Source organism: Faecalibacterium tardum, assembly GCF_040096515.1.
Taxonomy (GTDB): Bacteria; Bacillota; Clostridia; order Oscillospirales; family Ruminococcaceae; genus Faecalibacterium; species Faecalibacterium tardum.
In genome coordinates this window covers 114,543-169,707 of record NZ_JBBMEO010000002.1, presented here as the reverse complement: position 1 = coordinate 169,707, position 55,165 = coordinate 114,543, and the positions used below count along the sequence as shown (strand labels likewise).

At 57.4% G+C, this 55,165-nt stretch carries 59 protein-coding genes and 1 other annotated feature (2 of these 60 only partly in view); of the genes, 41 read left to right on the top strand and 18 right to left on the bottom strand.

Annotation, left to right across the window (positions count from 1 at the left end; translation table 11 throughout):
- From fmt to tyrS, 31 genes are all read left to right on the top strand, one after another.
- A protein-coding gene (fmt, locus tag WMO44_RS03065) for a methionyl-tRNA formyltransferase (protein ID WP_349151709.1) crosses the window boundary here: on the top strand, positions 1–833 show its 3' portion. It extends 88 nt beyond the left edge of the window; 833 of the gene's 921 nt are visible here — the last part of the coding sequence; its start codon lies beyond the left edge, outside the window; the stop codon is at positions 831–833.
- A complete protein-coding gene (gene rsmB / locus WMO44_RS03060) occupies positions 833–2,164 on the top strand; it encodes a 16S rRNA (cytosine(967)-C(5))-methyltransferase RsmB (protein WP_349151708.1) in 1,332 nt (443 codons plus the stop codon). The genes fmt and rsmB overlap by 1 nt, the downstream gene beginning before the upstream one ends.
- A 42-nt stretch (positions 2,165–2,206) precedes the next feature.
- Positions 2,207–3,247, top strand: coding sequence for a dual-specificity RNA methyltransferase RlmN (gene rlmN / locus WMO44_RS03055; protein ID WP_097780216.1), 1,041 nt, complete (start codon positions 2,207–2,209; stop codon positions 3,245–3,247).
- 16 nt (positions 3,248–3,263) lie between these two features.
- The gene (locus WMO44_RS03050) at positions 3,264–4,013 is read left to right on the top strand and encodes a Stp1/IreP family PP2C-type Ser/Thr phosphatase (RefSeq protein WP_055184447.1); all 750 of its coding nucleotides are present in this window, start codon (positions 3,264–3,266) and stop codon (positions 4,011–4,013) included.
- Complete coding sequence (gene pknB, locus WMO44_RS03045; RefSeq protein WP_349151707.1) at positions 4,006–5,889, top strand: Stk1 family PASTA domain-containing Ser/Thr kinase; 1,884 nt, start codon at positions 4,006–4,008, stop codon at positions 5,887–5,889. Before WMO44_RS03050 ends, pknB begins: the two co-directional genes overlap by 8 nt.
- 12 nt (positions 5,890–5,901) lie before the next feature.
- Positions 5,902–6,780 carry a ribosome small subunit-dependent GTPase A gene (gene rsgA, locus WMO44_RS03040; protein ID WP_055184443.1) on the top strand — a complete coding sequence of 293 codons (879 nt, stop codon included), beginning with the start codon at positions 5,902–5,904 and terminating at the stop codon, positions 6,778–6,780.
- Positions 6,781–6,798: 18 nt separating this feature from the next.
- On the top strand, positions 6,799–7,434 hold the full coding sequence (locus tag WMO44_RS03035) for a thiamine diphosphokinase (RefSeq protein ID WP_349151706.1): 636 nt from the start codon (positions 6,799–6,801) through the stop codon (positions 7,432–7,434).
- Positions 7,435–7,504: 70 nt separating this feature from the next.
- Positions 7,505–7,585, top strand: coding sequence for a stage V sporulation protein SpoVM (gene spoVM / locus WMO44_RS15110; protein ID WP_015538484.1), 81 nt, complete (start codon positions 7,505–7,507; stop codon positions 7,583–7,585).
- Between the two features lie 118 nt (positions 7,586–7,703).
- Positions 7,704–9,221, top strand: coding sequence for a DUF3794 domain-containing protein (locus WMO44_RS03030; protein ID WP_349151705.1), 1,518 nt, complete (start codon positions 7,704–7,706; stop codon positions 9,219–9,221).
- Positions 9,222–9,636: 415 nt separating this feature from the next.
- Positions 9,637–11,652, top strand: a complete 2,016-nt coding sequence (ligA, locus tag WMO44_RS03025; RefSeq protein ID WP_349151704.1) for an NAD-dependent DNA ligase LigA — start codon at positions 9,637–9,639, stop codon at positions 11,650–11,652.
- A gap of 150 nt (positions 11,653–11,802) precedes the next feature.
- The gene (locus WMO44_RS03020) at positions 11,803–12,693 is read left to right on the top strand and encodes an ATPase, T2SS/T4P/T4SS family (protein ID WP_349151703.1); all 891 of its coding nucleotides are present in this window, start codon (positions 11,803–11,805) and stop codon (positions 12,691–12,693) included.
- Positions 12,690–13,154, top strand: coding sequence for a hypothetical protein (locus WMO44_RS03015; protein WP_349151702.1), 465 nt, complete (start codon positions 12,690–12,692; stop codon positions 13,152–13,154). Before WMO44_RS03020 ends, WMO44_RS03015 begins: the two co-directional genes overlap by 4 nt.
- A gap of 27 nt (positions 13,155–13,181) precedes the next feature.
- The gene (gene spoIIIAC / locus WMO44_RS03010; protein WP_055184433.1) at positions 13,182–13,376 is read left to right on the top strand and encodes a stage III sporulation protein AC; all 195 of its coding nucleotides are present in this window, start codon (positions 13,182–13,184) and stop codon (positions 13,374–13,376) included.
- A complete protein-coding gene (locus WMO44_RS03005) occupies positions 13,373–13,756 on the top strand; it encodes a SpoIIIAC/SpoIIIAD family protein (protein ID WP_349151701.1) in 384 nt (127 codons plus the stop codon). The genes spoIIIAC and WMO44_RS03005 overlap by 4 nt, the downstream gene beginning before the upstream one ends.
- Entirely contained in the window at positions 13,753–14,811 is a 1,059-nt protein-coding gene (locus WMO44_RS03000) for a stage III sporulation protein AE (protein WP_349151700.1), read from the top strand. The genes WMO44_RS03005 and WMO44_RS03000 overlap by 4 nt, the downstream gene beginning before the upstream one ends.
- Entirely contained in the window at positions 14,812–15,294 is a 483-nt protein-coding gene (locus tag WMO44_RS02995; RefSeq protein WP_349151699.1) for a hypothetical protein, read from the top strand.
- On the top strand, positions 15,291–15,803 hold the full coding sequence (locus tag WMO44_RS02990; RefSeq protein ID WP_349151698.1) for a SpoIIIAG-related protein: 513 nt from the start codon (positions 15,291–15,293) through the stop codon (positions 15,801–15,803). Before WMO44_RS02995 ends, WMO44_RS02990 begins: the two co-directional genes overlap by 4 nt.
- A 60-nt stretch (positions 15,804–15,863) precedes the next feature.
- Positions 15,864–16,487 (top strand): SpoIIIAH-like family protein, encoded by a 624-nt coding sequence (locus WMO44_RS02985; protein WP_349151697.1) that lies wholly within the window; start codon positions 15,864–15,866, stop codon positions 16,485–16,487.
- Between the two features lie 275 nt (positions 16,488–16,762).
- Positions 16,763–17,137, top strand: coding sequence for an Asp23/Gls24 family envelope stress response protein (locus WMO44_RS02980; protein ID WP_118657619.1), 375 nt, complete (start codon positions 16,763–16,765; stop codon positions 17,135–17,137).
- Positions 17,138–17,221: 84 nt separating this feature from the next.
- Positions 17,222–17,668: a transcription antitermination factor NusB gene (gene nusB / locus WMO44_RS02975; RefSeq protein WP_055184420.1), complete on the top strand. Its 447-nt coding sequence runs from the start codon at positions 17,222–17,224 to the stop codon at positions 17,666–17,668.
- A 95-nt stretch (positions 17,669–17,763) separates the two neighbouring features.
- Entirely contained in the window at positions 17,764–18,606 is an 843-nt protein-coding gene (locus WMO44_RS02970; RefSeq protein ID WP_242852883.1) for a tRNA (adenosine(37)-N6)-threonylcarbamoyltransferase complex transferase subunit TsaD, read from the top strand.
- Positions 18,594–19,817 carry an exodeoxyribonuclease VII large subunit gene (gene xseA / locus WMO44_RS02965; protein ID WP_349151696.1) on the top strand — a complete coding sequence of 408 codons (1,224 nt, stop codon included), beginning with the start codon at positions 18,594–18,596 and terminating at the stop codon, positions 19,815–19,817. Before WMO44_RS02970 ends, xseA begins: the two co-directional genes overlap by 13 nt.
- The gene (gene xseB, locus WMO44_RS02960) at positions 19,795–20,025 is read left to right on the top strand and encodes an exodeoxyribonuclease VII small subunit (protein ID WP_242958670.1); all 231 of its coding nucleotides are present in this window, start codon (positions 19,795–19,797) and stop codon (positions 20,023–20,025) included. Before xseA ends, xseB begins: the two co-directional genes overlap by 23 nt.
- The gene (locus WMO44_RS02955; RefSeq protein WP_349151695.1) at positions 20,025–20,906 is read left to right on the top strand and encodes a polyprenyl synthetase family protein; all 882 of its coding nucleotides are present in this window, start codon (positions 20,025–20,027) and stop codon (positions 20,904–20,906) included. The genes xseB and WMO44_RS02955 overlap by 1 nt, the downstream gene beginning before the upstream one ends.
- Before the next feature lie 18 nt (positions 20,907–20,924).
- Positions 20,925–21,392, top strand: coding sequence for a divergent PAP2 family protein (locus WMO44_RS02950; protein ID WP_349151694.1), 468 nt, complete (start codon positions 20,925–20,927; stop codon positions 21,390–21,392).
- 48 nt (positions 21,393–21,440) lie between these two features.
- Complete coding sequence (gene dxs / locus WMO44_RS02945; RefSeq protein WP_349151693.1) at positions 21,441–23,324, top strand: 1-deoxy-D-xylulose-5-phosphate synthase; 1,884 nt, start codon at positions 21,441–21,443, stop codon at positions 23,322–23,324.
- Positions 23,321–24,124, top strand: coding sequence for a TlyA family RNA methyltransferase (locus WMO44_RS02940; RefSeq protein ID WP_055184407.1), 804 nt, complete (start codon positions 23,321–23,323; stop codon positions 24,122–24,124). Before dxs ends, WMO44_RS02940 begins: the two co-directional genes overlap by 4 nt.
- A 30-nt stretch (positions 24,125–24,154) precedes the next feature.
- Positions 24,155–25,003, top strand: a complete 849-nt coding sequence (locus tag WMO44_RS02935; RefSeq protein ID WP_055184405.1) for an NAD(+)/NADH kinase — start codon at positions 24,155–24,157, stop codon at positions 25,001–25,003.
- A 20-nt stretch (positions 25,004–25,023) separates the two neighbouring features.
- Complete coding sequence (locus WMO44_RS02930; protein WP_005925916.1) at positions 25,024–25,512, top strand: arginine repressor; 489 nt, start codon at positions 25,024–25,026, stop codon at positions 25,510–25,512.
- A gap of 18 nt (positions 25,513–25,530) precedes the next feature.
- On the top strand, positions 25,531–27,201 hold the full coding sequence (gene recN, locus WMO44_RS02925) for a DNA repair protein RecN (protein ID WP_349151692.1): 1,671 nt from the start codon (positions 25,531–25,533) through the stop codon (positions 27,199–27,201).
- 258 nt (positions 27,202–27,459) lie between these two features.
- Positions 27,460–27,714, top strand: a binding site (T-box leader).
- Positions 27,715–27,778: 64 nt separating this feature from the next.
- A complete protein-coding gene (tyrS, locus tag WMO44_RS02920) occupies positions 27,779–28,999 on the top strand; it encodes a tyrosine--tRNA ligase (RefSeq protein ID WP_015538493.1) in 1,221 nt (406 codons plus the stop codon).
- A gap of 56 nt (positions 29,000–29,055) precedes the next feature.
- On the opposite strand, the gene WMO44_RS02915 is transcribed toward tyrS, so the two are convergent.
- From WMO44_RS02915 to asd, 6 genes are all read right to left on the bottom strand, one after another.
- Positions 29,056–29,625, bottom strand: a complete 570-nt coding sequence (locus tag WMO44_RS02915; protein ID WP_349151691.1) for a PTS sugar transporter subunit IIA — start codon at positions 29,623–29,625, stop codon at positions 29,056–29,058.
- A gap of 101 nt (positions 29,626–29,726) precedes the next feature.
- Positions 29,727–30,194 (bottom strand): ACT domain-containing protein, encoded by a 468-nt coding sequence (locus WMO44_RS02910; protein WP_349151690.1) that lies wholly within the window; start codon positions 30,192–30,194, stop codon positions 29,727–29,729.
- Between the two features lie 55 nt (positions 30,195–30,249).
- On the bottom strand, positions 30,250–31,542 hold the full coding sequence (locus WMO44_RS02905) for a CapA family protein (protein WP_349151689.1): 1,293 nt from the start codon (positions 31,540–31,542) through the stop codon (positions 30,250–30,252).
- Between the two features lie 42 nt (positions 31,543–31,584).
- A complete protein-coding gene (gene dapB / locus WMO44_RS02900; protein ID WP_349151688.1) occupies positions 31,585–32,343 on the bottom strand; it encodes a 4-hydroxy-tetrahydrodipicolinate reductase in 759 nt (252 codons plus the stop codon).
- A 72-nt stretch (positions 32,344–32,415) separates the two neighbouring features.
- Positions 32,416–33,309 carry a 4-hydroxy-tetrahydrodipicolinate synthase gene (dapA, locus tag WMO44_RS02895; RefSeq protein WP_349151687.1) on the bottom strand — a complete coding sequence of 298 codons (894 nt, stop codon included), beginning with the start codon at positions 33,307–33,309 and terminating at the stop codon, positions 32,416–32,418.
- 45 nt (positions 33,310–33,354) lie between these two features.
- Positions 33,355–34,437, bottom strand: coding sequence for an aspartate-semialdehyde dehydrogenase (gene asd, locus WMO44_RS02890; protein WP_349151686.1), 1,083 nt, complete (start codon positions 34,435–34,437; stop codon positions 33,355–33,357).
- Between the two features lie 166 nt (positions 34,438–34,603).
- On the opposite strand from asd, the gene queA reads away from it, so the two are divergent.
- The 7 genes from queA to WMO44_RS02855 all read left to right on the top strand — a co-directional run bounded on the left by queA (position 34,604) and on the right by WMO44_RS02855 (position 41,287).
- Entirely contained in the window at positions 34,604–35,632 is a 1,029-nt protein-coding gene (gene queA / locus WMO44_RS02885; RefSeq protein ID WP_349151685.1) for a tRNA preQ1(34) S-adenosylmethionine ribosyltransferase-isomerase QueA, read from the top strand.
- Between the two features lie 175 nt (positions 35,633–35,807).
- Positions 35,808–36,953, top strand: a complete 1,146-nt coding sequence (tgt, locus tag WMO44_RS02880; RefSeq protein ID WP_349151684.1) for a tRNA guanosine(34) transglycosylase Tgt — start codon at positions 35,808–35,810, stop codon at positions 36,951–36,953.
- Between the two features lie 73 nt (positions 36,954–37,026).
- Positions 37,027–37,344 (top strand): preprotein translocase subunit YajC, encoded by a 318-nt coding sequence (gene yajC, locus WMO44_RS02875; protein ID WP_005925879.1) that lies wholly within the window; start codon positions 37,027–37,029, stop codon positions 37,342–37,344.
- Between the two features lie 66 nt (positions 37,345–37,410).
- Positions 37,411–37,809, top strand: coding sequence for a TIGR04086 family membrane protein (locus tag WMO44_RS02870; RefSeq protein WP_349151683.1), 399 nt, complete (start codon positions 37,411–37,413; stop codon positions 37,807–37,809).
- Between the two features lie 41 nt (positions 37,810–37,850).
- The gene (locus tag WMO44_RS02865) at positions 37,851–38,585 is read left to right on the top strand and encodes a hypothetical protein (RefSeq protein ID WP_349151682.1); all 735 of its coding nucleotides are present in this window, start codon (positions 37,851–37,853) and stop codon (positions 38,583–38,585) included.
- Positions 38,586–38,716: 131 nt separating this feature from the next.
- Entirely contained in the window at positions 38,717–40,063 is a 1,347-nt protein-coding gene (gene radA, locus WMO44_RS02860) for a DNA repair protein RadA (protein WP_015538502.1), read from the top strand.
- A gap of 15 nt (positions 40,064–40,078) precedes the next feature.
- Positions 40,079–41,287 carry a tyrosine-type recombinase/integrase gene (locus WMO44_RS02855; protein WP_349151681.1) on the top strand — a complete coding sequence of 403 codons (1,209 nt, stop codon included), beginning with the start codon at positions 40,079–40,081 and terminating at the stop codon, positions 41,285–41,287.
- A gap of 710 nt (positions 41,288–41,997) precedes the next feature.
- On the opposite strand, the gene WMO44_RS02850 is transcribed toward WMO44_RS02855, so the two are convergent.
- The 6 genes from WMO44_RS02850 to WMO44_RS02825 form a co-directional block, all read right to left on the bottom strand.
- Positions 41,998–42,708 (bottom strand): N-acetylmuramoyl-L-alanine amidase family protein, encoded by a 711-nt coding sequence (locus WMO44_RS02850; protein ID WP_349151680.1) that lies wholly within the window; start codon positions 42,706–42,708, stop codon positions 41,998–42,000.
- 263 nt (positions 42,709–42,971) lie between these two features.
- A complete protein-coding gene (locus WMO44_RS02845) occupies positions 42,972–45,386 on the bottom strand; it encodes an endonuclease MutS2 (RefSeq protein WP_349151679.1) in 2,415 nt (804 codons plus the stop codon).
- Positions 45,387–45,401: 15 nt separating this feature from the next.
- Positions 45,402–46,151, bottom strand: a complete 750-nt coding sequence (gene recO / locus WMO44_RS02840; RefSeq protein WP_349151678.1) for a DNA repair protein RecO — start codon at positions 46,149–46,151, stop codon at positions 45,402–45,404.
- A gap of 218 nt (positions 46,152–46,369) precedes the next feature.
- Positions 46,370–47,305 carry a GTPase Era gene (era, locus tag WMO44_RS02835; RefSeq protein ID WP_349151677.1) on the bottom strand — a complete coding sequence of 312 codons (936 nt, stop codon included), beginning with the start codon at positions 47,303–47,305 and terminating at the stop codon, positions 46,370–46,372.
- A gap of 46 nt (positions 47,306–47,351) precedes the next feature.
- Positions 47,352–47,843: an rRNA maturation RNase YbeY gene (ybeY, locus tag WMO44_RS02830; protein WP_005925846.1), complete on the bottom strand. Its 492-nt coding sequence runs from the start codon at positions 47,841–47,843 to the stop codon at positions 47,352–47,354.
- 23 nt (positions 47,844–47,866) lie between these two features.
- Positions 47,867–48,862 (bottom strand): PhoH family protein, encoded by a 996-nt coding sequence (locus tag WMO44_RS02825; RefSeq protein WP_097780335.1) that lies wholly within the window; start codon positions 48,860–48,862, stop codon positions 47,867–47,869.
- Between the two features lie 252 nt (positions 48,863–49,114).
- On the opposite strand from WMO44_RS02825, the gene WMO44_RS02820 reads away from it, so the two are divergent.
- From WMO44_RS02820 to WMO44_RS02810, 3 genes are all read left to right on the top strand, one after another.
- The gene (locus tag WMO44_RS02820; RefSeq protein ID WP_055184367.1) at positions 49,115–49,432 is read left to right on the top strand and encodes a PadR family transcriptional regulator; all 318 of its coding nucleotides are present in this window, start codon (positions 49,115–49,117) and stop codon (positions 49,430–49,432) included.
- Positions 49,429–49,932, top strand: a complete 504-nt coding sequence (locus WMO44_RS02815) for a DUF2812 domain-containing protein (protein WP_349151676.1) — start codon at positions 49,429–49,431, stop codon at positions 49,930–49,932. Before WMO44_RS02820 ends, WMO44_RS02815 begins: the two co-directional genes overlap by 4 nt.
- A 160-nt stretch (positions 49,933–50,092) precedes the next feature.
- Positions 50,093–50,287 (top strand): DUF3873 family protein, encoded by a 195-nt coding sequence (locus WMO44_RS02810; RefSeq protein ID WP_349151675.1) that lies wholly within the window; start codon positions 50,093–50,095, stop codon positions 50,285–50,287.
- A gap of 73 nt (positions 50,288–50,360) precedes the next feature.
- On the opposite strand, the gene yqeB is transcribed toward WMO44_RS02810, so the two are convergent.
- The 6 genes in view from yqeB to selD are tightly spaced (at most 19 nt apart) and all read right to left on the bottom strand, a layout consistent with a single transcriptional unit that may run on beyond the window.
- Positions 50,361–51,176, bottom strand: a complete 816-nt coding sequence (gene yqeB, locus WMO44_RS02805) for a selenium-dependent molybdenum cofactor biosynthesis protein YqeB (RefSeq protein ID WP_349151674.1) — start codon at positions 51,174–51,176, stop codon at positions 50,361–50,363.
- Entirely contained in the window at positions 51,173–52,228 is a 1,056-nt protein-coding gene (locus WMO44_RS02800) for an XdhC family protein (protein WP_349151673.1), read from the bottom strand. The genes yqeB and WMO44_RS02800 overlap by 4 nt, the downstream gene beginning before the upstream one ends.
- Before the next feature lie 19 nt (positions 52,229–52,247).
- A complete protein-coding gene (locus WMO44_RS02795) occupies positions 52,248–52,478 on the bottom strand; it encodes a putative Se/S carrier protein (protein WP_349151672.1) in 231 nt (76 codons plus the stop codon).
- Positions 52,469–53,617, bottom strand: coding sequence for an aminotransferase class V-fold PLP-dependent enzyme (locus tag WMO44_RS02790; protein WP_349151671.1), 1,149 nt, complete (start codon positions 53,615–53,617; stop codon positions 52,469–52,471). The genes WMO44_RS02795 and WMO44_RS02790 overlap by 10 nt, the downstream gene beginning before the upstream one ends.
- A complete protein-coding gene (yedF, locus tag WMO44_RS02785) occupies positions 53,614–54,228 on the bottom strand; it encodes a sulfurtransferase-like selenium metabolism protein YedF (protein WP_349151670.1) in 615 nt (204 codons plus the stop codon). Before yedF ends, WMO44_RS02790 begins: the two co-directional genes overlap by 4 nt.
- Positions 54,229–54,242: 14 nt before the next feature.
- Positions 54,243–55,165: the 3' portion of a selenide, water dikinase SelD gene (gene selD / locus WMO44_RS02780; protein ID WP_349151669.1), read on the bottom strand. Its footprint extends 115 nt past the window's final position; 923 of the gene's 1,038 nt are visible here — the last part of the coding sequence; the start codon falls outside the window, past its right edge; its stop codon occupies positions 54,243–54,245.

Below are 55,165 nucleotides of genomic sequence, written 5' to 3'. Positions count from 1 at the left end.
ACACCCGGAGGGATAAGCCTGTCGGCCGTAAACAGGTGCTCACCGCACCGCCGGTCAAGGAGGTTGCACTGGCGCATGGTACGCCTGTGTTCCAGCCCCGCACCCTGCGGGACGGCAGCGAGGATGAAAACATCCATGCCCTCGCCCCGGAGCTGATCGTGGTGGTGGCCTATGGCTGCATCCTGCCGAAGTCCGTGCTGGAAATGCCCCGCTATGGCTGCATCAACCTGCACGTTTCGCTGCTGCCGAAGTACCGCGGCAGCGCCCCAGTACAGTGGTCGGTGCTGAACGGCGATGCCGAGACCGGCGTTTCCATCATGCAGATGGATGAGGGTCTGGATACCGGCGATGTGCTGTACTGCAAAAAAATCGTCATCGACCCCGAGGAGACCAGCGGCGAACTGTTCGACCGCGTTACCGCTGTGGGTGCCGAAGCTCTGTGCGAGACCATTCCCCAAATCGCCGCAGGCACCCTGATGGCTGTGCCGCAAAAGCACGAAAACGCCACCCTTGCCCCCATGCTGAACAAGGAGATGGCAGAGTTCCACCTGACCGACACTGCCACCCATATCCACAACTGGGTGCGCGGCATGAATCCTTGGCCGGGTGCGTGGTTTATCACTTCCGGCGGCAAAAAGCTTAAGGTGATGTCCTGCCGCGTGGCTGCCGCCAACGGCGAAGCCCCCGGCACTGTGCTGGCTACAAAGCCCTTGACTGTAGCCTGCGGCGAGGGTGCTATCCAACTGCTGGAGGTCGTGCCGGAGGGCAAAAAGCCCATGGACGGCACCGCTTTTGCAGCGGGCCTGCGCCTGAAAACGGGGGATAGCCTCTGATGGCCGCAAATCCGCGTGCGGCAGCGGTTGCCGCATTGGTACGGCAGGAGCGGGACGGCTTTTCCAATCTGGTGCTGGACGCAGAGCTCAAACGCCAGAAGCTGGAAGGCCGGGATAAGGCCTTTGCAAGCGCCATCTTCTACACCGTATTGGAGCATCGCGGCACGCTGGACTATATTCTGGAGCAGTTTCTGCCCAAGGGTCTGGCGAAGCTGGATGCCCCCGTGCGGGAGATTCTGCGCGCCGCGCTGGCACAGGCACGCTATATGCAAGTGCCTGTCTCCGCTGCGGTGAACGAAGCTGTCAAGCTGACCCGCACCTTTAAAAAATCCAGCGCTTCCGGCCTTGTCAACGCTGTGCTGCGCAAGGCCTGCGGCTATGATCTGGACGCTGCCGTCTTTACAGACGAGATCCAGCGCCTGATGGTTTTAGGCTCTGTCGGGCGGGATGTGGCAGAATTCCTCCACAAAAACTACCCGGATGAAGCACTGGGCATCCTGACCTATCAGGCCGATGGCGGTCTGACCAGCCTGCGTGCAAACCCTCTCAAGGCCAGCGCTGCACAGCTGTGTGCGCTGCTTACAGAGCAGGGCGCAGCAGAGGTGCGGCAGGGTATCGTGCCCGGCAGTGTGCTGGCACGGTTCGCTGGCAGCCCGGCAGATAACGAGCTGTTCCGGCAGGGATACTACCATGTAGAAGGACAGGCCAGCCAGCTGGCAGCCCTTTGCGTGGGCGCAGCCCCCGGTGAAACGGTGCTGGACCTGTGCGCTGCCCCCGGCGGCAAGACGATTTTGCTGGCCGAGCAGATGCAGGGCACGGGAACACTGTACAGCTGCGATGCAGCCGAAAACCGTGTGGGACTGATCCGCACCGCGGTAGACCGCATGGGCTTTACCGGGGTGCATACCCTTTGTAATGATGCCACCAAGCCGAACCCTGCACTGCCCATGGCAGACCGCATCCTGACGGATGTGCCTTGCAGCGGCTTGGGCATTCTGGCAAAAAAGCCGGATCTCCGCTATAAAAAGCTGGAAGCTGACCGGCAGGCAGAACTGCTTGCCACACAGGCGGCAATTCTGGATACCGCTGCGGCGCTGCTCAAGGCGGGCGGGCGGCTGGTCTACTCCACCTGCACCATCGACCCGGCAGAAAATCAGCAGCAGATCGCAGCCTTTTTGCAGCGTCACCCGGAATTTACGGTCTGTGCACCGGATGTGCCGCTGCCTGCCGGAATGACGGCAGGGGAGTACGGCTGCCTCTCAGTGCCCACCCGCACCGGCATGGATGGCTTTTTCCTGTGTGTGCTGCAAAAAGCCGCCGGAACGCAATAACCACGACTCTCTGAGGGTCGTATCCTGTTATAGGAGAACAGAATGGAACAAAAACGCTGTATTTCTTCCCTGACGCTGGCAGAGCTGACCGCAGAGCTGAAAGTTCTGGGGCAGCCGGGCTTCCGGGCAAAGCAGATCTTCCACTGGGTACACCAGAAACTGGTCACCGAATTTTCTGCCATGACCGACCAGCCCAAGACCCTGCTGGCAAAGCTGGAAGAAACCTTTTATATCGCTGCACCGCAGATCGAGCGTCGTCAGGAGGCCAAGGACGGTACTGTGAAGTATCTGCTGCGCATGGCCGACGGCAACTGCATCGAGACCGTTGTCATGCGCTACCACTACGGCAATACCGTGTGCGTGTCCACGCAGGTGGGCTGCCGCATGGGCTGCCGGTTCTGCGCCTCCACACAGGCGGGGCGGGTGCGCAACCTTGAAGCGGGCGAGATCTGCTCCGAGATCTACACCGCCCAAAAGGATATCGGCGAGCGTATCTCGCATATCGTGCTTATGGGCATCGGCGAGCCGCTGGATAACTTTGACGAGGTAATGCGCTTTTTGGAAAATATCACCTCGCCCGAGGGCGTCAATATCGGCATGCGCAATATCAGCCTTTCCACCTGCGGTCTTGTCCCCAAAATCGACCAGCTGGCGGAGAAAAAGCTGCAGCTCACCCTTTCCATCTCGCTGCACGCACCTACCAACCAGATCCGCAGCAGCATGATGCCGGTCAACGATGCCTACCCGGTGGAGCAGCTGATCCAGACGGTGCGCCGGTATCAGGAGACCACCGGCCGCCGGGTCAGTTTTGAATATTCCATGGTGCGCGGTGTCAATGATTCTGATGTCTGCGCAAAGCAATTGGCAGACCTGATCCGGGGCATGGGCGCGCATGTAAATCTGATCCCCATCAACCCGGTGGATGGCAGTCCGTATTCCGCTACGGACGCGGCCAATGTGCGCCGGTTCCAGCAAAAGCTCGAAAGCCTTGGCGTAAACGCCACGGTGCGCCGCCGCCTTGGCAGCGAGATCAGTGCGGCCTGCGGCCAGCTGCGCCGCGACGAAATGAACGGCAAGGCATAAATAGAGGGAGAAACCTATGAAACTTGCAGGAAAAACGGATGTAGGACGCGTCCGGCAGGACAATCAGGATGACTACCGTGCCGGGGAGCTGCCCGGCGATGCAGCCTGGGCGCTGGTGTGCGATGGCATGGGCGGCGCACGCGGCGGGCGGGAAGCCTCGCAGTGTGCGTGCAGCGTCATCGAGCGCTGCTTTCAGGAGCAGTACAGCCAGTGCATCCCCGGCGAAGAGGAGACTTTTTTAAAGAAGGCACTGCTCAGCGCCAACCGCTATGTGTTCCAGAAGGCACTGCGGGAGGAGTCTCTGGCCGGTATGGGCACCACCGCTGTCTGCGCTCTGGTGCGCGGCGGCAATGCCTATCTGAGCCACGCGGGCGATTCCCGCGCCTATCTGTACCGAGATGGTAAACTGGCGCAGCTGACCCACGACCACTCCTATGTACAGGAGCTGGTGGACTGCGGCACTATTACGCAGGAGCAAGCAGAGCATCACCCACAGAAAAACATCATTACCCGGGCACTGGGCGTGGACTACCGGCTGGAGCCGGAGTTCACCACCGTGGCGCTGCAGGCAGGGGATGTTCTGCTGCTATGCACGGACGGTCTGACCAATGCTGTGCCTATGGAGCAGCTGGAACAGCTGCTGCGCAGCGGGTCTTTTTACGACCTGCCGGATGCTCTGATCCGCACCGCTAACGAAAACGGCGGCCCGGACAACATCACCGCCCTGCTGGTGGGGATAGAGCCGATGGAGGTGCGCCATGGATAACCTGATCGGTAAAAGACTGGACGGCCTGTACGAGGTGCAGGAGCTGATTGGCTCCGGCGGCATGGCCAATGTATATAAGGCGGTCATGCGGGGCCAGAACGGCCCTGTGCCCGCCGGGACTGTGGTGGCCGTCAAGGTGCTGCGGCAGGAGTATATGCACGACCCGGATCTTGTGCGCCGCTTTAAAAACGAATCCAAGGCCATCTCGCTGCTGAACCACCCCAATATCGTTAAGGTATACGATGTTTCGGTCAACGACCATCTGCAGTATATCGTCATGGAGTATGTGGACGGTATGACGCTGCGGGAGTACCTCAACGAGCGGGGCGGCAAGCTTTCCAGCCGGGAGACCGTGCACTTCATCTCCCAGATCCTCAAGGCGCTGGAGCATGCCCACGCCAACGGCGTCGTGCACCGGGATATCAAGCCCCAGAATATTATGCTGCTGGATAACGGCCAGCTGCGCATGATGGACTTCGGCATCGCCCGTATTTCCCGGGCAGATAACCAGATGCTGGCCGGCAAGGCGATGGGCAGCGTGCATTATATCAGCCCTGAGCAGGCAAAAGGGGACGAGACCGACTGCACCAGTGACATTTACTCGGTAGGCGTCATGATGTACGAGATGCTCTCCGGTCATCTGCCCTTTGATGCCGATGATGTGGTGGAGGTCGCCATCAAGCAGATCTCGGACGAGCCCCGCTCGCTGCATGAACTGGCACCGGAGGTGCCCTATGCGCTGGTGGAGATCACCGAAAAGGCCATGGCGAAGCTCCCTCAGAACCGTTACCCCTCGGCACGGGCAATGCTGGAAGCACTGGATACCTATGTGCAGAACCCTTCCGTGCTGTTTGAATATCAGTATATTACAGAAGAAGCACCCGAAAAGGTGGTGAAACGTACCATGAACCAGAACCGCGCGATCCGTCAGAACGAACAGCCAGCCCCCCGCAAAAACGGCAAGAGCAGGTCGGGCAAAAAGCGCCGTACCGTCTTTTTGCCTGCCTTGTTCGGCATCACCATTGCCTTTGCACTGGCCTGTATGGCACTGTGCTGGATGATCCTGAACGACTCCTCCAACCTGATGAACAACAAGGCCGATGTCACCCTTGGAGATTATATCGGCATGACTAAGGATCAGGCCATGGCCACGGATCAGATCGCATCCGGCCAGATCTCCCCGGAGTGGGAAGAAGAGTACAACAGCAACTACGCCGCCGGTTATATCTATAAGCAGTCGCCGGTGTCCGGCCGCACCGTCCGCGAAGGTCAGAGCGTGACTTTGACCGTCAGTCTGGGCACCCAGTATGTCACGGTGCCGGACTTGACCAACTATGTGCAGTCCGATGCAGAGCAGCAGCTCAAGGCACTGGGCGTTTCGGTGCTGGTCACGCAGGCTGTGGATACCACCGTGGCCTCCGGTGCGGTCATCCGCACCGACCCTGCCGCCGGTACGCAGGTAGCGGCAGGCTCTACGGTCATTCTTTATATCAGCCGTCCGCAGGTGTCCACCACCACCAAGGTGCCCTCCCTTACCGGCATGAGCGTGAATGATGCCCGCACCCTGCTGGTGCAGAATCATCTGGGTCTTGGCAGCCAAAGCGAAGAATACAGCGACCAGCCCGCAGGTACGGTGCTCAGCCAGAACCCGGCGGCAGGTGCTACCGCAAAGCTGAACAGCCGCGTAAACGTTGTGGTCAGCGCGGGCGCCGCACCGGCGCAGGAGCCGGAGCAGCCTAGCGGTGACGGCACTTCCGGCACCACGGGCGAAGGCTCTACCGGCGGCGAGAGCACCGGCGGCAGCAGCGAGTCGAGCTCCAGTAGCAGCTCCACAGGCGGCGGTATTCTGGACTGGTGGTCCTCGCTGCTGGGCTGACGGAGGATGTGCATGAACGGTTATATCGTAAAAGGCATTGGCGGCTTTTATTATGTAAAAACGCCGGATGGCATCGTGGAGTGCAAGCCCCGCGGCATCTTCCGCAAGCAGAAGATCACCCCTGTGGCAGGGGATGAGGTGACGTTGGAAACTGAGAACGGTGCAGCGGTCATTGCGCAAATCGCCCCCCGTAAAAACGTTTTTGTGCGCCCGCCGGTGGCAAATCTGGATGTGCTGTTCCTTGTGGCCAGCACTACCCAGCCCACCCCCAGCACCTTGGTGCTGGATAAGCTTTCTGCCATTGCGGTGGATAAGGGCGTACAGCCGGTGGTGGTGTGCACCAAAAGCGATCTTGCCGAGGCGGATTTTCTGGCAAACGCCTATGCAAAATCCACCCTGCCGTTTATCCGTATCGACTACGAAAGCGGTGCCGGGCTGGACGAAGTGAAGCAGTGGATCAACGGCAGGCTGTGCGCCTTTTGCGGCAACTCCGGTGTGGGTAAATCCACCCTGCTGAACGCATTGCTGCCAGACGCTGCCCGCGAGACCAGCGCCATCAGCCAGAAGTTGGGACGCGGCCGCCACACCACCCGTGAGGTGACCGTCTTTGAAGCCTACGGCGGACGCATTGCCGACACCCCGGGCTTCGCCAGTCTGGAAGCCAACCGCGCCGGATTCATCCCCAAGGAGAATCTGGAGCACGCCTTCCCGGAATTTGGCCCTTATCTTGGTCAGTGCCAGTTTACCGGCTGCTCCCACCGCAGCGAAAAAGGCTGTGCTGTGCGGGCAGCGCTGGCAGAGGGCAAACTTTCCAAGACCCGGTACGACAGCTACTGCGCCATGTACGACGAGGTAAAGGATGTCAAGGACTGGCAGCGCCCGAAAGTGTAATACGGAAGGAAGAATAAAATGTCCCGTTGTGTGATCCTTTCCGCCTGCCCGGTGCAGCCGGAACTCAAACGCCTGTTGCGCAGCGATGATTTTATCATCGCCTGCGATGCGGGCTACCGCAACTGCGAACGGCTGGGCTGCAAGCCGGATATCATTGTAGGCGATTTTGATTCCGCTCCCTGTCCGCAGCAGAATGCGGACGATATCGTTGTGTTGCCCCACGTCAAGGACGACACTGATACCGAGTATGCTGCAAAGCTCGCGGCGCAAAAGGGCTTTGACGAGGTGCTTTTGCTGGGTGCACTGGGCGGCAGGCGGGTAGAGCATACCCTTGCCAACCTGTGCACCGGTCTTGGGCTGGAGCAGCGCGGCATCCGTGCCGCCTTGCAGGACGAGCGCTCCCGCATCACCTTTGTGCTGCCGGGCGAGAGCCGCTGCTACCCCAAGGAGGAGTTTTTCTACTTCTCGGCCTTCCCCATGGAGGGGCGCGCCGAAGGTGTGTACGAAAAAGGCTCCTTCTATGAGCTGGAAGATGCCGTGCTCACAGCAGGCTATCCGCTGGGTGTGAGCAACGAGTACGCCGAAGGCTCATGCTGCATCACCGTCAGCACCCGGCAAGGCGCGCTTGTGGTGGTGGAGACCATCGCAGATTGAACCCTTCCCGGAACATTTTTGCCTGTCAGACGCTATAATGGGGTAAACATGAGCGAAAGGCGGGGTGGAGATGCAGGTAGTGGTCATTCGCAGCCCGAAAGCGCTGTGCGGCATTCTGCGCAAGCTGTTCGGCATCCGCAAAGAGAACTGAATCCATAAAAGGCCGATGTGTGGCAGCTGCTGCACACCGGCCTTTTGCTGTCGGCATACCGCCGATTGCCGCTGCATACACTCTTACGGAAACGGACAGGGAAAGGAGCGCACTGCACATGGAACTGAAGATATTCCGGGACACGCTGCCGCAGGGCGGGGCGGGCTGTACCGTAAAAGCAGAACTTCCTCTGGAAACCGAGATCCGCATCTCGGATGATCTGCCGCCGGTGGGTAAGCTGGTCAAGTGCTTTGTCCGCCCGGTGGTGCTGCAGCGGCAGTTGCAGCCGGGCAGGCTTACCTTAGAGGGCTATCTGCGCTGCACAGTGTTTTACCAGAGCGAAAAAGAAAAAGGCCTGTGCCAGACCGAGCAAAAGCTGCCCTTTACCCGGCAACTGGAACTGCCGGAGCTGACCTTTACCGCATGGACAGCCGTGGTGGAAGGGCAGACAGAGTACCTCAACACCCGCGCGGTAGACCCGCGCCGTATTGAGGTGCGGGGTGCCTATGGGTTGGTGGTCACGGTGCACACCCAATGCAAGACCGAGGTCATCACCGCACTGGCAGATGGCGGCATTGAGCAGCAGCTGCGTACATTGCAAGGTGTGCGAAGCGTGGCTGTGCTGGATAAGCTGGTTACCTTAGAGGGAGAGCTTGTCTTTGCAAAGCCCCCGGCGGCTGTACTGGATATTACTGGAAACGCCTGTGTGGCAGAGGTAAAGCTGCTTGCCGGAAAGGCTGTGGTCAAGGGGGAACTGCGGGTGCAGTGTGCATGGCGGGCAGAAGGGGACACTGCCCTGCAAAGTCAGGCGGCGGCGCTGCCCTTCCAGCAGGTGATAGATTTAGAAGGTATTGCCGAGGATTGCCGCTGCCTGTGCGTGGCAGAGCCGGTGGGCTTTACCCTGTCGCAGGCGGAAAGCGCCGCCGCCCAGCTGACGGCAAATGTCATGCTGCACCTGCGGGCATGGCGCAGTTACCAGCTGCAGGTGGCGGTGGATGCTTTTTCCACCCGATTTGAAACGGAGCTCACGCCGCAGCCGCTCGTTACAGAGCAACTGCTCTGCACCCTGAACGATACCGCTACCGCCACAGGCTCCGGTCCGCTGCCGGATGCAGGGGCGCAGCTGCGAGCCTGCTTTGTACACTACGGCCCCCAGCAGACCATCCAAAAAGGGGAGGGCTGGGTGCTTGCCGCAAAAGCGGTGGTAACAGCCCTTGCGGAGAATACCCTCGGTGAACTGGAAAGCTACGAGAAAACCTTGGAGGTCGCAGTCCCGCTGCCCATCACGCCGCCGGAGGAAACAGTGCTTGTGCCGGAATGTTGGCTGAGCACCGAGAACGTGCAATGCACCTGTGCGGGCGGCACACTGGAAGCTACGATTACTGTCCGGGCAGAGGGCGCGATTTTAGGCTGCACCACCAGCCCGGTCATCGGCAGCATCACCCTTGGCGACCCGCTGCCCGATACCGACCCCGAGATTGCTCTGCGAATCTACTACGCGCAGGCCGGGGAGGAGCTGTTTGCAGTGGCCCGGCGGTTCCATGTGGCTCCGGCGCAGATCCTTGCGGCGAATCAGCTGGAAGAGGAGCTTGCCAGTCTGCCGCAGGCACAGCGGCTGCTGATCCCGGTCACCTGAGCTGCAAACTTAACTGTACCCCTTTCCCGGATGGCACAAGCTGCCGCGCCGGGGAGGGGGATTCTTTTTGCCTGTGCCTGCGCAGAAAAAAGCAGCATAAAGAACTACTAAAAGCCACTACAAAAGGACACTCAAAATAGAACGCATTATCGATATAAAATACAATGAATATACGTTTAGTATCTTCTGCAAGTGATTATAAATCAACACACAAACCGTACTGATATCGATTTCAAGGCGTGAGAGCACTTCAAAAATACGATTTGTATTTAACGCTTTGCAGACCATCCATGGATGTGGTATACTAAGGAAGATGCAAATGCAAATGACTGCCGCTCGTCTGCTGTGTCCGGTGTACAGCACTGTTTCTGCCGGGAAAGCAGCACGGCGGGCGGCAAAATGATATCGCAGGAGAGTGGAACATTTGGAACTGGAACAGGCTAAAAAGCGCGTGGAAGAGCTGCGCGCTGTTATTGAGAAAAACAACCGGCTTTACTACGATCAGGATGCGCCGGAGCTGGAAGATTTTGAATACGATGCCCTGACGCGGGAACTGAAGGAACTGGAAGCGCAGTTTCCCCAGCTGATTACAGCAACATCGCCCACCCAGAAGGTAGGCGGTACTGCCAGCAGCAAGCTGCCAAAGGTGACCCACGCTGTCAAGATGGAAAGCCTGCTGGATGCGTTCTCCTTCGATGAGCTGCGGGACTTTGACCGCCGCGTCCGCGAGGCCGGAGTAGAACCGGAATATGTCGTGGAGATCAAGATCGATGGTCTTTCCTGCAGCTTGGAGTACGAGAACGGGCAGCTTGTCCGTGCCTCCACCCGCGGTGACGGCGTGGTGGGCGAGGATGTTACTGCAAACGTGCGTGCCATCCGCAGCATCCCCAAGACCCTTAAAGACGCACCGGAGTTTCTGGAGGTGCGCGGCGAGGTATATATGCCACACAAGGCCTTTCAGCACCTGTGCGCCGAGCAGGAATTACAGGGTGCTGCGCCCTTTAAAAACCCCCGCAATGCAGCAGCCGGATCTCTGCGGCAGAAGGATGCCCGCATCACCGGCAGCCGTGGGCTTTCCATCTTTGTGTTCAATGTGCAGCAGATCCGGGGCAAGACCCTGACCAAGCACTCCGAAAGTCTGGATTACCTCAAGAGCCTTGGTTTGCCGGTATCGCCGCGCTACCATGTGGTGCATGATATCGAGGACGCCATTTCTGAAATCGAGAACATCGGCCAGAACCGTACAAAGCTGGATTTCGACATGGACGGTGCCGTTATCAAGGTGAACGATTTTGCCCAGCGGGAGCTGATGGGTTCTACTAACAAATTCCCGCGCTGGGCCATTGCCTTCAAATACCCGCCGGAGGTCAAGGAAACCACCCTGCGCAGCATCGAGGTGGCCGTTGGCCGCACCGGCGTGCTTACCCCCACCGCCTGCTTTGACCCGGTGTTTCTGGCAGGTACCACGGTAGCTCGCGCCACCCTCCACAACGAGGACTTTATCCGGCAGTTCTGGCTGTGCATCGGGGACACCATTCAGGTGCGCAAGGCGGGCGATATCATCCCGGAGGTCATCGGAGTCACCCATCATGCGGAGGACGCTGAGCCCTACACCATGCCCACGGTCTGCCCCTCCTGCGGCGCGCCGGTGGTGCATCTGGAAGACGAAGCCGCCCTGCGCTGTGTGAACCCAGAGTGCCCGGCACAGGCGCTGCGCAATATCATTCATTTTGCCTCCCGGGATGCCATGGATATCGAGGGCTTGGGCGAGGCAGTGGCCACCCAGTTGGTGGAAAAGGAGCTGGTGCATTCTGCAGCAGATATCTACACGCTGACCCGGGAACAGCTGCTGGAGCTGGACAAATTCAAGGAGAAAAGCGCAGACAATTTGTTACAGGCCATTACTGCCTCCAAGCAGAACAATCTGGATAAGCTTTTGTTCGGCTTTGGCATCCGCAATATCGGCGATAAGGCAGCCGCGCTGCTGGCAGAACATTTCGGCACGCTGCAAGCCATCCGAGAAGCCACCGCAGAGCAGGTCAGTCAGATCGACGGCTTTGGCGGCGTGATGGCACAAAGCGTGGTGGAATTCTTTGCCAAGGAAGGCACTGCCGACCTTGTGCACCGCTTGGCAGATGCCGGGGTCAATATGCAGTGGAAGGGTGAGCCGAAGGGAGACAAGCTGGCAGGCAAAACGCTGGTTGTCACCGGTACGCTGGAAACGCTCTCCCGCAACGAAGCCGAGGCATTGATCGTGAAAAACGGCGGCAAAGCCAGCGGCTCCGTCTCCAAAAAAACAGCCTATGTGGTGGCCGGTGCGGCGGCGGGCTCCAAGCTGACCAAAGCGCAGGCGCTGGGCGTGCCGGTACTGACCGAACAGGAATTTCTTACCATGCTGCAAGATGCCCCGGCAGAACCGGAAACGACTTAAAGCGGCTTTCCTGAACGTCGAAATACAGATAATTTCAAAAGCTTCTGCAATGCTGTTGCAGGGGCTTTTTTGTTTTCTGATTCGCGGTTCTAAGAACGCACAAAGCGCATACAATGCTAGCACAAAGCTTTCGTGGAAGGAGAAACCAAAGTGGACGAGTATTACCAGGCCGTCAGAGCCCTTCCTACTTGGCTTGCAGCGCCGCTGGCACAGCTGCCCGCACAAACGGCAGCACGTGTACAGGAACTGCGCCTGCGCACAGGTTGTGCGGTCACATTTACCGTGCAGGGGCGGCAATGCTCTGCTTCTGCACTGCCGGGTTGTCCTCCGGCATTGGCTGCAATGCGGCTGGACGCGCTGCAAATAGAGGAGATCTTCCACACCCTTTGCAACGGCTCAGTGCACACCCATGAAAGGGAACTTTCCGATGGCTACCTGACCACCGCTGCCGGAAACCGTGTGGGCGTGGCAGGGCAGTTCGTGCAGCGGGAAGGGCATGGCATCACCCTGCAAAAGGTCACTTCGCTCAATCTGCGGATCGCACGCAGCTGCACCATCCGTCTGTTGCCTGCGCTGGACAAGCTGCTGGAACAGCATTTTACCGGGCTGCTGGTGGTGGGAGAGCCCGGCAGCGGCAAGACCACCCTGTTGCGCGCCATTGCCCGGATGCTGGCCGAGCGGCAGCGTCTGGTGGCGGTGATCGATGAGCGGGGCGAGCTTTTCCCGCCGGAAGGGCCGCTGCCGCCGCTGGAGCGCATTGGCGGAGTGGATAAAGCCCGCGCCGTCCAGATGGCGCTGCGTACGCTGGCACCACAGGTGATCCTGCTGGACGAGCTGGGCAGTCTGGAGGAAACGATGGCACTGGAACAGGGCTTTTTCAGCGGGGTGGATTTTATTGCCAGCCTCCACGCGCCGGATGCTGCACAGGCACGATGCCGTCCGCAGGTACAGGCATTGCTGCAACGCGGGATGCTGCGGCAACTGGTCATCCTTGCCGGACGGGAGACGCCGGGCTGCATCCAGGAAGTGTGCGCCGTATGAGCGGCCTTCTGCGCGGGTTCGGCATGTTTTTGCTCCCGTTGTGCGGCTGGCTGGCAGGGGATGCGGTACAGGCCAGAACAACTCTGCATCTTGCCGCTTTACAGCGCACTATCGAGCTATTACAGCGCATCCGGCAGGAGATCCAGTACCGCCGGGCAGACCTGCAAAGTCTCTACCGGCAGCTTTGCCGCGAGGGCCTGTTGGCGCAAACTCCCGGCGGTACATTGCAGCAGCTGCCTGCGCCGGAACAACTCTCTGCGGCAGAGCGCACCTGCTTTACAGAGTGCTTTTGCGGTATCGGCCGCGCAGAGGCTGCACAGGAATGCGAACGGCTTAGCTACTATACGGCGCGGTTCGAGGACTATTTACAGCAGGCGCGCCGCACAGCACAGCGGCAGGCCGGTCTGCCGCACCGTCTGGGACTGGCAGGCGGCATGATGCTGGCGCTGCTCTTTTTGTAAAGGCTGTACGGAACAAAGGAGAAACGGATGGATATCGAGCTTGTGTTCAAAATTGCGGCCATCGGCATCATAGTCGCGGTGCTCAATCAGCTGCTCATCCGCTCCGGGCGGGAGGATCAGGCCATGATGACCACGCTGGCGGGGCTTGTTGTGGTGCTCTCCATTCTGGTCAAGCAGATCAGTGCCCTGTTTGCCACGATCCGGTCTTTGTTTGCGCTATGAGCGCGGCGGTTCCGGTGCTGATGGCGCTGCTGCTAATGGCCTTTGCTGGTATTCTATTGCAGCGGTACTCCCCGGCGTTTGCACTGCTGCTTTCGCTGGGCGCTGCGGTGTGGCTGCTGCTCCGTCTGGCACAGCCGCTGCGCGGGGTACTGCAAGCATTAGTGCAGCTAGGGCAGCGTACCAATGCACAGGCTTTTTCCTGTCTTTTACGCAGTGCAGGGATTTTGCTGCTGGCAGATTACGTCCGCACCCTCTGCGAGGAAGCCGGAGCGGATACGCTTGCATGGTGCGCCGGGCTGGCGGGACGGTGTCTCGTGCTGGTGGCGGTGTGGCCGCTGCTGGAACAGATATTCCAGACGATTTGGGGGCTGGTGGGATGAAAAAACGCGGCCTTATCATTTGCATGGTAATACTGAGCATCCTGTGCAGCAAAACCGCTCTGAAAGCTGCGGCGGCAGAGACAACGCCGTGGCAGACCTATCTCGACAAAGCACCTGTACAGGCCGAGCAGTTTGCGGCAGACCCGCTGGGCACCTTGCTGCGTTTGTTTGCTGCCGAGCCGGTGCAATTGCTGCGGGAAGTGCTGCATCAATATGCCGGTGTTCTGCTGTTTTTATCGCTGGCGGCCGGGCTTGCATTTCTCTTACAGGACACCGCCGACAAAGCACTGCTGGAACTGGCGGCTGCCGGTGGCTGCGGCGTTTTGTTGTGGCAGGAACTGGACAAGCTTGCCGCCGCACTGTGCACCCGGATGGCCGGGTGGAAAAGCTATCTGCTGGGCTTTTTGCCGGTATACAGCGGCGTGCTGACAGCCGGCGGCGAATGGAACGCCGGAGCTGCCGCAAATGGCTTTCTGCTCACGGTGCTGTGCTTTATCGCTCAGGCAGTCACTCTCTGGCTGCAGCCGCTGCTGCGCAGCTACCTTGCCATCAGCATGGCCTGCGGCATCAGTTCCCGCAAAAGCCTGTCCGAGGGCTGCACTCTGACCGGGCGGCTACTGCGGCAGGCCATCGGCTGGGCGGGTAAAGCGTTCGCCGCCCTGATGAGCCTGCAGCGCGTAGTCACGGTGCAGCTGGATCGTTCTGCCTCTCGTCTGGGACAGCTGCTGACCGGCAGCGTGCCCATTGTGGGGCAGGCGCTGAGCAGCGCGGCAGACGCAGTGCTGGCCGGGATGCAGCTACTCAAAAGCACCCTTGGCATTGCCGCATTGCTCAGCAGCGGGGCAGAATTTGTGCCATTATATCTCGGGCTTCTGGTGCATCTGTTTTTTCTGTCCTGCTGCGGCTGGCTTGCCGGGATCGGCGGGCTGGAGCATTGCCATAAGCTGCTGCAATGCTTTGCCGAAGCCGTGCGCTGCATGGCGGCAGTTACAGCTTTGTTTTTCATGTTGTTTGTGGTGGGCATCGTGCTGCTGATGCTGGCAGGGGGTGGTTAGATGCAGGCGTTTCAGCGGGCTGCGGCAGTGTTCTGCATGGCGTGCATCGGGGCGGAACTGGTCAGCCTTTTTGGCGGGCAAAGCTGGGCTGGCCGGTGCATAAAAGCCGTAGCCGGGCTATATATTTTAGCAGTCCTTCTTGCGCAGTTGCCGCACCTGCCGGGCAAGGTTATGACCGCTTTTTCGGGGAATACAGCCCCTGCGGCCACATCCACTGCACGGCCGGATGCACTGGAAACGGAGATTCTGACTGAGACCAAGGCTCAACTGGAAGAGTATTGCACTGCACAGTGCCGACAGCAATTCGGGTTGGATATTCGTGTGACGGTCACGCTGGAAAAAGCCGGGCAGCAGGTCATGGTAAAAAAGGCTGTTGCTGCCTTCCCGGCGGGCTGTACCGCTGCACAAAAACAGGCAGTGCTCAGCTTTTTGCAGCAGACGCTGGGCATCGCTCCTACGGCGGCGGAGGAGAGTGCACCATGAAAAAGGAGGAGTTTCTTTCTGTTTTCCACGCTCTGCAAAGCGGCAAAAACCGCACCTCGCTGGCGGTGGTGGTCGGTGTGCTGGCAATGCTGCTGCTTTTGCTGTCGGAGCTTTTACCCAGCGGAAACACGCAGAAAGCGGCGGTATCCACCGCCCAAACAGCTACCGTCAGCCAGTACCAGGCCAAGCTGGAGCAGCAGCTGGAAGAACTGATCAGCCAGCTGCAAGGGGCGGGGCACACCACGGTCATGGTCACTCTGTCCACCGGGGAGGAGACTGTCTACGCAGTAGACACCCAGACGGGGGATATGCAGCAGCAGGAGACGCACGTTCTTTTACAGGATGGCTCTGCGCTGGCTGAGACAACCTATCTGCCGCAGGTTTGCGGGGTCGCCGTGTTGTGTGAGGGCGGGGGAGATGTCCGCGTTGCAGCCCGTATCACGGAGCTGCTGCATTCGCTGCTGGATCTGCCCACAAACCGCATCTGTGTGGAGCAGCGCAAGCGCTGACCCGCTGCTTTTGTCAAGTACCACGATTGCTTACCAAAATACCAAAGGAGGAACCGTTTTATGAGAGCACTTTCCAGAAACACCCGCAGGGTCACCGCTCTGACGCTGGCGGCGGCACTGGTCATTGCCGTCTACTTAAATTGGCAGTATGCCCGGGCAGACATCGCCCCGCAGACAGAGGATGACACCCTCATGGTCTCGGCAGAACCGGTGGATGCAAAAGCGGAGACTACCATCACGGATGCGCTGCCCACAGAGGCGGAAGCCGTCTCCGGTGCCAGCAAAAACTATGGGGAAGCACAGCTTGTCAGCGTTGCAAACGACAGCGGTACCCGCTTTTTTGAACAGGCTCGTCTCAAGCGGGAAAAGGCACATGACGAAGCCATGGACACCCTGCAAAAGAGCCTGAAGTCCTCCTCCCTGACAGCCGAGGAGAAAAAGGAGTACACCGCACAAATGGCGGCCGGGCTGGAAGATCTGAACGCAGAAAACGAGATCGAGACGCTGGTGCGTGCCAAGGGCTTTGCGGACTGCCTGTGCTTTTTGCAGGCAGGGCGGGCGGATTTGACCGTTATGACGGCAGGCGAGCCGCTCACAGCGGCACAGGTGGCGCAGATTCGGGATGTGGTGATGAACAAAAGCAGTGTGAGCGCCCAGAATATCACGGTGGTGGAGGTGAAGTAAGCGTTCTTTATTTATGCTGACACCCCGGCGGCGCAGATGCAGCTTTTCTTGCAGGCAGAAAGCTGTATGCACTGCCGGGATGCCATTCCGTGCTGATTTCCATCTTTCTTTTCCAAACAAGTATTGAAATTGCCCCCGCATTGATGGTATAATAACTCTATCAAAAACGAATGCCGCGTGCCTTTATGCATAGCGCAGGGGCGCGTTTGAACAAAAAAGGCAGCTACGGCAGGCCAGTTTCAGAGTATTGAAACCACTGCCGCAACCGCCTTTGGATGGAGGACAGCACAATGGATTTACAGAACATGGATCTTCAGGGCGGCAGCCTTCAGATTTCGACCGAGGTCGTGGGTAAGATCGCCCGCTGTGCCGCATTGGAAGTGGACGGCGTTGCCGAGGTGTCCTGCGGCGTGCAGAACAAAAAGCTGAAAAACCTGCTGGAATCTGCCAGTATCCAGCCGCCTGTGGCGGTAGAGATGCGGGACGGCACGGCCAGCATCACCCTGCACCTGATGATGCAGTTCGGCGCACGGATCCCCTCTGTGGCTGAAAAAGTACAGGAAAACGTCAAGTCTGCCGTACAGAACATGACCAATGTGACGGTCAGTCGCGTGGATCTGGTCATTGCAGGCCTTGCCGAGGCGCAGTAACAAATTTAGCAAAAAATCATATCAGAAAACGATCCTCCTCCCGGCACGCCCGGCGGGGAGGGTTTGTATTGCGAAAGGAACATTATGGAAAATATTCTGCCCCGTAGAGAAGCCCGTGAAAACGCCTTTTTGCTGGCATTTTCGCAGACCTTCGGTGACATTCCTCTGGCCGAGGCACTGTCCAATCACGCCGAGAACGACGAGGAGCATCCCGTGGACGCGTTCAGCCGTCTGCTGCTGAACGCCTACTACGATCATTCCGCAGAGGTGGATGACGAGATCCGTGCCCATCTGCGCAACTGGACCATGGAGCGTCTGCCCCGCGTCAGCCTGACCGTGTTGCGTCTGGCCGTGGCCGAGATGCTGTTCGGCGGCGAAAACAAGCCCGGTGTTGCCATCAATGAGGCTGTGGAGCTGACCAAGAAGTACGGCGCGGGCGAGGACTATCAGTTTGTGAATGGCCTGCTGGGTGCTGTGGCACGCGACCACGGCCTGAGTGATGAAGCCGTCGCGGAGTCGGCTGAACAGTGAGCCGTTATACGCTCGGGGTCGATACAAGCAACTATGCAACCTCTCTGGCAGTTTTTGATACAGCCGGGGAGGTTGTTTGTGCAAAAAAGCGCTTTTTGCCGGTAAAAGCCGGACAGCTTGGCCTGCGGCAGAGCGATGCGCTGTTCCATCATACGGCAGCTCTGCCGGAGATGCTGCAGGAGCTGGCGCAGGAATTCGACCTGACAAAAATAGATGCCGTGGGTGTTTCGCAAAAGCCGCGTCCGGTAGAGGGCAGTTATATGCCCTGCTTTCTGGCTGGTGTCAGTGCGGCGACTGCCTTTGCGGCGGCGCGGGATATACCGCTGATCCACACCACCCATCAGCAAGGTCACGCTGCTGCGGCACTGTATGCCGCAAAGGGCGAGGCACTGTTTTCCCAGAAGGTGCTGCTGTTCCATATCTCCGGCGGCACCACAGATCTTTTGCTGTGCGATCAGGTGCGTACAATCACCACCCTTGGCACCAGTACCGATCTGTACGCCGGTCAGGCGGTGGACCGCATAGGCGTGCGGCTGGGCTTCGGTTTTCCCGCTGGGGCCGAGGTCTCCCGCCTTGCAGCGCAGTGCACCGAGGAGATCCGCCCCAAGTCCAGCGTAAAGGGACTGCAATGCAGCCTTTCCGGACTGGAAAACCAGTGCAACGCCTTACTGGCTGCCGGCAAAGCGCCGGAATACGTCTGCAAGTACTGTCTGCTTTGTGTGGCAGATACTGTTGTCCGCATGACAAAGGCCGCGCAGAAGGAATACCCCGGTCTGCCGGTGGTCTGCGCCGGCGGCGTGATGAGCAGCGATATCATCCGCACATGGGTGCAGCAGCGGCTGCCGCAAGTCTATTTTGTGCCGGGGCAGTATTCCAGTGATAACGCCATCGGCGTGTCTATTCTTGCTGCACGGGAGGCCGGTCTATGGCTGATGTGATCTCGGTCTCAGAGCTGAACCATTATGTCAAGATGCTGCTGGATGTGAACGACGGCTTGTTTGATCTTGCCCTGCGTGGCGAGATCGCAAACTTTGTGCAGAACGCCCGCAGCGGTCACTGCTACTTTTCTCTGCGGGATGAAGCTTGCAGCGTAAAGGCAGTGATGTTCCGCACCGATGCCCGCCGTCTGGCATTTCGCCCGGAGGAGGGGATGCGGGTCGTGGTACGCTGCCGCGCTACCCTCTACGAGCGGGACGGCGCGTTTCAGGTCTATGTGAATGAAATGTTCCCGGATGGTCTGGGCGCGGCACAGCTTGCGCTGGAGCAGCTGAAGGCCCGGTTGGAAAAGGAAGGCCTGTTTGACCCGGCACACAAAAAGCCGCTGCCTGCATACCCCGAATGTATTGGTGTCATCACCAGCAAAACCGGGGCGGCGCTGCAGGATATCCGCAACGTGATCAGCCGCCGCTGGCCGTCTGTCCGGCTGTTGCTATGCCCGGTCACTGTGCAGGGCTTTGAAGCCGCCCGGCAGATCGCCGTCGCCATCCGCACGCTGGATCAGAGCGGGCGGGTGGACGAGATCATCGTGGCCCGGGGCGGCGGCAGCAGGGAGGATCTGTGGGTGTTCAACGCCGAGGAGATCGCCCGGGCAGCATTTCGCTGCAAAACACCGCTGATCAGCGCCATTGGCCACGAGATCGACTACACCATTCTGGACTTTGTAGCCGACCAGCGTGCGCCTACGCCGTCCGCCGCCGCAGAGCTTGCGGTACCGGATCGGGAGGAGCAGCAGCGCATTTTTGAAAATATTGAAGAAAATATTCACAAAAATATACAAAAACGACTTACGTTGTGCTATAATGGTCTGGAGCAATACAACTTTTTGTTGGAGCAAAGCGCGCCGAGTAAAATCTTACAGCAGTATTCAAACCGCCTGCAACAGATACAGCAAGCTATCCGGACGCAGCAAAAAGCGCGTATGAATGACAAAAGTATGCAGCTTCAACATGCAGCTGCACTGGCGGCATCGCTGGATCCATACCGTGTGCTGGCCCGTGGCTATGCCCTTGTAACCGATACAAAAGGAAAGGTCTGTACCGTGGAGCAGCTGCAACCGGAGCAGACCATCTGCGTGCGCAGCCGACAATATCAGGCACGATGCCGTGTGAAAACGGTGGAGGAGATCAATGAGAGCACCCAAAAGCTTTGAAGAAGGAATGGATCGGCTGAACGCGATCCTTGCACAGATGCAGCAGGAGGACACCTCGCTGGCAGATTCCGTCAAGCTGTATGCGGAAGCGGCCTCTCTGATGCAGTACTGCCATACAACACTGGAAAAAACATCGTTGCAGATCGAGGAGATCAGTGCAAAGATTGCTGAGACCGTAGAAGCCCCGCAGGAGCAGGAGGAAGAATAATGGAATACAAGGCGCAATATCAGGAATATCTGCTGCAAGCCACGGCTGCGCTGGATGCTGCCAGCGACCGTTTTCTGCCTGAGGAATCGGAGGTATGCAGAGCCGCCCGTTACAGCCTGCTGGGCGGTGGAAAGCGCATCCGCGCAATTCTGACACTCAGCGTCTGTGATATGCTGGGCGGTGAGATGCAGGCTGCTGCACAGTTTGCGGCAGCTGTGGAGATGCTGCATTGCTACTCGCTGATCCACGATGATCTGCCCTGCATGGACAATGATGATCTGCGCCGGGGCCGACCCTCCTGCCACAAGGCTTTCAGCGAGTCCACGGCAATGCTGGCCGGTGATGTGCTGCTGACCGAGGCCTTTGAGGTGATCGCCAACGCACCCGCTGCGCCGCAAGTCTGCGTGGCAGCCGCCCGTGCGCTGGGTGCAGGTGCAGGCAGCCGCGGCATGGTCTACGGACAGGAACTGGATCTGAAATATGAAGCATTGGCTGCTACGGAGGAGCAGTTGCGTCTCATCCACCGCAACAAGACCGGTGCACTGATCAACGCCGCCGTCCAGATGGGCGCTGCCGCAGCCGGTGCAACGCCGCAGCAGTGCGAGATCCTGGCCTCCTACGCATACGGGTTGGGGCTGGTGTTCCAGATCGTGGACGATGTGCTGGATGTTACCAGCACCCCGGAGCAGCTGGGCAAGCCCATTGGCAGTGACAGTGAAAATGGCAAGACCACCTTCGTAACCCTGTACGGGGCAGACGGTGCAATGGCATTGGCACAAAAGCTGAACGAGCAGATCTGCCGTGATCTGCAACAGCATTTTGGCGTAAAGGCGGCTTTTTTGCAGCAGTTGGCGCAGCAACTTCTGGTGCGCAAAAACTAAAGAAAAGGGAATACGGATATGCAGTTTATTCAAAACATCTTATCGGTCAATCAGATCTTGACGGCATCGCTCCTCAGCTGGTTCATTGCGCAGGTGTTAAAGACCATCATCAACTTTGTTCTGCTGGGCAAGTTCCAGCTAGAGCGGATGTGGGGCGATGGTGGTATGCCCAGCGCACACAGCGCGACCGTCTGCGCCATGGCCATTGTTACCGGGCGCAGTGCCGGGATCTCTTCGCCCATTTTCGCGGTTGCCTGCGTTGTAGCGATCATCACCATGCATGATGCTATGGGTGTCCGGCACGAGACCGGCGAGCAGGCAAAGGTGCTGAACCAGATGATCGCCCAGTGGATCGATGTAAGTGAGAAAAACGCTCCCTTTTTGCAGAATATGCACCTGAAGGAAATGGTCGGTCACACGCCGCTGCAGGTCGTGGCAGGTGTGCTGCTCGGCTCTCTGGTAGGCTTTTTGTTCCCGGTCATGTAAAAAACGGCAGAAACGCCCAAAGTACAAACGCATAAAGGACGTGTGAATATGGAATCGTTGTTGCTGGACAAGATCGATCAGCCCAGCGATCTTAAAAAGCTGAATGCACAGCAGGTGGAGAAGCTTTGCGCGGAGATACGGCATTTTTTGTTGGAAAATATCTCCAAAACGGGCGGGCATCTGGCCTCAAATCTTGGCACCGTAGAACTTACCGTGGCGCTGCACCGTGTATTGGAAACGCCTAAGGATAAGATCGTATTCGACGTGGGGCATCAGTGCTACACCCACAAGCTGCTCACCGGACGCCGGAAGCAGTTTGACCATTTGCGGCAACTGGATGGTATTTCCGGTTTCCCGAACCCTCATGAAAGTGTGCACGATGCCTTTATTGCCGGACATGGCAATACGGCGCTTTCGCTGGCCATTGGCATGGCTTGGGCAAAAAAAATCAAGCGAGAATCCGGGCTTGTGGTGGCAGTGATCGGCGATGGTGCTTTTACTGGCGGTATGGTATACGAGGGCATGAACAACATCGGCGGGTTGGATAATCTGCTTGTGATCCTGAACGATAACAAGATGTCCATCTCTAAAAATGTTGGTGCGCTGGCGCGGTATCTGACCCATCTGCGCACGACTACGGCCTATTATGATGCCAAGGATAATGTGCGCAGCTTTCTGGACGGCGTGCCATTGATCGGTACGCCGATGAAAAAGTCGCTGATGGGCGCAAAAACGCTGGTGCGCCGCGCCATGTACCACTCCACCATGTTCGAGGATATGGGCTTTGAGTACATCGGCCCGGTGGACGGTCATAATGTGGAGGAACTGGAGCGCACTCTGCGCTCGATCTATCAGCGGCCGGGCCCGCACTTTTTGCATGTTGTGACTAAAAAAGGTAAGGGCTATCAGCCGGCAGAGATGAACCCGGGCAACTATCACGGTGTATCCGCCTTTGACCCGGATGGAATGCCGGACCCGGAGGTTGCGCCGAAGGAGTCCTTCTCCACCGTTTTCGGCAAGATGCTGGTGCAGGAGGGAATCCAAAACCCGAAGCTCTGCGCGATCACCGCTGCCATGAAGTACGGCACCGGATTGCAATTCTTTGCCCATCGTCACCCGCAGCGCTTTTTTGATGTGGGCATGGCAGAGCAACACGCTGTCACCTTTGCAGCAGGTCTTGCCAGTCAGGGAATGCTACCGGTGGTGTGCATCTACTCTACCTTCCTACAGCGCTCCTACGACCAGATCATCCATGATGTCAACCTCTTAAAGGAAAACGTGGTCTTTGCCATCGACCGTGCAGGCTTTGTTCCCGCAGACGGCGAGACCCATCAGGGCATCTACGATGCTGCTTTCCTCAGCCAGATGGGTATCCCGGTCTATGCGCCCTCCAACTACGAGGAGCTGCAATACTGGCTGCACTATTTATTGCAGGATACAGTCTCTGGCCCGCGGGCTATCCGTTATCCCCGCGGCGGCGAGAGTGCAAAGCTGGCGCAGTATCCCTGCACAAAGCAGGACTACGATTTCCTGAAACAGACGCCCGGAGCAAAGATCCTTCTGGTCAGCTATGCGGATGAGTTGGAGGATCTGCTGGAAGCTGCCGACCAATTGAACGATGCATCGCAGAATACGGACGTTCTGAAACTTGTAAAGTTATATCCCTTTACAGATAAACTTATCGATACTGTGTTGAAATATAAAATTGTACTGTTCGCAGAGGAATGTGTTGCAGCCGGTGGCATTGGTGAACATCTGGCATATGCTCTGCAGCAAAAGGGCTGGAACGGACGCTTTTTGCACTGCGCCGTCCGCATAGCCTGTCTGCCGCACGCGACTGTTCCGCAGATCAAGCAGTGCACCGGTCTGGATGCTGCAGATCTTGTGCAGGCAGTCCGGGCTGCCCTTATGAAAGGAGAAAACGAGCTGTGAAAATTCGGTTGGATCAATATCTTGTGCAGAACGGCCTTGTGCAGAGCCGGGAGCGTGCCAAAGCTCTGATTATGGCCGGCGTGGTTTTTGTCAATCAGCAAAAGGTGGACAAGGCCGGTGAGATGATCAAAGAGGACGCAGTGGTCGAGGTTCGCGGCCACGATATCGGTTACGTCAGCCGCGGCGGTCTGAAGCTGGAAAAGGCCATGAAGTGCTTCCCGCTTACCCCTAACGGCAAGGTCTGCATGGACATCGGTGCGTCCACCGGTGGCTTTACCGACTGCATGCTGCAAAATGGTGCAGTGAAAGTGTATGCCGTAGACGTTGGCTATGGTCAGCTGGCATGGAGCCTGCGGACGGATGCGCGTGTGGTGAACATGGAACGCACGAACATCCGCTATGTCACGCCGGAGGAACTGGCAGAGCCTATTGAGTTTTTCAGTGTGGATGTTTCCTTTATTTCTCTGCATCACATCTTCCCGGTGGCGCAGCGCATCACCACCCCGGATGCCATGGGTGTCTGTCTGGTAAAGCCGCAGTTCGAGGCAGGCCGCGAGAAGGTGGGCAAAAACGGTGTGGTGCGCGACCCCGCCGTGCACCGTGAGGTGCTGCACAATGCCATGTCTTATGCTGCAGAAAACGGCTTTGTAGTGCGCGGGCTGGATTACAGCCCGGTCAAGGGGCCGGAGGGCAATATCGAGTACCTGATGTTTGTGCAGAAGAGTGACCAGCCCGCAGTGTTGGACGATGAAGCCGTCGCACAGGTGGTGGCAGCAAGCCACACCACGCTGGATCGTTAAGACCCAGCCTTCAGCAAAGGAGAAGCCGGTATGACGATTTACATTTCGCCCAACCCGGGCAAGACCTCCGCCAGCGAGATTGCGCTGCGTGCGGCGCAGATCCTGCTGACCCACGGCGCAGCCGTGCTGATGAACGATGCTTTGCAAGAAAACAGCACGGCAGGGGTCGTTTATCTGCCGCTGGAGCAGTGTCTGGAGCGCGCTGACGTGATCCTGACCATCGGCGGGGACGGTACCATCCTGCACGAAGCGAATCTTTCGCTCCGGTACGCAAAGCCCATCCTCGGCATCAATCTGGGACGCTGCGGCTTTTTGGCTACCTGCGAGATCGGCGAAATGGAAACAAAGCTGTCCGCCGTGGCGCGGGGCGAGTTCCAGCTGGATAACCGGATGCTTTTATATGCCCGGGTGCTTGGTCAGGATGGCTGGGAGGGTCACGCCCTCAACGATGTGGTGGTGACCAAAGGGCGCTTGCAGCAGGCCATCGACTTCAGCATTTACTGCGATGATATTCTGGTAGAGCACTACCGGGGCGATGGCGTTATTGTGGCGACCCCTACCGGCTCTACGGCCTACTCGCTGGCAGCCGGAGGCCCAATTCTGGACTCGCAGACCAAGGGCGTCGTGGTGACTCCCATCTGCCCTCACAGTCTGGCCAGCCCGGCCATGGTGTTTGCGCAGGAGCGCAAGCTGAACGTCTGCGTGGGACAGGTGGCAGATGATGAAGTATTTATCAGCTGTGACGGCGGTACGGGCTACCCCCTCAAGGCGGGTGCCACCGCAGAGATCCGTCTGTCCGATCAAAACGTCAAGCTTATCACCTTTGGGCGGGCAGACCAGTTTCAGGCCATTGACCAGAAACTGCGCAAAAGACAATAACACGGGAGGCGATTTTTAAGATGGCACGCAGCCGCAAAGAAGATACAAAAACAAAAGCGGAACGCTTACAGACGATTCTGCGTCTTGTGCAGGAGCATCCCATCAGCCGACAGGAGGTGCTGCTGGAACACCTGCGGAACGAAGGCTTTGAGGTAACGCAGGCCACCGTTTCCCGCGATATCCGAGAGCTGTGCCTTGTAAAGGCAGCCACCACCGAGGGTTACCGCTATGTTTCCAGCCGGAACGAAAGCTTCAACCCCAAGACCCAAGGGCGCTTTGAGACCATCTTTCACGAGTCCGTTTTGGGGGTGGATTATGCAGGGCACGTTGTGCTGGTAAAATGCTATTCCGGCATGGCAAATGCTGCCTGTGAGGTTTTTGACGCCTTGCAGTGGAAAAACGTTGTCGGTACTCTTTCCGGTGACGACACCTTCTTAATTGTTGCGCGCTCGGAGCGCGATGCAAAGACCATTTGTTCGGAGCTGACCCGCTATGTGGGGCAGAGATGACAGTAGGAGAACGAAGCCATGCTGAGCAGCCTGCAAATTGAAAATGTTGCCGTGATCCAGAAGGCGGAGGTGCACTTTGAACCGGGGCTGAATGTGCTGACCGGCGAGACCGGTGCGGGCAAATCCATCCTGATCGATTCCATCAATGCGATCCTTGGCAACCGCACCTCTAAGGACTTGGTGCGCACCGGGGCTGCAAAGGCGGTGATCCGCGCCGCCTTTGAGCAGGTGCCGCCTGCTGTGCTGGATAAGCTTGAACAGTCCGGCTACGAGCGCTCGGAAGCACTGCTGCTCAGCCGCGAGATCACCGCCGAGGGTAAAAGCAGCTGCCGCATCAACGGGATGCCGGCCACGGCAGCCGTTCTGCGGGAGCTGTGCGGCGGTCTGATCAATATCAACGGCCAGCACGATTCGGTGGGTCTGCTCAATCCGGCGCATCATCTGGACATTCTGGATGATTATGCGCAGAACTGCACTGTTTTTCAGGAGTACTATACCCTGTACCGGGAACTGGTGCAGGTCAAGCGGGAGCTGGACGCTCTGATCACGGATGAGGCCGAAAAACAGCGCAAGATCGACCTGTTGCAGTATCAGGTGCAGGAGATCGAGGATGCCGGGCTGACTGCCGGTGAGGAGCAGACGCTGGAAAACCGCCGGAAGGTGCTGTCCAATGCGTCTGCCATCCGGGACCGGCTGGCACAAAGCTATGCGCTGCTTTCCGGCAGTGATGATGCCGCAGGCGCAGTGGATCTGCTGGGGGAAGCCTCCAATGCGGTGGACGCTGCCGCGCAGCTGGACCCCGCGCTTACAGCCGCCGCCGGGCAGCTGCTGGACTTATACTATAACGCCAAGGATGTGGCCGCAGATCTGATCGGGCGGCTGGATGCCTACGACACCAACGATGCAGAACTGGACGAGGTAGAGCAGCGGCTGGATCTCTTGTATCGGCTGAAGCGCAAGTACGGCAGCACGGTGGAGGACGTGATCGCTTTTGGGCAGAAGGCCCGGGAGGAACTGGATAACATCCAGCATTCCCAGCAGCGCTATGATGCCTTGCAAGCAGAAAAGCTGCGTCTTTACGCAAAAGCACGGGAAAAGGCAGAGGTGCTGACCCAGACCCGGCTGAAAGCCTTTGAGGAACTGAACACCCGCATTTCCGGCACGCTGGACTTTTTGAATATGCCGGGTGTGCGTATGACCTTGCGGCACACCCGCGGCCCGCTGGCCAGCCATGGGCAGGACAGCATCGAGTTCTACATCTCAACAAACCCCGGTGAAGCGCCCAAGCCGCTGGCAAAAATCGCGTCCGGCGGCGAGCTGAGCCGTATCACCCTTGCTATCAAGAATGCAATGGCCGATAAGGACGCTGTGCCTACCGTGATCTATGATGAGATCGACAGCGGTGTGTCCGGCAAGGCAGCCGGACGCATTGGCGAGGTACTGCGTCAGAGCGCACAGGGACATCAGATCCTGTGCATCACCCATACGGCGCAGATCGCAGCGCTGGCCGACTGCCATCTGCTCATCCAGAAGAATGTATCTAACGAGCGCACCTATACCGAGATCCATCCGCTGGACGAAAACGGCCGCGTAGAGGCATTGGCGCGTCTGATCTCCGGTGACCACGTTACCGAGCTTTCCCGCGCCAATGCACGAGAGATGCTGCAGGAGCGCAAGCACGGCGACTGAGCAGTTTTTGCAAAAACATGGAAATCAACTTTTGAAGTTTGTCCCGAAGTAAAAGCCTTCACCCTTTGGGTGAAGATTGCGCGTAGCGCCGGATGAGGGGTAACTACCCGTAAGCTGCTGCTTGTCTGCGCCCTCATCAGTCACCTTCGGCGACAGCTTCCCCCGACCGGGGGAAGCCTTTAGAGGAAAATTGATTTCCGTGTTGCAAAAAAAGACGGCTCTTGACAAGGCAGCGGTCTTGTGATAGAGTAGGCATTGTTAATGGCGATGAAGGGAACAAGTACCCTGAAGCGTTCTGTCCAGAGAAGTCCCGGTCGGTGCAAGGGATTACAGAACAGCAGGGGAAATACCTCCCGGAGCTGCAGGCTGAATGCGTAAGGCTAGTAGGCTGTGCCGCGTGCGAGCGTTAAAGACGCAGGAGTGTCACTCTACTCTGGGGTGTGCACTCGTGAGGCCGCTTCCGTGAGGAAACGGCAAACAGAGGTGGTACCGCGAAGTTATCTCGCCCTCTGCCAAATTCAATTTTGGCAGAGGGCGTTTTTTGTTTCCTCTGCCCCAAAAACAGGAGGTTTTTCCCATGACGCTGTACGAAGAACTGAAAGCCCGCGGCCTGGTAGCTCAGATTACCGATGAGGAGATCATCGACCTGATCAACAACGGCAAGGCTACCTTTTACATTGGCTTTGACTGCACCGCTGACAGCCTGACCGCCGGCCATTTTCTGGCGCTGACCCTGATGAAGCGCCTGCAGCTGGCAGGCAACAAGCCCATCGCTCTGATCGGTGGCGGCACCACGATGATCGGTGACCCCTCCGGCCGTACCGATATGCGCAAGATGCTGACCAAGGACGATATCGCCCATAATGCGGCTTGCTTTAAGAAGCAGATGGAGAAGTTTATCGATTTCTCCGAGGGCAAGGCGCTGATGCTGAACAACGCCGACTGGCTGTTGGACCTGAACTATGTTGAGCTGCTGCGCGAGGTGGGCGCCTGCTTCTCCGTGAACAATATGCTGCGCGCCGAGTGCTACAAGCAGCGTATGGAGAAGGGTCTGTCCTTCTTAGAGTTCAACTACATGATCATGCAGAGCTACGACTTCTACTACATGTTCCAGCACTACGGCTGCAATATGCAGTTCGGCGGCGACGACCAGTGGAGCAATATGCTGGGCGGCACCGAGCTGATCCGCCGCAAGCTGGGCAAGGATGCCTACGCTATGACCGTGACCCTGCTGACCGACTCTCAGGGCAAGAAGATGGGCAAAACTGCCGGCAACGCTGTCTGGCTGGATCCCAACAAGACCAGTCCCTTCGAGTTCTACCAGTACTGGCGCAACGTGGGCGATGCCGATGTGATGAAGTGCATCCGTATGCTCACCTTCCTGCCGCTGGAGCAGATCGACGAGATGAGCACCTGGCAGGATCAGCGCCTGAACGAGGCAAAGGAGATTCTTGCCTACGAGATGACCAGCATGGTGCATGGCAAGGAAGAGGCCGAAAAGGCTCAGAATGCTGCCCGCGCACTGTTCAGTGGCAACGCAATGGATACCGAGCACATGCCCAGCACCCAGCTGACCGAGGCTGACCTGACGGACGGTGCTATTGGCATCCTGACCCTGATGGTCAAGGCCGGTCTGGCTGCTTCCAACGGCGAGGCTCGCCGTCTGGTGGTGCAGGGCGGTGTGCTGGCAGACGGCGAAAAGGTCGCCGCTCCTACCGTCAGCTTTACCGCAGAGCAGCTGGCCAAGGGTATCGTTATCAAGAAGGGCAAAAAGATCTACCACAAGGTCACGCTGTAAAAAGCATTATAAAATTTATGGGCCAGAAACGTCCGCAGGCGTTTCTGGCCCATTTTTTACATTTTGACGCGCAGCAGCTGCTGCCCAGCAGTTACCCGACCGGAGAGCAAAGGCTCTATCCGTGCAAACCGGTTGCTGTTTGTCACGATCACCGGAGTGGTCAGCGTGTAGCCTGCCGCTGCGATGGCTTGCAGATCGAACCGGAAAAGCAGCTGTCCCTTCTGCACATGATCGCCAGCCTGTACAAATAGCTCATAGCCCTTGCCCTTCAGCTCCACGGTGTCCATGCCAACATGAATGAGCACCTCCAACCCGTTGTCGCACAGCAGGCTGATAGCGTGGTGAGTCTTGGCGATCTTTTTCACGATGCCGTCTGCGGGTGCTACCACCTCGCCGCAGCTTGGCTCGATGGCGCAGCCCTTGCCCAACACCTCGCTGGAGAACACCGGGTCCTTGATCCGGGTCAGTGCCCGGATGCGTCCGGTGACCGGCGCATAAAGCAACTGCCCGCCGTCCGCAGGCGCAGCTTCCGTTGCAGGGGCTTCCGGGGCAAACGGCGCGCTTTTCTCAAAATGTGCCAGCAGCCGCTGCCGGACGCTATGTACAAGAGTTGCGGGGTCTTTCATTCCGGTTTCCTTCTTTCAGCAGGGAATTTTGCCTGTTTCTGCGCATTCCGCAAAAACAGGGCCGAAAGGGAAACTGCCCCTTCGGCCCCGGTTGATTACTGTTACAGTTCGTATGCCTTTTTCAGCGCCTCATAAGCGGCGTCCTCGTTTTCAGCGTGGACGAGCAGAGAGATATCCAGATCACTGGTGGTGATCAGCAGCACCTCGATACCGGCCATAGCCAGCGCATTCAGCGCCCGCGCAGCCACACCGCAGCTGGTGACCATGTCCTCGCCGAACAGATTCAGCTTGGAGTAGCCCACGCTGATCAGGGGAGAAGCCTTGGCGTCCTTGTCCAGATTTGCCGCCGAGATTGCTTTCATCACCAGCGGAAGATCGCTGCTGGATGCGGTAAAGCTGAAATCGATAGTGGTGCCATGTGGGGTGCTTTGGCTGATCATATCCACCACCACGCCGGTTTCTGCAAAGATATCCAGATAGCGGGACAGGCTGTTGCCCCGGAACGCCACGTCCTGCACGCTGATCATCATCAGGTCGGTCTCGATATTGATCTTCGATACTCCGTACATAAAAAGTCCTCCGTTCTGCCCGGGTTGCCGGACAACGCTCAATCATTTCACATTTTTATGTAAGTGCTAAAAAGGATGTGCTGATATTATTTTGCGCGATTTTTTGTATCCTGTCAAGGCTGAAATCAGAATAATTTGCCCGCACACCATGCGCTGCCGCCAATTCCTGCGTGTAATCGCTTAAAAAATAGGTGCGCACATTGGATTTACCGGCATCGTAATGGGTCACGGTAGGGTGCAGCTGCGGCGCAAGTACTTCACACTGTACTGAGCCGTTCGGCTGTGTGGTCTTTTGCAGCTGCAAGGTCAGGATGGCACCTACCAGCTGATCCGGTCGGCTCTGGGTGCTGAGAAAATTCCCCAGTGAGAAGGCGACAAAACTTCGCCGTCCGTCCGCTGCGGTCAGCCACTGGGCATCCTGCAATACATGGGGGTGGGTGCCCACAATGACGTCTGCACCCCAGTCTGCCAGATTCTGCGCCAGTGTGCACTGGCTGTCCACGATGGCGTGGCTATCCTCAACGCCCCAGTGCACCCCAACCACCACAAAATCCGCCTGCTGGCGTGCCAGCCGCACCTGCCGCTCGATCACATCAGTCTGGCTGGTGTAGATGACATTGGCCGTCATATTCTTGTTCTGGCGGATGCCGTTGGTGTGCTCGGTGTAGGAGAGATACGCAATCGTGACGCCGTTGACGGTTTGCAGCGGGATGCGGTCGTAGTCCTCTTCACCGTGCCACAGACCGGTGGTGACCACATCCTCCGGCATGGACTCCCAGAATTGCAGTGTAGCCGCAATGCCGGACGCGCCCTTATCGTAGGTGTGGTTGTTGGACAGGCTGAACACCCGCACCCCGGCACGGTACAGTGCCCGCGCACAGTCACCTGGGGTGGAAAAGCATGGGTAGGTGGATGGTGCAAGGGTGTCGCTGCAAAGGGTCTCCTGATTGATCCAGTTCACATCCTGCTCGGCATAGAAAGGAGCAATGTGCTCATAACAGTAATCAAAGCTGTACGTTCCATCTTCGCCTGCCCGGCGGGCGGCCTGTTTATAGATAGGAGCATGGATCAGGTTGTCTCCTGTTGCAGAAAAGCGGATGGTTTCCACTACGGGCTGCGGTTCAGGTTCCGGCTCCGGGGTCGTAACAGATGAAGCAGGGGATAGCGTCTCCTCCGGCGGCGCAATGCCGCCCACCGGTACATCTTTTCCCGGCAGCTTTGTCCAGATCCCCAGACACAGTGCGATCACGCTCACCGTCAGAACCGACAGCACCACTGCCCGGAGCGTTTGTTTTCGGCCGCGCTTACGGGCAGCCGGACGCCGCCGCTTTAAAGGATCCTGCTTCATCGTTCACCTCTTCTCCCAGCGTATGCCGGGGCAGCTTATTTTTCAGAGGGCGGCGATCAGGTCGCCCATATCGTACAGACCCGGCTCCTTCTTTGCCAGATAGACCGCAGCATTCACTGCGCCGTTGGCAAAGATGCTGCGGGAGTAGGCGGTGTGCCGCAGGGTGATCACCTCGTCCGGGCCACAGAACAGAACCTCGTGGTCGCCCACGATGCTGCCGCCGCGCACAGCGCTGATGCCGATTTCCTTCGGATCACGCTTCTGGCGCACGGAAGAGCGGTCGTACACATAATGATACGCGCCGTCATTCTGCTCGTTGATGGCGTCTGCAAGCATCAGCGCCGTTCCGCTGGGAGCATCCAGCTTGTTGTGGTGATGCTGCTCTACGATCTCGATATCATAGTTGATGCCCAGCACGGCAGAGGCGCGCTTGCACAATTCGGCCAGCACGTTGATGCCCATGGACATATTGGCGCTCTTGAACACCGGAACGCTGCGGGACAGCTGCACTACCTTCAGCTGCAACTCCTCTGAAAGGCCGGTGGTGCACACCACGATGGGCAGCTTGTGGCTCTGGCAGTAGGGCAGTGCCTTTTCCACTGCGGCAGGGGAGCTGAAGTCGATGATCACATCGCCTTTGCCGTTCAGCTTTTCCAGACTGTCGTAGACCGGGATACCGTTCTGTTCACCGTCCTTCATATCGATACCGGCCACCACACGGCAGTCCTCCCGCTGTGCGATCATATCGCACAGCACATGGCCCATGCGGCCGCCAATGCCCTGAATCACGATCTCTGTCATTGTTGTTTCCTCGTTTCTATAATATGGCAGAATGCCCGGAAGCTGAAAATTCCCGGGCATTCTGTACGCTTTTTATTCCTTGATCAGACCAGCAGCCTGCAAAGCCTGCTCGATCTTTTCCTTGTGGGCATCGCTGGGTTCTACCAGCGGCAGACGGCATTCGCCTGCGTTCCAGCCCAGCACGTTCATGGCGTACTTGACCGGAATGGGGTTCACCTCGCAGAACAGAGCCTCCTCCAGCGGTAGCATTTCCAGCTGCAAAGCGCAGGCCTTGGCGGTGTCGCCGTCAAAGAAAGCCTGACAGCAGTTATGCACCAGCTCCGGCGCAACATTGGACACCACGCTGATAACGCCCTTGCCACCCAGTGCCAGCAGGGGAACCACCTGATCGTCATTGCCGGAGTAGATATTCAGCGCATCACCGCACAGTGCAGCCACCTTGGCCACCTGAGAGATGTTGCCGGAGGCCTCCTTGATGCCGTTGATGAGCGGGTGCTTGCTCAGCTCCAGAGCGGTCTCGGGTGCAATGTTCAAACCCGTGCGGGAGGGCACATTGTACAGGATGACCGGGATGCCGCCAGCCTCGGCCATGGCGGTAAAGTGCGCCACCAGACCGGCCTGCGAGGTCTTGTTGTAGTAGGGGGTGACCATCAGCAGGGCATCGGCACCGCAGGCAGCAGACTTTGCTGCCAGTGCGCAGCCGTGGTCGGTATCGTTCGAGCCGGCACCGGCAATGACCGGTACGCGGTGATTGACCGTATCCACGGCGAACTTGATGGCGGCCAGCTGCTCCTCATCGGTCATGGTAGAGCACTCGCCGGTGGTGCCGCAGATGATGATGGCATCAGTGTGGCGGGCGATCTGATCCTCGATAATGCGGCCCAGCTCGTCAAAGTTGATGCTTCCGTCCTCGTACATCGGGGTGATGATGGCAACACCCGCACCGGAAAAGACAGGCTTCTTCATAGTAAAAAACTCCTTTGCTGCGTGTATCGCGCAAAAATTCAGGCATTAGTCCATATAGCCCTTTGCTGCCAGCAGCTCGGCCAGCAGCACAGCACCGCCGGCAGCACCGCGCAGGGTGTTGTGGCTCATGCAGGCAAACTTGTAGTCAAACAGGGTATCCTCCCGCAGACGGCCGATGCACACAGCCATGCCGTTCTCGGTGTTGCGATCCAGCTTGGGCTGCGGACGATCCGGCTCGGTAAAGTAGTGCAGGAACTGCTTGGGGGCGCTGGGCAGGTTCAGCTCCTGTGCGGGACCGCGGAAATTCGCCCATGCTTCCAGCATCTGCTCCTTGGTGGGCTTTTTGTCAAAGCTTACAAACACGGCTGCGGTGTGGCCGTCCGAAACAGGCACGCGGAAGCACTGTGCCGTGATGACCGGCTTCTCGGCATTGACAATCTGGTCACCCTCGATGTGGCCCCACAGTTTCAGCGGCTCGCGCTCGCTCTTTTCCTCCTCGCCGCCGATGTAGGGGATCACATTGTCCACGATCTCGGGCATCCGGTCAAAGGTCTTGCCTGCGCCGGAAATGGCCTGATAAGTGCACACCAGTGCCTTGCTTACGCCAAAGTCCTTCATCAGGGGATGCAGGGCGGGTACATAGCTCTGCAGGCTGCAATTGGACTTGACTGCGATGAAGCCGCGCTTGGTACCCAGACGCTTGCGCTGGGCGGGAATGATCTCAATATGGTCGGCGTTGATCTCGGGCACCACCATGGGAACATCCGGGGTGAAACGATGGGCACTGTTGTTGGAGACCACCGGGCACTCAGCCTTGGCGTATGCTTCCTCCAGTGCCTTGATCTCGTCCTTGGGCATATTGACAGCGCAGAAAACAAAATCCACCTGCGAAACCACTTCCTCCACCTTGGAAGCGTCCAGAACGGTCATCTTCTTCACGCTCTCCGGCATGGGAGTGGTCATGGCCCAGCGGGAGCCTACTGCATCCTCATAGCTCTTGCCCGCACTGCGGCCGGATGCGGCCAGTACGGTCAGGTTGAACCAGGGATGATTCTCTAGCAGAGTCACAAAACGCTGACCCACCATGCCAGTTGCGCCTACAATACCCACTTTATACTGTCTTTCCATTTCCAGCACCTTTCCTTTCAAAAAACAAAACAGCAAATCTTATCATTGTGCACAACACGGCTTGCAAACCGGACAGCGATGCAATATAATAGATACTGTTTATACAGATTCTATGATATCATTGATACGTTGTCCGTGTCAATCATCGGAAAGGCAAATGCACACTATGTTAAAAAAAGATTTTTGGTATGATTTACCCAAAGAGCTTATTGCACAGGAGCCCGCAGCTCCGCGGGACGCTGCGCGGCTGATGGTTTTAAGCCAAAAGGACGACAGCATCCGGCACAAGGTATTCCGCGACCTGCCGGAATTTCTGGAGCCGGGGGATCTTTTGGTGGTGAACAATTCCAAGGTGCTGCCCGCCCGCATCGTGGGCGTCAAGCAGCCTACCGGTGCCGTGTGTGAGCTGCTGCTGCTGCGGCAGGTGAAGGGCGACCAGTGGGAGTGTCTGGCAAAGCCCGGCAAGCGGATGCAGCCCGGCACAAAGGTGAGCTTTGGCGATGGCAGTCTGACCGCCGTGGTGGATGAGACCATGGAGGACGGCAACAAGTACGTTACATTCTATTATGATACCGAAACGCTTTATGAAAAGCTGGATGAATTTGGCAAGATGCCGCTGCCGCCCTACATCACAAAGCAGCTGGAGGATCAGAGCCAGTATCAGACCGTCTATGCCAAGGAGCTGGGCAGCGCAGCTGCTCCCACCGCCGGGCTGCACTTTACCCCGGAGCTGATGGACACCATCCGCGCCATGGGGGTCGGCATTGCCGAGGTCACACTGCACGTTGGTCTGGGCACCTTCCGCCCTGTACAGGAGGACGAGATCAGCGACCACAAGATGCACAGCGAGTGGTACTCCATCAGCGAGGAGACCGCCCGCCGCATCCGCGAGACCAAGGCCGCGGGCCACCGCGTCATCGCCGTGGGCACCACTAGCTGCCGCACACTGGAGGCTGCCGCTGCCAAGTACGGTGAGATCAAGGCTTGCAGCGGCAACACCTCCATCTTCCTGTACCCTGGGGTGAAGTTCAACTGCATCGACGGTCTGATCACCAACTTCCATCTGCCGGAGAGCACCCTGATCATGTTGGTGTCCGCCCTGTACGGCTACGAAAAGACCATGCACGCCTATGAGGTAGCTGTGGCAGAGAAGTACCGTTTCTTCTCCTTTGGCGATGCGATGCTGATAGTCTGATGCAAAATTCGCGCTTTTTGCGATATTTGTATGTGAAAGGTAAGGATGCGATATGCATCCGCCGCTCCCCTTACAATTACGGCAGACCGCTGCTGTGATCATTCTGATAACTTGCAGGCTCGTGGCCTGCATCGAGGCTGCACGGCTGTTTTCCGTGCGCAGAAAGGAACGAATCATGCCTTCTTTAACGACCTACACCCTGCTCAAGCAGGAGCACAACGCCCGGCGGGGCGAGTTCAAAACCGTGCACGGCACGGTGCAGACCCCTGCCTTCCAGAACGTTGCCACAGCCGGTGCCATCAAGGGCGGCCTGTCGGCGCAGGATCTGAAGGATATCGGCGCGCAGGTCATGCTGTGCAACACCTACCATCTGCATCTGCGTCCCGGCGACAAGCTGGTGGCGGATATGGGCGGTCTGCACAAGTTTACCCGCTGGAATGGGCCTATCCTGACCGACAGCGGCGGATTTCAGGTGTTCAGTCTGGCAAAGCTGCGCAAGATCACTGAGGAGGGCGTGACCTTTGCCTCCCATCTGGACGGTCACCGCATCTTCATGGGTCCGGAGGAGAGCATGCAGATCCAGGCCAATCTGGGCTCTACCATTGCCATGGCCTTTGATGAGTGTGTGGAGAACCCCGCCCAGCACGATTACTCCAAGGACAGCTGCGAGCGCACCACCCGCTGGCTGAAGCGCTGCAAGGCTGAGATGTCACGCCTGAAGCACGAGGGCATCTCTGTCAACCCGGATCAGCTGCTGTTCGGCATCAATCAGGGCTGTACCTATGCAGACCTGCGCGTGGAGCACATGAAGCAGATCGCCGAGCTGGAGTTGGACGGCTACGCCATCGGCGGTCTGGCTGTGGGCGAGCCCACCGAAGTGATGTATGAGATGATCAGTCAGGTGGAACCGCACATGCCCAAAGACAAGATCCGCTATCTGATGGGCGTCGGCACCCCCGGCAACATCATTGAGGCTGTGGCCCGCGGCGTAGACCTGTTTGACTGCGTTATGCCCAGCCGCAACGCCCGCCATGGTCACCTGAACACATGGAGCGGCATCATCAACATCAAAAATGCAAAGTATGAGCGGGATGAGCGTCCCATTGACCCCGCCTGCGGCTGCCCGGTGTGCCGCAACTATTCCCGCGCCTACATCCGGCACCTGCTCAAGGCAGACGAGATGTTGGGTATGCGCCTGACCGTGATGCACAATCTGTGGTTCTACAATCACCTGATGGAACGCATCCGGGACGAGCTGGATGCCGGTACCTTTACCGCCTTCCACGATAGATATGTGAAGCTTCTGGATACCCGAATTTAAACTTTAGCCTTGCAACAAGACTGATAAGAGGGTATAATAGCATTATCTGAATTTTTGAGAGGAGATTTTGCCCATGCAATTTCTGACTACCACGTCCGAAGGCTATATCAGCCTGTTCTTCACGCTGGCACTGATGCTGGTCCTGCTGTACTTCATGATCTACCGTCCCCAGAAGAAGCAGGAAAAGAAGGATGCCGCTATGCGCAGCAGTCTGGAGATCGGCGATCAGGTCACCACCATCGGTGGTGTCATTGGCCGCGTTGTCGCCATCAAGGACGACACTTTTGTTCTGGAGACCGGCGCTGACCGCGTGAAGATCCGCTTCACCAAGTCTGCTATCTCTTCGGTCGAAAAGCTGAACATGGACAAGGCTCCTGCCGACAAGAAGTAAGCGTTTACACCGTGCATACATGAACCGCCTCCCTGCATAGACTATGTGCAGGGAGGCGGTTTTGTTATGTCTGAATCTCGAGGTTTCCCGGCGGAACTTCTTTCGTTTCTGCTTTTCGGGGCGTTGGGGGTAGCTGTAACAGCGGCAGCTTTGGCCGGTTTTGCGCAGCTGATGGCCGGGCAGGGCTGCTCCGGCAGCGTAGTGCCGATGCTTGCCACAACAGCCGTATGCATGGGCAGTTTGCTGAGTGCACTGGCGGCAGCGTTCCGAAAAAAGGCGCGCGGTCTGTTGACAGGACTGCTTCAAAGTACATTTTTGGCGGCACCGCTTGTGCTTTCTGCTGTATGGAACGGCACAGCCTCCGAGTCTGCTGTGGTGTGCCGCATTCTGGCGGTACTGCTCTGCGGCTGCATTGGCGGGCTGCTTGGCGTCACTCTGCGCAGTCGCAGGCATGCACTTCGTTGATCAATCTGGCAAATCGAATACATCAGAGGGGAAAACAGCGTATGTGGATCTATGAACAAACTAAACCGGAAGAAGCCTTGTCTTTGCTGCCGCAGACGGTCAGCCTGCCAGTACAGAAAGCGGAGCCCACTCTGCCGACTGTACCGGAAACCGTAGAGAAATTGCCGCAAAAAGAACCCTGCATCCCGTCAAAGCGGCACGCCACCCGGGATTGCTGGCTGCTGGCTGCGGCCTTTCTGCTGGGGCGCACGGCAGCCGGTGTATTGCAGGCCGTATGCGATGCCCGGCAGGCAGAACTGCTGCAGTATTATCTGGAGGCATGGCAAAGGCTGTTTGCACCGGGCAGCTTGCAGGGTACCGTACAGCTTTTCGGCATGGAATATCTGGCTCTCGGCCTTGTGGTCAGCCTGTTTCTGGTATTGGGGCTGTCTGCCCTTGGGCCAGTGATGATCTTTGGCAGCATGATGTTGTACGGTTTGGGCAGCGGGTTGCTTATGGTACAGCTTTGCGCCGCAGGCGGATGGAAAACGGTACTTCTGGCGCTGCTGTGGACAGGCCTGCCGGCAGCAGCAGCAAGCGGCTGTCTGTGCTTTTTCGGGGCTTGTGCTTTGCAGGTCAGCAGCCGGATCCACGCCTACTCCTTCCGCAGGCATCCCGGCGGACAAGCCCGCCCCGGGGTACAGGCACTGCTGGGACAATATCTGCTGACCATGGTGGTGCTGCTGCCGCTGTGCGGTGCGGCAGCAGGGCTTTCGTATCTTGGCAGTCGCCTGTGAACAGCATCCTTTTCTTGCGGGTTTTGGCACAGTGTGTTACAATAACAAAAGACCATAATAAATGAGGGACAGACATGAAATTGAAATCCGTCTATGTATGCTCCAATTGCGGAGAGACAAGCCCCCGCTGGATGGGGCGCTGCCCCAGCTGCGGCAGCTGGAATACCATGAACGAGGACGTTGTAGCCGAGGCACCCAAGGCGGGGACTCCTGCTGCCCGGCAGGCTGCTGCGGCTCGTCAGGAGGGCGTGACCACCCTGACCGCCCGACGGCTGTCAGAGATCAGTACCACGGAGGAAAAAAGCCGCATCCTGACCGGTATCTCGGAGCTGGACCGCGTATTGGGCGGCGGCATCGTGCTGGGCGGCGTAGTGCTTTTGAGCGGTGAGCCGGGCGTGGGTAAATCCACTATGCTGTTACAGCTGTGCGGCGCCATCTCCAACCAGCACAGCGTATTGTATATCACCGGCGAGGAATCTGTCCGGCAGGTCAAGCTGCGTGCAGCGCGGCTGAAGGTACCGCAGGATAACATTTTTCTGGCGGCGGAAAATGACGTGGATGAGATCTGCGGTCTGATCGAAAAGGAAAAGCCGGACCTTGTGGTCATCGACTCTATCCAGACCATGCGCTGCATGGATATCTCGTCCTCGTCCGGCACAGTCAGTCAGGTGAAGGAGAGCGCCGCGCGGCTGCTGGCAGTCGCCAAAAAGCAGGAAATTCCCATGTTTATCGTGGGTCACGTGAACAAGGATGGTGCGATTGCAGGCCCCAAGGTCATGGAGCATATCGTGGATACGGTGCTCTACTTTGAGGGTGATAAGATGCTGCCGTACCGCATTCTGCGGGCAGCCAAAAACCGCTATGGCTCTACCAATGAGCTGGGAATGTTCGATATGACCGGAACAGGACTTGCCGAGATCGAAAACCCCTCCCAGATGCTATTGGAAGGACGTCCGCTGGGAGTTTCCGGTAACTGTGTAGCCTGCACCATGGAGGGCAGCCGTCCCATCCTGAGCGAGATACAGGCGCTTGCCACCAAGACGAATTTCCCGGCACCTCGCCGTGCTTGCAGTGGATACGACTATAACCGCATGAATCTTTTGATCGCCGTGCTGGAAAAGCGGGCAGGGTACTTTTTTGGCAATCTGGATGTCTATGTCAATATCGTGGGCGGCATTGCACTGCGGGATACCGCCTGCGACCTTGCAGTCTGTCTGAGCATGGTCTCTTCGCTGCTCGATCGCCCGGTCAGCGATAAGCTTATCGCCATTGGCGAGGTAGGTCTGGGCGGGGAAGTACGCAGCGTGCCCAATTTGGAACAGCGTCTGCACGAGGCAGAGCGTATCGGTTTTGAGCGTGCAGTTATCCCCAAGCACAGCCTTGCACACCTGAATGCCGCTGATTACCCCGGCATGAAGCTGGTCGGTGCGGCGTATATTGCAGATGCCATTAATGCGCTGAAAAATGACCGCCTGTGATGAAACGAGGAACCTATGTCGATTTATCTGGACGAAAGAAATCCCGGCAAGCATGCACCCTTTGAGGATGCTGCCCCGGATATTGTGGAATATGTACGTTATCTTGAAGTGATCGCCGGCAAAAGCGCCAATACGGCGTTCAGCTATTACTGTGACCTACGCTCCTTCAGCCGCTTTATGAAGCGCCGCCGCGGGCTTGTGGCCGCAGATGCAGAGTTTAAGGAGATCGACCCCAAAGGGCTGGATACGGCCTTTTGGGGCAGCATAACAAAAGAGGATATCTACGAATATCTGTATTTTTTGAACCGGGAGTGCGGCAACAAAAAATCCTCTACCGCCCGGCGGCTGGCCAGCCTGCACGGCTTTTATGATTATCTGGTCAATCAGGTCAACCGCCTATCCGAGGACCCTACGGCGGCCATCCGTCCGCCCAAGCAGGATAAAGTATTGCCCAAGTACCTGACGGCAGAGCAGTCCATCTCGCTTTTGGAGAGTACCCAGACCCAGAGCGATTTCCCGGAGCGGGATTATTGCATGGTGGTGCTGTTCCTCAACTGCGGTATGCGTCTTGCAGAGTTGGTGGGTATGGATCTTGGAGACATTGACTTAGAGCAGCGGCAGATCCGCCTGTTCGGCAAAGGCCATAAGGAACGCATGGTCTACCTGAACGATGCCTGTGTGGAGGCACTGCAACTGTATCTGCGCAAGCGCAATACTATGGAAGGGCTTTCACCCAAGGAAAAAGCCGTGTTCATTACGCGGATGCGCAAGGAGCGTATCTCGAACCGCAGGGTAGAACAGCTGATCTCCGGCGCAATGAAGGCCGCCGGACTGAAGGGCTTTTCCACCCATAAGCTGCGCCATACCGCCGCTACGTTGATGTATCAAACCGGCAATGTGGATATCCTTACCCTCAAACAGCTTCTGGGTCACAGCAGCGTCGGAACAACGCAAATTTATACGCACCTACAAGAATTTCAGGTTCGCTCTGCCATTGAAGAAAATCCGCTGGGCAAGGTACTGCCCATAAAAGCCACAAAAGCAAGCTTGGATACAACAGAGGCGGCAGGGGAGACATCTGCCGAAAATGCCCCGGCGGGAGAGGACGCTTCTGAACCGTCCGGCCCGATGGCTGCCTTTAAGGGCGCTGCACAGAATGGCTTTCGGGCAAATATTTCGGCAATGTCTATCGAAGAAACTGACGATTCATCAAGCGATACTTAAACCCGCACAAAACATCTAATAAGACGATTCAAGGACCTATGGCGCGATACGGCTTGACCGGATAACGTCATAGGTCCTTATAATTTGCATTATAAGCAGTCAGCAGCCATACAGGAGCGTCCTCAGGAGATTCTGCCAAAAACGTATTAAGCCATGTCAGCGCAAAAACCAACTGGAATGAACAAACGCAACCGCAAACTGTAAATTATAAGGCGCAGCATGAATCACTATAAAGCAAACGCAAAGAAGCTGCAAGAACAATCGAACCAACATGAATCAGAACCGAACCGATTCGACAGCGCACAACACAGGAACAACCTGTCTGTAAGTGTGTGACAAATAAAACAATAAAATATGATAAAAAGTGCAGAATGCGTAGAACGGTTGAACTAAGCCAAAAAATGAGCCAGCCGAGGCTGGAACTCCAAAAATCCGGGAAATGGGCTTTTTTCACTTCCCTAAGTTTCGCATAACGTGCATTATACGAAACATCAATAATCAAAAAAAACAGAAGCTGCCCTTCTCTCTTTCTGTCAGATTTCCAGCAGCTTCTGTGGATGTTGTTCTTTTTGTATGTGCCCGCTTCTGCACCATTGAACGCGTTACCAGTGTGTTCAAGCGTTCGACTTATGCCTGCGGTAGCCGTTCCAGTGCGTTACAAGTCATGCTATAAAAGCAGTATCGCTTTTTCTGCGTCGGTGATACGATGCTCATTCCGTCGGCAGCGGTTCTGTGCCGAAATATGCACAGATAGCTTCGTAATAAATGCGTGCCACAGCTTTGCAGCTCTCCTCGCTGCCAAAGCGCTCTACATCCTCGGCATTCGTTACAAAGCACTGCTCTGCCAACACTGCCGGACAATCCACATCTTCCAGCAGCGTAAAGCTGCGCTCAGGCCGTACCTGTGTGTATGTGTTCTCCACCAGCTGCTTCTGGTCGTTTTCCAGATAATAAATGTACCGCACTCCCCCACGTCCGCGCAGCTTTGCGCCGATGCTCTGCATTCCGCCGGCCAGCAGCCGGGCAAAATAAAAGCTCTCCTGATGCCATGTGCGCCCGGGCACTGCCGGATAGCATTCAAAGCCGGATGCCGTAGAGCCATTGGCTGCGGAGTTGCCGTGGATGGACAGCAGCAGCTGCGGGCTTTGGGCACTGGCGGTGGCTGCACGTTGGGCAGGTGTCGCGGTTTCATCAAAGCTTTCCCGGGTCTGCAACGGAATGTAATTAGAATCCTCTTCTAACCACTGAAGCAGCGCAGCAGCCGTTGCTGCTGTGACCTGTTTTTCCTCGACCACTCCCCTTGCGCCTGGGTCGCTGCCTCCATGTCCGGCGTCTATTGCCACCCGGTACGGCGGGTCGCCCACCACCGGACGAAAATCATCCTCTGCGGACGAGACTGCGGGTGCTGCGGGTGCGTTCAATTCCAGTGCCGCCTTCCATAAAAACAGGCCGAAACAGAGCATCAATGCCGCAAAAACAAGCAGTAGTCCATGCAAAATCCGACGCTGGGCTTTGCGGCGGTGCGTTTTGCGTTCACTATGCTTATTTGCGGGTCTGCGATGACTGGTTGGCATAAAGTTTTACTTCCTGTTCGTTTTACATTTATAATACGAGTATACTCGCCTTTTCCCTGCTCTGCAACAAAAAAAGACTGCCAATTTTTCAAAAGACAGTCTTTACTGGGTTATTTCAGTTCTACAACCGTTACACCGCTTTCGCCCTCGCCGTAATGACCAAGACGGAAGCTTTTGACCATGCGGTTGCCGCGCAGATGTTTATGGATGGCAGTGCGCAGTGCGCCGGTGCCGTTGCCGTGAATCAGATAGACCACCGTCTGTCCGTTCAGGATGGCGCGGTCAATAAAGGAGTCCACCTCCGACAGTGCCTCGTCCACCGTCAGCCCCAGCAGGTTGCACTCCATTTTGGCAGTACGCTGTACGCGCTCTACCCTGCCGTTGGGACGGTTGGTATCGCCTGTCAGGCGGGAATACCGCTGCTGCGCTTTGGTTTTTGGTGCAGTGGGTTCTTTTACCAGCTTTTCCGGCTGCTTCAGGCCCTTGAGGGGTACCTTGGTCTTAATGATACCGGCACGCACCAGCACATCGCCGTTTTTGTCCGGCAGCGCCAGAACGGTGGCCAGCTGGTTCAGCTCTGCAATGCAGACCTCCTGCCCTACCTTTACCTCCTTCAGCGGCACAAACTCCTTAACGGGGTTATGCACCACCTCCGTACCGGCAAACAGCTTTTCGGTCTCCTTTTTGGCAATCTCGCGGGCGCGCTGCGCTTTCTGCTGGGCGCTCATGCGCTCATCTTTTTGCAGCTGGCGCAGCTCGTCAGTCAGCGCGTAGGCCTGCGTTTCCACCTGCTGTGCCAGCGTGCGTGCCTTGGCACGAGCGGCTTCCAATTCATTCTCGCCCTGCTGGATCAGCTCGTCCCGCTTTTTGCGGGCGGCTTCCAGCTGATGGGAGGCTTCGTTGCGTAGCTGCTCCACCTCGTTCTGGCTTTCTTTCAGTTGAAGTTTCAGATCATCCAGCTGACCCAGAACTGCATCCAGACGTTTATCCTCGGCAGACAGATGCTGTTGGGCAGCCTCAATGACGCGGTTGGGAATGCCAAGCTTTTCGCTGATCAGGAAAGCGTTGGACTTGCCCGGTACGCCCACACTCAGCTTATAGGTTGGGCGTAGGGTCTCCAAATCAAACTCGCAGCTGGCATTGACCACGCCCTTTGTTTCCAATGCAAAGACCTTCAGCTCTGCATAGTGGGTGGTCGCCATCAGCAGAACGCCACGGCGTCGCAGCTCCTCAATGATGGCAACTGCCAGCGCGGCGCCCTCGGCGGGATCGGTACCGGCACCCAGCTCGTCCAGCAGCACAAGGGTGTGCGGCATGGCCAGTTCCAGAATACCGGTGATCTTCTTCATGTGGCCGGAGAAGGTGGAAAGGCTCTGCTCAATGCTCTGCTCATCGCCGATATCTACCAAAAATTCATCAAATACGCAGATCTCGCTGCGCTCGTCTGCCGGGATCAGAAAACCGCACTGTGCCATAGCGCACAGCAGACCGGCGGTTTTCAGAGTGACCGTTTTACCGCCAGTGTTCGGGCCGGTGATGATAAGAGAATCGTATTCTCCACCCAGTGCAATATCCACAGGAACGCACTTTTGCGGATCAATCAGTGGGTGGCGGGCGCGGATCAGATTAAAAGAAGAATCTGTGCGCACAGCGGGCTTAAAGGCCTTCAGCTCCAGCGCAAGCCGCGCTTTCGCCAGTAAGATGTCGATTTCCAGCATGGCCTTGTAGCTGTACTGGAACTGCGGTTCAATGGCGGCTACCTGTGCGGTAAAGGCCACCAGAATGCGTTCGATCTCCTGCGCCTCCTGTGCACGGTACTGCAGGATGCGCGCATTGGCTTCCACCACAGCCTGCGGCTCCACGAACACCGTAGCGCCCGTAGAGGATACATCGTGGATGATGCCGCTGACCTCGCCGCGATACTCGCTCTTGACCGGCACAACGTACCGGCCGTTGCGCATAGAAACCACGCTTTCCTGCAAGTATTTAGAGGTATCCATATTGCGCACCATGCTTTCCAGCAGGTCGCGGATGCTGTTTTCGGTGGCGCGGATCTTCTTGCGCAGCTCTGCCAGAGTGCGGGAGGCGGTATCCGCCATGGCGTCCGGTGCCAGAATGGCACTTGAGATCTGCTGCTCAAGACCCGGTTCCGGTGCAAGTGCGTAAAACAGATCATCGGTCGGCAGCGCGTCATGCTCGGAGGAGCCGTACCAGCTGGTCAGGTGCTGAAAATTGCGCAGCGCACCGGCCACCATCAGCAGCTCGCCCATGGAAAGCACACCGCCCTTTACGGCACGGGCGGCAAGCTGACTGACTCCCTCCACTCCGCCAAAGCGCGGCGAGCCGTTTTTGATCAGCAGGGTGTTGATGGCATCTGTCTGCTCCAGTGCATAGCGCACCTCATCCGGGTCGCACTGCGGCTCAATAGCCAGCAGCATGGCACGGGCTTCCTTGCATACGCAGCCCTCTGCTGCACGGGCAATGATCTTATCCAGTTCTAATGTTTTTAAGTAGCTTGTTTCCATACTGTTCCTTTTTGGTCAGGGCAGCACACTTTTCAAAAAGGCATAGCTCTTCAGCGGCTTATCCAGATGCGTCAGGGCATAGTTTTCAGCCACTGTGGAAAGCTTTGCCAGACTGCCCACAGAGATCTTGAATGCAAATATTTTTTTGTCCTCTACTAAGCAGATGTGGCGCAGCGCAAACAACGCAGCCTTGTCCAGATTGCAGTTCTTGCCTGCCTTTGCCGCACAGGACGCGCAAAGCAGATGCCCTTCCTGTGCGTCCAGATAAAAGGCATCTCCTTCATCGTAGGTGCCGCAGTCCCGGCAGCAGACCAGCTGCGGCATAAAGCCGCACTCGCTCATGGTGCGCAGCTCAAATACTGCCTTGATCACCCGCAGGTCGGTGCGATGCTCGCTGATCATATACAGGCTGTTCAGCACTAGACGCAATTCCCGGGCCGCTTCCTCGCCGGTAGGCGAAAGCGCAGCAGCCAGCTCAGTAAGATACATGGCAAGGCTTACCCCTTCAATGGAGGAAGAAACGCCATGAAAGATATTCTGCACCTCGGCTTCCCGCACGGTATACATATTGCGTCCTGGCACCAGCGTAAACTCCGAATAGCAGAACAGCCCGCAGGCGCTGAACAGCTTGCTTTTCAGCCGCAGACTGTTTGCAGCCATTGCTGTAATGACACCCAGCTTTGGGGTGAGGATCGTCAGAATGCGATCTGCTTCTCTATAGCGGGTCTCCTTCAGTACCAGACCCATGGTCACAAATGGTTCCATCGTCTGTTTCTCCTGCCGGATGCTCGGCGGGCAGCTGCACCCGTTGTTTGTAATCGAGATAACGGAGAATATTCCCCGTGCAGGCAAAGGCCTGCCAGCTTGCAGCAGCATCCATTTTCAGCACTCCTTCCCTTTCCTGTACACAGGCTGCTTTTGTTATAGTGTCAGCCTGATTCTAGCACAGCATACAAGGGAAAACTGTCCTGCTTTGGCAGCGCTCAGCGGTTGGATGGATTCTGCTTGAAGCCGAAGTTATTCAGCAAAAATTCGTTGTCCCGCCAGTCGGATTTTACCTTGACCCAGCACTGTAGATTGACCCGGCAGCCCAGGAACTCCTCGCAGTCGGTGCGGGCAGCACTGGCGATTTTTTTCAGCATCGCACCACCCTTGCCGATGACCATGCCCTTATGGCTCTCCCGCTCGCAGTAGATGTTCACATCAATGTCGATCAGGTCTGTGCCCGGGCGCTCCTTGAAGCGCTCCACCACCACTGCAATGCCGTGCGGGATCTCATCCCGCATAAAGAGCAGTGCCTTTTCGCGGATGACCTCGGCCACCAGCTCCTTTTCCGGCATATCGGTATAAGCGTCGTCATCAAAGTAATGGGGGCCTTCCACGGCATAGCGGCTCAAGGCATCGAACAGTTCCTCACTGCCCTCCTTGTTGCGCACACTGATAGTGTAGATTGCATCAAATACACCCAGCGCCTTCAGCTCTGCCTTGCGGGCTTCCAGGTCGGCAGGATCTTTCACAAGGTCGGTCTTGTTGATGACCGCAATGGCCGGGCCGCTGCGCTGCAGCGCCTCCACCAGCACCATCTCGGATTCGTTCAGTGCACCGTAGGGTTCGAACAGCATCATGGAAACATCCACATCCGCAATGGAATCGCTGGCGGTCTTATCCATGCGTTTGCCCAGCTTATTGTGAGCTTTGTGCACACCGGGGGTATCCAGCAGCACATATTGCAGCGGCCCCCGGGTGATCACGCCGGTGATGCGGGTGCGGGTCGTCTGGGGCTTGGAGGTGACGATAGCCACCTTTTCGCCAACCAAGAGGTTCGTCAGGCTGGATTTGCCCACGTTCGGCCGTCCGATGACAGCAACGAATACAGAGGAGGTGTCGTAATGCTCCTGAACGGGTGTTGTAGTACTCAAAGTGAACTCCTGTCTTGTTTTTATGTTCTGTTGCAGTGAAGAAATATCATTCCGTGTAGCTGACCGTGCGGGGCAGACCCAGCTGCAGCAGCACAGCCTCTTCCTTTTCGCGCATACGCATGGCTTCCAGACCGCCGTTTTCGTGGTCGTAGCCCAGCAGATGCAGCATGGAGTGAACGGTCAAAAAGGCTACCTCCCGCTGCAGCGGATGCCCATACAGATTCGCCTGCTCCATGGCACGCTCCATGCTGATGACGATATCGCCCAGCATCATGCAGCCATTATTCTCGTCGATATCATACTTGCCGTTCTCGCCCAGAGGAAAGCTCAGCACATCGGTGGGCATGGGCTTGTTGCGGTACTGGTTATTCAGCTCGGCAATGGCAGCGTTGTCCACAAAGGTAACGCTGATCTCGGCGGGGCGGTCGAAATGCTCATATTCCAGCACGGCATTGCAGGCACGGCGGATGAGGATGCGGAGCCCAGAGGGCACCTTGACAGCTTTCTGGGAGTTGGTGATCAAAACTTTGTTGGACATATCGGTCCACTCCTTTCAAAGGGTTACTTAAAATTCTTTTTGTTTTCTTTATTTTCCGCTTCGGCAGCCGGATGGGCGGCACGCTCGTAAGCCTTAACGATCTCCTGCACCAGCCGGTGACGCACAACGTCCTTATCGGTAAAGTAGCACTGTGCAATGCCGTTCACATCCTTCAGCACCTTTAGCGCGTCCACCAGACCGCTGCGGGTGCTGCCCGGTAAATCGATCTGGGTCACATCGCCGGTAACGACCACCTTAGAGCCTACGCCCATACGGGTAAGGAACATTTTCATCTGCTCCGGTGTGGTGTTCTGCGCCTCGTCCAGAATGATAAAGGAATCATCCAGTGTGCGCCCGCGCATATAGGCTAGCGGTGCCACCTCGATGATCTGCTTTTCCACCAGACGCTCGTAGGTCTCTGCGCCCAGCATATCAAACAGGCCGTCGTACAGCGGCCGCAGATAGGGATCTACCTTCTGCTGCAGGTCACCGGGCAGAAAGCCCAGCTTCTCCCCTGCCTCCACCGCCGGGCGGGTCAGGATGATACGGGAGACCTCCTTGGCCTTAAAGGCTTTTACCGCCATGGCTACGGCCAGATAGGTCTTGCCAGTACCCGCCGGGCCGACACCGAAGGTAATGGCATTGGAACGGATGGCGCTCAGGTATTCCTTCTGTCCCAGCGTTTTGGGACGGATCGGGCGTCCCTTGACCGTGACAGTAACAAAATCCTCTGTCAGCTCCTTTACCCGCTTCTCCGCGCCATCATGCGCCAGACTGATGCAGTAGTGCACGGTCTGATCCTCCAGCGGGGTGCGGTTCTCGATCAGAAGCAGCATTCCCTCCACGGCGCGGTTCGCAGCGGCCACGTTGGCAGGCTCGCCGGAAATGCGCAGCTGTGTACCGCGGCAGACAGCGGTGACTGAAAACTCTTTTTCCAACAAGCGAATATTCCGATCACAGTTGCCAAAAACAGCCGCTGCGATCTCTACACTATCCAGTTCAATACACTTTTCCGCCATGGAGCTCCTCCCGAATTGCAGAATTTGATGACTATATTGTACCACCAAAATCTTCAGAAGAAAACTATGAAAAGTGCACAAAATATTTTCCTACATTCCATCGGTTTTTCCATACGAACTGTGTCTTAAAGCATTTTGATGACTTTTTTCTGAAAACACTTGACAAAGTATATCGTGAGGCGATATACTTTAAGTGCGATATATCGGTTGACGATATAAAGACGTCCGATAGAATCCATGGAGTATTTCAGTATGGAAAACCTTGCATTGACCGAATCGACCTATTACATCCTGTTGTCTCTTTACCATCCACAGCACGGCTATGGCATCATGCAGCAGACAGAGCAGCTTTCCGGCGGCAGAGTCCATCTTGCCGCCGGGACACTGTATGGTGCATTGACCTCCCTGTGCGATAAAGGCTGGATCCGTCCCCTGCCTGCCGAGAGCGGCAGCCGCAAAAAGGAATACCAGCTTACCGCAGAAGGTGTACAGGTTTTAAAGCATGAGCTTGCCCGCTTGCAGCAGCTTGTGGCAAATGGTGAGAGCATCCTGAAGGAGGAAGCCTTATGAGGGAAAAGAAAACCGTTTTCAAACTTTTCTTTGTGTGGGATTTTGAAAAAGAAGAGCGCTGGCTGAACGAGATGGCGCAGGAGGGCTGGGTACTGGACAATACCGGGTTTTCCTTTTATACCTTTGTACGCTGCGAACCGGGCGAATTTATCATCCGCTTGGAGATGAACCCCAGCAGCGATTACCGCGCCTTTGTAAAGGAGCTGGGTGCAGAGTATATCGGTGGCTGTGTCAACTGGGTGTACTTCCGTCGGAAAGCGGAGCTTGGCAGCTTTGAGCTGCTCTCGGATATCGACTCCCGTCTGACGCATCTGAGCCGTATCGACCGGATGCTTTCCCTGATCTGTCTGGCAAACCTGATTCTTGGCATAACGAACTCTCTAAATCAAGCTCGCTGCGGCTGGCTGAACCTGTTGTGCGCAGCAATGCTCTCCTATGCACTGGGGCGTATCCACGGCATGAAAGCAGCGCTGGAAAAGGAACGCAGTTTGCATGAATGATTTGTCAAGCCCTTCTTTGACACAACCGCAGAGAAAAAGCTGGCGTATCTTTGGATAAAAAGACAATGGCAAACCGATCTCCATCGTGATACAATAGCAAGCGTTGTGTGCCGCCGCCCGGCGGCCGTTTATACTGCTTGAAAACAAAGGAGAAGGAACCATGGAACAGCTTTTTCTGATGCCCGGTGAAGAACGATACGAGCGCTTCAAGGATGGCAACGGTGTTTCTAAGGTGCACTACTCCTACTGCTCTATGCGCGGTGCATTCTTTGACTGCGAGAGCCGCAGTCTTGAGGAAGCCCAGCGCCTGTGCGAAAACTGGCTTGTAGGGCAGGACCGCTGCTATCGCAACTAACATAGAATCATAAAACCCCTGCCGTATTTGCAGACCTTTCCGCAAAACGGCAGGGGTTATTTTTATATAGGTTTTACTGCCACACCTGCGCACAGACAAGCTCCAGTACACTGCCGGCAATACAGCGGGATTTATCCGAGATCAGAAAGCAGTTGGAAAGCTCCTTCCGCCGGGGGTCGATATCCGCAATCTTAAAGCCCGGTGTGACCGGATAGCCGCTGCGCAGCAATCCGCGCAGAATACCGGAAATTTGTGCAGTGACCGGGATATCTTTCCCCTCCGGGGTGCGGATGGTGGAAATAACTTCACCCTTCTCTACTAAATCGCCGATCTTGCGCACATTCATAAAAACGCCGTTGGCCTGTGCATGGATCACCCGCTCTGCACCGTACCCGCCAATAACGCCGGGGATGCCGGTATTGGGGATAGCGCTTCCCTCCCGAATGATCCTGCCCAGCCGGTGGCCGCGTTTGGTCTCCACCACGGCGTCCACGTCCTGCCCAGCAACAAAGCCTGGGCCAAGGGCAATGGTCAGCGGTGCCATATTCCGGCGGGTGCCAAGGTTGCGCTTAGCCAGAATGGCATCTACCACAACATCAGGCTTTGCCCGGGCAATACAGGCTCCCTCCGGGTCAATGAGCACCGGAACAGCGCTCTGCGCCCAGACGGACTGCGCCTGCTCTAATGTTTCAATGCGGACAGCGCGCAGACCCTCAACAGTTGTTTCGCCTTCATACACTGCTTCACACAGAGCCACCTGACGGCGGATGGCCGCGGGCTGTGTCGTTTCCAGTACCAGCACCCGCAGCCCAGCGCTCCACAACCGGTGGATGGTTCCAGTGGCAAGGTCGCCGCCGCCGCGTACGATGATCAAGGCATCCTTTTTCATTTTGCTTCCTCCCCGGGGAAAAGTGTCTGCAACAGCACCTCCATGGAACCGCCACAGGCAGCAATGGCCGCATCCTCGTTTTTGCCGTCAGCCGAAAGCTGCAGGCATTGCAGAACGGGCGCAGCCTGTGCCAACAGCTTCTGAGCAGCCTGTACCGTGTAATGCTCCATAATACCGCCGCCCACGCTGCCAACTGTACGGCCATCGGGCATAATGAGCATCTTTGCGCCCACATCCCGCGGAGTGGAGCCGTGCCGCGTAACAATGGTAGCCAACACCGCCGGGGTGCTGGCTTTTTCTGCCTGCACTATCGCATCCAGCAAGGTGATGGGATAGCCCTCGGTCTGTGGGCGGGCATTCTTGACCTGCACGATCTGCGCCAGAATGGAAAGCGCGATCTCCGCAGCCGTCTGCGCCCCGATGGCAAGGCCAATGGGCGCGCAGAGTGCATTGATCCGCTGGTTGTCCAACCCGGCCTCCAGCAGCTGACGGCGCACCAATGCGGCACGTCCGCGGCTGCCCATCATGCCTACATAGGCCGCAGGTTTTTGCAAAATCTGGGTAAGACAATCCAAATCAAAGGCGTGGGAGCGGGTCAGCACTGCAAAATAGGTCTCTGCCCCGCCGGGCACATTTTGAAGTGCCTGTGCAAATGGGGCACAAAGCACGGTATCCGCTCCGGCGGCGCGCAGCTGTTGGGCAAATTCCTCCCGGTCGTCTATGGCAAGCACCGGCAGACCGAGAAGCTTTGCCTGCTTTACAAGAGCAGCCGCCACATGACCGCCGCCGCAGACTACCAGCTGCGGCACAGCACCAAAGCGCTCGGCAAATACCTGCCGCCCGTCCAGCGTAAGAAAGCCCGTGGCGGTACAGGCTTGCAGGACGGCAAGCTGCCGCTGCAAAAGCTCGGCGCTCCGGGTCTGCCATAGGGCATCTCCGTCCCGCAGCAGCAGCTGACTGCCCGCCTCTGCGCCTTCCAGCACAGTAGCCAGCGTATAGCTGCCGGTCTGGTTTGTATCTTGCAGAACGTCTGCAAGCGTTTGTCTGTTCATTGGTGTTTTTCTCCCTCTGTTATTGCTCCACAGGCGTTACCTTATCAAACTGTGTTTGATCCAGTGCTGCCTGCCAGCTTTGCCAGTCCTCCGGCAGCATACGCCATGCAAGCCCGCACCCCGCCGAGATCTCACGCGGCAGCGGGATCAGACGCCCGGGCACCTGTCTGGCATGGCATTGCTTTTCCCACTCCATAGCCTCTAAAGTGGTACGGAAGGAAAGCACAATATAGCTTCGTTTTATTCGCATAAAAGTTCCCGGGCAAGTGCGCAGACCGCCTGCGCTGCCCGCTGCACCTCCTGCTCCGTATTGAAATGGGAAAAGCTGAACCGTACTACGCCCTGCTCCACAGTGCCAAGCGCCTTGTGCATCAGCGGAGCACAGTGCGCTCCGGCACGCACGCAGATGCCATAGTCCTCCCACAAGATATCTGCCACCCGGGCAGAATCCTCTTGCCCGATATTCAGCGCTACAATGGGCGCACGGGGCTGCATGGTCATATCACCATACACTGTTACGCCCGGCGCAGTGCGCACCTGCTCATAAAACAGGCGGGCAAGGGCGGCTTCCCGGGCAGCAAGGTTTTCTACGCCCTGTTCCAGCAGCCATTGTACACCGGCACACAGCCCGGCAAGGCCGTGTACGTTCAGTGTGCCAGCCTCCAGTGCGGTGGGCATCTGCAATGGGTGCGTTTCGTCAAAGCTGTGCACACCGCTGCCACCCACAAGGAGCGGCGCAACACACAGGCCGGGGCGCACATAAGCGCCGCCGGTGCCCTGCGGCCCCAAAAGCGCCTTGTGCCCGGTAAAGCAGAGAGCATCAATGCCCAGCTGCTGCACATCAATGGGCTGCGCACCTGCGGTCTGGGCTGCGTCCACGATCAGCGCTAGACCGTGCCGGTGCGCAAAGTCCGCTGCGCGGGCAAGGTCTATGCCGTTGCCGGTCACATTGGAAGCTCCCGTCACCACCAGTGCCCGGGTCGTGGGACGCAGCAATACTTCCCATTGGTCGTAGCACAGCCGGGCAGCTGCATCCACGCCTGTAAAGGAGACCTCTACCCTTTGCGCCCGCAGCCGGTACAGCGGGCGCAGAACGGAGTTATGCTCGCATACCGTTGTGATCACATGGTCACCCGGATGCAGCACGCCGTTCAGCACTGTGTTCAGCGCCATGGTTGCATTGGCGGCAAAAAAGATGCAGGAAGGGTCTGGCGCATGGAAAAGTTCTGCCAGCGCCAGACGGGTATCCAGCACGACCCGTGCGGCGTGAAGCGTAGGCTCGTGTGCGCCGCGCCCGGGATTGCCAGCCGTATGCAGTGCCTCCACAATAGCCTGTTCCACCTGCGGTGGTTTATGCAGGGTGGTGGCTGCGTTGTCAAAATAAATCACGGCTTTACCACGTTCCCTGCCTGTGTCAGCTTTTCGGCAATGGTGTACATATTGGTCACGCTGCCCACAGCCAGCTTCTCGGTAAGGCCGTAGAAGTTCAGGCAGGTACCGCAGGTCAGGATCTCCACGCCCTGTGCTTCCAATGCCTTAAGATCCTCCAGCATGGCAGAGCCTTCACAGGTCAGCGCTGCGCCGCCATTATAGAACAGGATCGTCTTGGGCAGCTTGTCCTGCTGGGTCAGTGCGAACACAAAGGCTTTGAGCAGGGTCTTGCCCAGTTCCTCGCTGCCCTCGCCCATAACGGCAGCGGAAATAGCCACCACCGTATCCGTGCGGGCATCCGGTACGCAGACAGGGGCTTGCTCTGCCGGTGCGCTTTCTACTTTGCCCAGCGTGAACAGCACACGGTATTTGCGCTCCTCCAGCTTTTCGGCGCTGTACTGATAGCCCTTCTGCTGTGCCATCTTGGTCAGGTTCTGCACAGCGATCTCGTTGTCCACCAGCACTTCCACCTGTCCCGCGCCCTGCAGCTCGGAAATGGCCTTTTTCGCTTTGACGACAGGCAGCGGACAGGCATCGCCCAGCGCATCCACTTTGATAAATTCTGCCATGCTGATTACTCCTCTCATTTGTCTGTTACGGTGATCTCAATTTCCTGTTTCGGCAGGATCTTTCCCACAATGCTTGCGGGCAGACCTGCGGCGCGCAGTTCTTGTTCCAGTGCCGCTACATCCGCCGGGTCTACCGCCAGCAGCAGCCCGCCGGAGGTCTGCGGGTCGAACAGAACTTCCTCCATGGCAAAGCTTACGTTTTTAAACCGGACGAATGGCCCGGTATGGTTGCGGTTGCGCTGCCCGGCGGCGGTGTACAAAAACGCATCGGCTGCCTTTTCTGCGCCCGGCAACACCGGCACGGCATTTGCATGGATGATGCAGGAAAGCTTGCCGCCCATCATCTCGTGCAGATGGCCGAGAAAGCTGAAGCCGGTCACATCCGTAGCGGCATGGACACGGTATTTGCGGCTGATCTCTGCCGCCGTTTTGTTCAGGGTGGTCATGGAGCGGATGGCGGCTTCCATCTCCTCCGGGGCGGCCTCGCCTACGCGGTTTGCCGTACACAGCAGACCCACACCCAAAGCCTTGGTCAATACCAGCTTATCACCGGGCACGCCGGTGTCATTCGTGTACATCCGGTGCGGGTCAACAAGGCCGGTCACGGAAAGACCGTATTTCACCCCGCTGTCCGCAATGGAATGCCCGCCTGCAAGACTGCCGCCCGCTTCTGCCACCTTTTCAGCACCGCCGCGCAAAATCTCGCCCAGCACGTTCAGATCCATATCCTCCGGGAAGCAGACCAGATTTAAGGCAGTCTTTACCTCGCCGCCCATGGCATAAACATCACTCAGAGCGTTCGTGGCTGCGATCTGCCCAAAGGTGTAGGGGTCGTCCACCATCGGCGGAAAAAAGTCCACAGTCTGCACCAGTGCAATGTTGTCCGTAATGCGGTAGACTGCGGCATCATCCCGGCTGTCGTATCCGACCAGAAGAT

What these genes read in the sequence shown, in the direction of transcription:
- rsmB (WP_349151708.1), top strand. Translation starts at nt 833, where the DNA reads ATGGCCGCAAATCCGCGTGCGGCAGCGGTTGCCGCATTGGTACGGCAG.
- rlmN (WP_097780216.1), top strand. Translation starts at nt 2,207, where the DNA reads ATGGAACAAAAACGCTGTATTTCTTCCCTGACGCTGGCAGAGCTGACC.
- WMO44_RS03050 (WP_055184447.1), top strand. Translation starts at nt 3,264, where the DNA reads ATGAAACTTGCAGGAAAAACGGATGTAGGACGCGTCCGGCAGGACAAT.
- pknB (WP_349151707.1), top strand. Translation starts at nt 4,006, where the DNA reads ATGGATAACCTGATCGGTAAAAGACTGGACGGCCTGTACGAGGTGCAG.
- rsgA (WP_055184443.1), top strand. Translation starts at nt 5,902, where the DNA reads ATGAACGGTTATATCGTAAAAGGCATTGGCGGCTTTTATTATGTAAAA.
- WMO44_RS03035 (WP_349151706.1), top strand. Translation starts at nt 6,799, where the DNA reads ATGTCCCGTTGTGTGATCCTTTCCGCCTGCCCGGTGCAGCCGGAACTC.
- spoVM (WP_015538484.1), top strand. Translation starts at nt 7,505, where the DNA reads ATGCAGGTAGTGGTCATTCGCAGCCCGAAAGCGCTGTGCGGCATTCTG.
- WMO44_RS03030 (WP_349151705.1), top strand. Translation starts at nt 7,704, where the DNA reads ATGGAACTGAAGATATTCCGGGACACGCTGCCGCAGGGCGGGGCGGGC.
- WMO44_RS03015 (WP_349151702.1), top strand. Translation starts at nt 12,690, where the DNA reads ATGAGCGGCCTTCTGCGCGGGTTCGGCATGTTTTTGCTCCCGTTGTGC.
- spoIIIAC (WP_055184433.1), top strand. Translation starts at nt 13,182, where the DNA reads ATGGATATCGAGCTTGTGTTCAAAATTGCGGCCATCGGCATCATAGTC.
- WMO44_RS03005 (WP_349151701.1), top strand. Translation starts at nt 13,373, where the DNA reads ATGAGCGCGGCGGTTCCGGTGCTGATGGCGCTGCTGCTAATGGCCTTT.
- WMO44_RS03000 (WP_349151700.1), top strand. Translation starts at nt 13,753, where the DNA reads ATGAAAAAACGCGGCCTTATCATTTGCATGGTAATACTGAGCATCCTG.
- WMO44_RS02995 (WP_349151699.1), top strand. Translation starts at nt 14,812, where the DNA reads ATGCAGGCGTTTCAGCGGGCTGCGGCAGTGTTCTGCATGGCGTGCATC.
- WMO44_RS02990 (WP_349151698.1), top strand. Translation starts at nt 15,291, where the DNA reads ATGAAAAAGGAGGAGTTTCTTTCTGTTTTCCACGCTCTGCAAAGCGGC.
- WMO44_RS02985 (WP_349151697.1), top strand. Translation starts at nt 15,864, where the DNA reads ATGAGAGCACTTTCCAGAAACACCCGCAGGGTCACCGCTCTGACGCTG.
- WMO44_RS02980 (WP_118657619.1), top strand. Translation starts at nt 16,763, where the DNA reads ATGGAGGACAGCACAATGGATTTACAGAACATGGATCTTCAGGGCGGC.
- nusB (WP_055184420.1), top strand. Translation starts at nt 17,222, where the DNA reads ATGGAAAATATTCTGCCCCGTAGAGAAGCCCGTGAAAACGCCTTTTTG.
- xseA (WP_349151696.1), top strand. Translation starts at nt 18,594, where the DNA reads ATGGCTGATGTGATCTCGGTCTCAGAGCTGAACCATTATGTCAAGATG.
- xseB (WP_242958670.1), top strand. Translation starts at nt 19,795, where the DNA reads ATGAGAGCACCCAAAAGCTTTGAAGAAGGAATGGATCGGCTGAACGCG.
- WMO44_RS02955 (WP_349151695.1), top strand. Translation starts at nt 20,025, where the DNA reads ATGGAATACAAGGCGCAATATCAGGAATATCTGCTGCAAGCCACGGCT.
- WMO44_RS02950 (WP_349151694.1), top strand. Translation starts at nt 20,925, where the DNA reads ATGCAGTTTATTCAAAACATCTTATCGGTCAATCAGATCTTGACGGCA.
- dxs (WP_349151693.1), top strand. Translation starts at nt 21,441, where the DNA reads ATGGAATCGTTGTTGCTGGACAAGATCGATCAGCCCAGCGATCTTAAA.
- WMO44_RS02935 (WP_055184405.1), top strand. Translation starts at nt 24,155, where the DNA reads ATGACGATTTACATTTCGCCCAACCCGGGCAAGACCTCCGCCAGCGAG.
- WMO44_RS02930 (WP_005925916.1), top strand. Translation starts at nt 25,024, where the DNA reads ATGGCACGCAGCCGCAAAGAAGATACAAAAACAAAAGCGGAACGCTTA.
- recN (WP_349151692.1), top strand. Translation starts at nt 25,531, where the DNA reads ATGCTGAGCAGCCTGCAAATTGAAAATGTTGCCGTGATCCAGAAGGCG.
- tyrS (WP_015538493.1), top strand. Translation starts at nt 27,779, where the DNA reads ATGACGCTGTACGAAGAACTGAAAGCCCGCGGCCTGGTAGCTCAGATT.
- WMO44_RS02915 (WP_349151691.1), bottom strand. Translation starts at nt 29,625, where the DNA reads ATGAAAGACCCCGCAACTCTTGTACATAGCGTCCGGCAGCGGCTGCTG.
- WMO44_RS02910 (WP_349151690.1), bottom strand. Translation starts at nt 30,194, where the DNA reads ATGTACGGAGTATCGAAGATCAATATCGAGACCGACCTGATGATGATC.
- WMO44_RS02905 (WP_349151689.1), bottom strand. Translation starts at nt 31,542, where the DNA reads ATGAAGCAGGATCCTTTAAAGCGGCGGCGTCCGGCTGCCCGTAAGCGC.
- dapB (WP_349151688.1), bottom strand. Translation starts at nt 32,343, where the DNA reads ATGACAGAGATCGTGATTCAGGGCATTGGCGGCCGCATGGGCCATGTG.
- dapA (WP_349151687.1), bottom strand. Translation starts at nt 33,309, where the DNA reads ATGAAGAAGCCTGTCTTTTCCGGTGCGGGTGTTGCCATCATCACCCCG.
- asd (WP_349151686.1), bottom strand. Translation starts at nt 34,437, where the DNA reads ATGGAAAGACAGTATAAAGTGGGTATTGTAGGCGCAACTGGCATGGTG.
- queA (WP_349151685.1), top strand. Translation starts at nt 34,604, where the DNA reads ATGTTAAAAAAAGATTTTTGGTATGATTTACCCAAAGAGCTTATTGCA.
- tgt (WP_349151684.1), top strand. Translation starts at nt 35,808, where the DNA reads ATGCCTTCTTTAACGACCTACACCCTGCTCAAGCAGGAGCACAACGCC.
- yajC (WP_005925879.1), top strand. Translation starts at nt 37,027, where the DNA reads ATGCAATTTCTGACTACCACGTCCGAAGGCTATATCAGCCTGTTCTTC.
- WMO44_RS02870 (WP_349151683.1), top strand. Translation starts at nt 37,411, where the DNA reads ATGTCTGAATCTCGAGGTTTCCCGGCGGAACTTCTTTCGTTTCTGCTT.
- WMO44_RS02865 (WP_349151682.1), top strand. Translation starts at nt 37,851, where the DNA reads ATGTGGATCTATGAACAAACTAAACCGGAAGAAGCCTTGTCTTTGCTG.
- radA (WP_015538502.1), top strand. Translation starts at nt 38,717, where the DNA reads ATGGGGCGCTGCCCCAGCTGCGGCAGCTGGAATACCATGAACGAGGAC.
- WMO44_RS02855 (WP_349151681.1), top strand. Translation starts at nt 40,079, where the DNA reads ATGTCGATTTATCTGGACGAAAGAAATCCCGGCAAGCATGCACCCTTT.
- WMO44_RS02845 (WP_349151679.1), bottom strand. Translation starts at nt 45,386, where the DNA reads ATGGAAACAAGCTACTTAAAAACATTAGAACTGGATAAGATCATTGCC.
- recO (WP_349151678.1), bottom strand. Translation starts at nt 46,151, where the DNA reads ATGGAACCATTTGTGACCATGGGTCTGGTACTGAAGGAGACCCGCTAT.
- ybeY (WP_005925846.1), bottom strand. Translation starts at nt 47,843, where the DNA reads ATGTCCAACAAAGTTTTGATCACCAACTCCCAGAAAGCTGTCAAGGTG.
- WMO44_RS02825 (WP_097780335.1), bottom strand. Translation starts at nt 48,862, where the DNA reads ATGGCGGAAAAGTGTATTGAACTGGATAGTGTAGAGATCGCAGCGGCT.
- WMO44_RS02820 (WP_055184367.1), top strand. Translation starts at nt 49,115, where the DNA reads ATGGAAAACCTTGCATTGACCGAATCGACCTATTACATCCTGTTGTCT.
- WMO44_RS02815 (WP_349151676.1), top strand. Translation starts at nt 49,429, where the DNA reads ATGAGGGAAAAGAAAACCGTTTTCAAACTTTTCTTTGTGTGGGATTTT.
- WMO44_RS02810 (WP_349151675.1), top strand. Translation starts at nt 50,093, where the DNA reads ATGGAACAGCTTTTTCTGATGCCCGGTGAAGAACGATACGAGCGCTTC.
- yqeB (WP_349151674.1), bottom strand. Translation starts at nt 51,176, where the DNA reads ATGAAAAAGGATGCCTTGATCATCGTACGCGGCGGCGGCGACCTTGCC.
- WMO44_RS02800 (WP_349151673.1), bottom strand. Translation starts at nt 52,228, where the DNA reads ATGAACAGACAAACGCTTGCAGACGTTCTGCAAGATACAAACCAGACC.
- WMO44_RS02795 (WP_349151672.1), bottom strand. Translation starts at nt 52,478, where the DNA reads ATGCGAATAAAACGAAGCTATATTGTGCTTTCCTTCCGTACCACTTTA.
- yedF (WP_349151670.1), bottom strand. Translation starts at nt 54,228, where the DNA reads ATGGCAGAATTTATCAAAGTGGATGCGCTGGGCGATGCCTGTCCGCTG.